61 protein-coding genes and 2 tRNA genes (1 of these 63 cut by a window edge) are annotated in these 53218 nt (G+C 66.1%); 32 read left to right on the top strand and 31 right to left on the bottom strand.

Annotated elements, in window-relative coordinates; all coding sequences use genetic code 11:
- A protein-coding gene (locus AC3WJD_RS12020) for an isocitrate lyase/PEP mutase family protein (RefSeq protein WP_492746877.1) crosses the window boundary here: on the top strand, nucleotides 1–280 show its end. 482 nt of this gene lie to the left of the window's left edge; 280 of the gene's 762 nt are visible here — the last part of the coding sequence; its start codon lies off the left edge, out of view; it ends in the stop codon at nucleotides 278–280.
- Nucleotides 281–285: 5 nt separating this feature from the next.
- Here AC3WJD_RS12020 and AC3WJD_RS12015 read toward each other — a convergent pair whose 3' ends face one another.
- The 6 genes from AC3WJD_RS12015 to AC3WJD_RS11990 form a co-directional block, all read right to left on the bottom strand.
- Nucleotides 286–732, bottom strand: coding sequence for a nuclear transport factor 2 family protein (locus tag AC3WJD_RS12015; RefSeq protein ID WP_492746876.1), 447 nt, complete (start codon nucleotides 730–732; stop codon nucleotides 286–288).
- Between the two features lie 20 nt (nucleotides 733–752).
- Nucleotides 753–1235, bottom strand: coding sequence for a peptide-methionine (R)-S-oxide reductase MsrB (gene msrB, locus AC3WJD_RS12010; protein WP_492746875.1), 483 nt, complete (start codon nucleotides 1233–1235; stop codon nucleotides 753–755).
- A gap of 51 nt (nucleotides 1236–1286) precedes the next feature.
- Entirely contained in the window at nucleotides 1287–2525 is a 1239-nt protein-coding gene (locus AC3WJD_RS12005) for a cytochrome P450 (protein WP_492746874.1), read from the bottom strand.
- Between the two features lie 201 nt (nucleotides 2526–2726).
- On the bottom strand, nucleotides 2727–3284 hold the full coding sequence (locus AC3WJD_RS12000; protein WP_492746872.1) for an outer membrane protein: 558 nt from the start codon (nucleotides 3282–3284) through the stop codon (nucleotides 2727–2729).
- 88 nt (nucleotides 3285–3372) lie between these two features.
- Nucleotides 3373–4626 (bottom strand): ABC transporter permease, encoded by a 1254-nt coding sequence (locus AC3WJD_RS11995; RefSeq protein WP_492746871.1) that lies wholly within the window; start codon nucleotides 4624–4626, stop codon nucleotides 3373–3375.
- Entirely contained in the window at nucleotides 4623–5564 is a 942-nt protein-coding gene (locus AC3WJD_RS11990) for an ABC transporter ATP-binding protein (RefSeq protein ID WP_492746884.1), read from the bottom strand. Before AC3WJD_RS11990 ends, AC3WJD_RS11995 begins: the two co-directional genes overlap by 4 nt.
- Before the next feature lie 133 nt (nucleotides 5565–5697).
- Here AC3WJD_RS11990 and queG point away from each other — a divergent pair, with 133 nt between their 5' ends.
- On the top strand, nucleotides 5698–6780 hold the full coding sequence (queG, locus tag AC3WJD_RS11985; protein ID WP_492746870.1) for a tRNA epoxyqueuosine(34) reductase QueG: 1083 nt from the start codon (nucleotides 5698–5700) through the stop codon (nucleotides 6778–6780).
- Here queG and AC3WJD_RS11980 read toward each other — a convergent pair.
- On the bottom strand, nucleotides 6767–7786 hold the full coding sequence (locus AC3WJD_RS11980) for an EI24 domain-containing protein (RefSeq protein ID WP_492746869.1): 1020 nt from the start codon (nucleotides 7784–7786) through the stop codon (nucleotides 6767–6769). The two genes, queG and AC3WJD_RS11980, sit on opposite strands and share 14 nt — an antisense overlap.
- A 113-nt stretch (nucleotides 7787–7899) precedes the next feature.
- Between AC3WJD_RS11980 and AC3WJD_RS11975 the strand changes: the two genes are divergently transcribed.
- Nucleotides 7900–8901: an adenosine kinase gene (locus AC3WJD_RS11975; protein ID WP_492746868.1), complete on the top strand. Its 1002-nt coding sequence runs from the start codon at nucleotides 7900–7902 to the stop codon at nucleotides 8899–8901.
- Nucleotides 8902–8973: 72 nt separating this feature from the next.
- Here the strand turns inward: AC3WJD_RS11975 and AC3WJD_RS11970 are convergent, their stop codons facing one another.
- The 8 genes from AC3WJD_RS11970 to hisB form a co-directional block, all read right to left on the bottom strand.
- Nucleotides 8974–10503, bottom strand: coding sequence for an amino acid permease (locus tag AC3WJD_RS11970; RefSeq protein ID WP_492746867.1), 1530 nt, complete (start codon nucleotides 10501–10503; stop codon nucleotides 8974–8976).
- 114 nt (nucleotides 10504–10617) lie between these two features.
- Nucleotides 10618–10995, bottom strand: coding sequence for a histidine triad nucleotide-binding protein (locus tag AC3WJD_RS11965; RefSeq protein ID WP_492746866.1), 378 nt, complete (start codon nucleotides 10993–10995; stop codon nucleotides 10618–10620).
- Nucleotides 10996–11006: 11 nt separating this feature from the next.
- Nucleotides 11007–11327 (bottom strand): phosphoribosyl-ATP diphosphatase, encoded by a 321-nt coding sequence (locus AC3WJD_RS11960; RefSeq protein WP_492746865.1) that lies wholly within the window; start codon nucleotides 11325–11327, stop codon nucleotides 11007–11009.
- A gap of 31 nt (nucleotides 11328–11358) precedes the next feature.
- The gene (locus tag AC3WJD_RS11955) at nucleotides 11359–11637 is read right to left on the bottom strand and encodes a PEP-CTERM sorting domain-containing protein (RefSeq protein ID WP_492746864.1); all 279 of its coding nucleotides are present in this window, start codon (nucleotides 11635–11637) and stop codon (nucleotides 11359–11361) included.
- 174 nt (nucleotides 11638–11811) lie between these two features.
- The gene (gene hisF / locus AC3WJD_RS11950; protein WP_492746863.1) at nucleotides 11812–12576 is read right to left on the bottom strand and encodes an imidazole glycerol phosphate synthase subunit HisF; all 765 of its coding nucleotides are present in this window, start codon (nucleotides 12574–12576) and stop codon (nucleotides 11812–11814) included.
- Complete coding sequence (gene hisA, locus AC3WJD_RS11945) at nucleotides 12573–13304, bottom strand: 1-(5-phosphoribosyl)-5-[(5-phosphoribosylamino)methylideneamino]imidazole-4-carboxamide isomerase (RefSeq protein WP_492746862.1); 732 nt, start codon at nucleotides 13302–13304, stop codon at nucleotides 12573–12575. The genes hisF and hisA overlap by 4 nt, the downstream gene beginning before the upstream one ends.
- A complete protein-coding gene (gene hisH, locus AC3WJD_RS11940) occupies nucleotides 13301–13921 on the bottom strand; it encodes an imidazole glycerol phosphate synthase subunit HisH (RefSeq protein WP_492746861.1) in 621 nt (206 codons plus the stop codon). Before hisH ends, hisA begins: the two co-directional genes overlap by 4 nt.
- On the bottom strand, nucleotides 13914–14510 hold the full coding sequence (gene hisB / locus AC3WJD_RS11935) for an imidazoleglycerol-phosphate dehydratase HisB (RefSeq protein WP_492746860.1): 597 nt from the start codon (nucleotides 14508–14510) through the stop codon (nucleotides 13914–13916). Before hisB ends, hisH begins: the two co-directional genes overlap by 8 nt.
- A gap of 75 nt (nucleotides 14511–14585) precedes the next feature.
- Between hisB and AC3WJD_RS11930 the strand changes: the two genes are divergently transcribed.
- The 4 genes from AC3WJD_RS11930 (at nucleotide 14586) to AC3WJD_RS11915 (ending at nucleotide 17406) form a co-directional block, all read left to right on the top strand.
- Complete coding sequence (locus AC3WJD_RS11930) at nucleotides 14586–15068, top strand: SspB family protein (RefSeq protein ID WP_492746859.1); 483 nt, start codon at nucleotides 14586–14588, stop codon at nucleotides 15066–15068.
- Nucleotides 15069–15154: 86 nt separating this feature from the next.
- Nucleotides 15155–16546, top strand: a complete 1392-nt coding sequence (gene fumC / locus AC3WJD_RS11925; RefSeq protein WP_492746858.1) for a class II fumarate hydratase — start codon at nucleotides 15155–15157, stop codon at nucleotides 16544–16546.
- Nucleotides 16547–16570: 24 nt separating this feature from the next.
- Nucleotides 16571–16759 (top strand): hypothetical protein, encoded by a 189-nt coding sequence (locus AC3WJD_RS11920; protein ID WP_492746857.1) that lies wholly within the window; start codon nucleotides 16571–16573, stop codon nucleotides 16757–16759.
- Nucleotides 16760–16848: 89 nt separating this feature from the next.
- A complete protein-coding gene (locus AC3WJD_RS11915; protein ID WP_492746856.1) occupies nucleotides 16849–17406 on the top strand; it encodes an Ivy family c-type lysozyme inhibitor in 558 nt (185 codons plus the stop codon).
- Between the two features lie 6 nt (nucleotides 17407–17412).
- Here the strand turns inward: AC3WJD_RS11915 and AC3WJD_RS11910 are convergent, their stop codons facing one another.
- On the bottom strand, nucleotides 17413–18369 hold the full coding sequence (locus tag AC3WJD_RS11910; protein ID WP_492746855.1) for a cation diffusion facilitator family transporter: 957 nt from the start codon (nucleotides 18367–18369) through the stop codon (nucleotides 17413–17415).
- 50 nt (nucleotides 18370–18419) lie between these two features.
- Nucleotides 18420–19454: a S66 peptidase family protein gene (locus AC3WJD_RS11905; RefSeq protein ID WP_492746854.1), complete on the bottom strand. Its 1035-nt coding sequence runs from the start codon at nucleotides 19452–19454 to the stop codon at nucleotides 18420–18422.
- Nucleotides 19455–19522: 68 nt separating this feature from the next.
- Here AC3WJD_RS11905 and AC3WJD_RS11900 point away from each other — a divergent pair, with 68 nt between their 5' ends.
- On the top strand, nucleotides 19523–19750 hold the full coding sequence (locus AC3WJD_RS11900) for a hypothetical protein (protein ID WP_492746853.1): 228 nt from the start codon (nucleotides 19523–19525) through the stop codon (nucleotides 19748–19750).
- A 10-nt stretch (nucleotides 19751–19760) separates the two neighbouring features.
- Here AC3WJD_RS11900 and AC3WJD_RS11895 read toward each other — a convergent pair whose 3' ends face one another.
- Both AC3WJD_RS11895 and AC3WJD_RS11890 read right to left on the bottom strand, forming a co-directional pair.
- Nucleotides 19761–20336 carry a DUF2585 domain-containing protein gene (locus AC3WJD_RS11895; protein WP_492746852.1) on the bottom strand — a complete coding sequence of 192 codons (576 nt, stop codon included), beginning with the start codon at nucleotides 20334–20336 and terminating at the stop codon, nucleotides 19761–19763.
- A complete protein-coding gene (locus tag AC3WJD_RS11890) occupies nucleotides 20333–20878 on the bottom strand; it encodes a DUF1697 domain-containing protein (protein ID WP_492746851.1) in 546 nt (181 codons plus the stop codon). The genes AC3WJD_RS11895 and AC3WJD_RS11890 overlap by 4 nt, the downstream gene beginning before the upstream one ends.
- Before the next feature lie 50 nt (nucleotides 20879–20928).
- Between AC3WJD_RS11890 and gmk the strand changes: the two genes are divergently transcribed.
- The 3 genes from gmk to AC3WJD_RS11875 all read left to right on the top strand — a co-directional run bounded on the left by gmk (nucleotide 20929) and on the right by AC3WJD_RS11875 (nucleotide 22447).
- Entirely contained in the window at nucleotides 20929–21579 is a 651-nt protein-coding gene (gene gmk, locus AC3WJD_RS11885; RefSeq protein WP_492746850.1) for a guanylate kinase, read from the top strand.
- A gap of 86 nt (nucleotides 21580–21665) precedes the next feature.
- Nucleotides 21666–22220: a hypothetical protein gene (locus AC3WJD_RS11880; RefSeq protein WP_492746849.1), complete on the top strand. Its 555-nt coding sequence runs from the start codon at nucleotides 21666–21668 to the stop codon at nucleotides 22218–22220.
- A gap of 5 nt (nucleotides 22221–22225) precedes the next feature.
- Nucleotides 22226–22447, top strand: coding sequence for a hypothetical protein (locus AC3WJD_RS11875; protein WP_492746848.1), 222 nt, complete (start codon nucleotides 22226–22228; stop codon nucleotides 22445–22447).
- 7 nt (nucleotides 22448–22454) lie between these two features.
- Here the strand turns inward: AC3WJD_RS11875 and AC3WJD_RS11870 are convergent, their stop codons facing one another.
- Complete coding sequence (locus AC3WJD_RS11870; RefSeq protein ID WP_492746847.1) at nucleotides 22455–23198, bottom strand: extensin-like domain-containing protein; 744 nt, start codon at nucleotides 23196–23198, stop codon at nucleotides 22455–22457.
- Nucleotides 23198–23974: an NUDIX hydrolase gene (locus AC3WJD_RS11865; protein WP_492746846.1), complete on the bottom strand. Its 777-nt coding sequence runs from the start codon at nucleotides 23972–23974 to the stop codon at nucleotides 23198–23200. Before AC3WJD_RS11865 ends, AC3WJD_RS11870 begins: the two co-directional genes overlap by 1 nt.
- A gap of 58 nt (nucleotides 23975–24032) precedes the next feature.
- Between AC3WJD_RS11865 and AC3WJD_RS11860 the strand changes: the two genes are divergently transcribed.
- Nucleotides 24033–24629: a DUF4126 domain-containing protein gene (locus AC3WJD_RS11860; protein ID WP_492746883.1), complete on the top strand. Its 597-nt coding sequence runs from the start codon at nucleotides 24033–24035 to the stop codon at nucleotides 24627–24629.
- A gap of 31 nt (nucleotides 24630–24660) precedes the next feature.
- Here the strand turns inward: AC3WJD_RS11860 and AC3WJD_RS11855 are convergent.
- Nucleotides 24661–24736: transfer RNA gene (locus AC3WJD_RS11855), tRNA-Ala, on the bottom strand.
- A 170-nt stretch (nucleotides 24737–24906) separates the two neighbouring features.
- Between AC3WJD_RS11855 and AC3WJD_RS11850 the strand changes: the two genes are divergently transcribed.
- A complete protein-coding gene (locus tag AC3WJD_RS11850; RefSeq protein WP_492746845.1) occupies nucleotides 24907–25908 on the top strand; it encodes an NADP-dependent oxidoreductase in 1002 nt (333 codons plus the stop codon).
- A 207-nt stretch (nucleotides 25909–26115) separates the two neighbouring features.
- On the opposite strand, the gene ypfJ is transcribed toward AC3WJD_RS11850, so the two are convergent.
- A complete protein-coding gene (gene ypfJ / locus AC3WJD_RS11845) occupies nucleotides 26116–26982 on the bottom strand; it encodes a KPN_02809 family neutral zinc metallopeptidase (RefSeq protein ID WP_492746844.1) in 867 nt (288 codons plus the stop codon).
- A gap of 103 nt (nucleotides 26983–27085) precedes the next feature.
- On the opposite strand from ypfJ, the gene AC3WJD_RS11840 reads away from it, so the two are divergent.
- From AC3WJD_RS11840 to AC3WJD_RS11825, 4 genes are all read left to right on the top strand, one after another.
- Nucleotides 27086–28228 (top strand): patatin-like phospholipase family protein, encoded by a 1143-nt coding sequence (locus tag AC3WJD_RS11840; RefSeq protein WP_492746843.1) that lies wholly within the window; start codon nucleotides 27086–27088, stop codon nucleotides 28226–28228.
- A 15-nt stretch (nucleotides 28229–28243) separates the two neighbouring features.
- Nucleotides 28244–29029, top strand: a complete 786-nt coding sequence (locus AC3WJD_RS11835) for a 3-hydroxybutyrate dehydrogenase (protein WP_492746842.1) — start codon at nucleotides 28244–28246, stop codon at nucleotides 29027–29029.
- A gap of 84 nt (nucleotides 29030–29113) precedes the next feature.
- A complete protein-coding gene (locus AC3WJD_RS11830) occupies nucleotides 29114–29734 on the top strand; it encodes a DUF4893 domain-containing protein (RefSeq protein ID WP_492746841.1) in 621 nt (206 codons plus the stop codon).
- A gap of 257 nt (nucleotides 29735–29991) precedes the next feature.
- On the top strand, nucleotides 29992–31302 hold the full coding sequence (locus AC3WJD_RS11825) for an amidohydrolase (RefSeq protein WP_492746840.1): 1311 nt from the start codon (nucleotides 29992–29994) through the stop codon (nucleotides 31300–31302).
- Between the two features lie 261 nt (nucleotides 31303–31563).
- On the opposite strand, the gene AC3WJD_RS11820 is transcribed toward AC3WJD_RS11825, so the two are convergent.
- Both AC3WJD_RS11820 and AC3WJD_RS11815 read right to left on the bottom strand, forming a co-directional pair.
- The gene (locus AC3WJD_RS11820; protein WP_492746839.1) at nucleotides 31564–33342 is read right to left on the bottom strand and encodes a tetratricopeptide repeat protein; all 1779 of its coding nucleotides are present in this window, start codon (nucleotides 33340–33342) and stop codon (nucleotides 31564–31566) included.
- A gap of 226 nt (nucleotides 33343–33568) precedes the next feature.
- Entirely contained in the window at nucleotides 33569–35170 is a 1602-nt protein-coding gene (locus AC3WJD_RS11815; RefSeq protein WP_492746838.1) for an isocitrate lyase, read from the bottom strand.
- Nucleotides 35171–35335: 165 nt separating this feature from the next.
- Between AC3WJD_RS11815 and AC3WJD_RS11810 the strand changes: the two genes are divergently transcribed.
- Nucleotides 35336–36721 carry a helix-turn-helix domain-containing protein gene (locus AC3WJD_RS11810; protein ID WP_492746837.1) on the top strand — a complete coding sequence of 462 codons (1386 nt, stop codon included), beginning with the start codon at nucleotides 35336–35338 and terminating at the stop codon, nucleotides 36719–36721.
- On the opposite strand, the gene AC3WJD_RS11805 is transcribed toward AC3WJD_RS11810, so the two are convergent.
- Together AC3WJD_RS11805 and AC3WJD_RS11800 are read right to left on the bottom strand one after the other, a co-directional pair.
- Nucleotides 36722–37675, bottom strand: coding sequence for an aldo/keto reductase (locus AC3WJD_RS11805; protein ID WP_492746836.1), 954 nt, complete (start codon nucleotides 37673–37675; stop codon nucleotides 36722–36724).
- The gene (locus AC3WJD_RS11800; protein ID WP_492746835.1) at nucleotides 37672–38736 is read right to left on the bottom strand and encodes a mannose-1-phosphate guanylyltransferase/mannose-6-phosphate isomerase; all 1065 of its coding nucleotides are present in this window, start codon (nucleotides 38734–38736) and stop codon (nucleotides 37672–37674) included. Before AC3WJD_RS11800 ends, AC3WJD_RS11805 begins: the two co-directional genes overlap by 4 nt.
- Nucleotides 38737–38893: 157 nt before the next feature.
- Here AC3WJD_RS11800 and AC3WJD_RS11795 point away from each other — a divergent pair, with 157 nt between their 5' ends.
- The 9 genes from AC3WJD_RS11795 (at nucleotide 38894) to AC3WJD_RS11755 (ending at nucleotide 46844) form a co-directional block, all read left to right on the top strand.
- Entirely contained in the window at nucleotides 38894–40282 is a 1389-nt protein-coding gene (locus AC3WJD_RS11795; protein WP_492746834.1) for a TIGR03013 family XrtA/PEP-CTERM system glycosyltransferase, read from the top strand.
- A 13-nt stretch (nucleotides 40283–40295) separates the two neighbouring features.
- Nucleotides 40296–42383, top strand: a complete 2088-nt coding sequence (prsK, locus tag AC3WJD_RS11790; protein WP_492746833.1) for an XrtA/PEP-CTERM system histidine kinase PrsK — start codon at nucleotides 40296–40298, stop codon at nucleotides 42381–42383.
- Nucleotides 42380–43750: a PEP-CTERM-box response regulator transcription factor gene (gene prsR / locus AC3WJD_RS11785; protein ID WP_492746832.1), complete on the top strand. Its 1371-nt coding sequence runs from the start codon at nucleotides 42380–42382 to the stop codon at nucleotides 43748–43750. The genes prsK and prsR overlap by 4 nt, the downstream gene beginning before the upstream one ends.
- A 31-nt stretch (nucleotides 43751–43781) precedes the next feature.
- Nucleotides 43782–44603, top strand: coding sequence for an ATP-binding protein (locus AC3WJD_RS11780; protein ID WP_492746831.1), 822 nt, complete (start codon nucleotides 43782–43784; stop codon nucleotides 44601–44603).
- 83 nt (nucleotides 44604–44686) lie between these two features.
- The gene (gene infA, locus AC3WJD_RS11775) at nucleotides 44687–44905 is read left to right on the top strand and encodes a translation initiation factor IF-1 (protein ID WP_003049127.1); all 219 of its coding nucleotides are present in this window, start codon (nucleotides 44687–44689) and stop codon (nucleotides 44903–44905) included.
- A gap of 71 nt (nucleotides 44906–44976) precedes the next feature.
- Nucleotides 44977–45549, top strand: coding sequence for a Maf family protein (locus AC3WJD_RS11770; protein WP_492746830.1), 573 nt, complete (start codon nucleotides 44977–44979; stop codon nucleotides 45547–45549).
- Nucleotides 45542–46543 (top strand): ribonuclease, encoded by a 1002-nt coding sequence (locus tag AC3WJD_RS11765; protein WP_492746829.1) that lies wholly within the window; start codon nucleotides 45542–45544, stop codon nucleotides 46541–46543. The genes AC3WJD_RS11770 and AC3WJD_RS11765 overlap by 8 nt, the downstream gene beginning before the upstream one ends.
- A complete protein-coding gene (locus tag AC3WJD_RS11760) occupies nucleotides 46494–46730 on the top strand; it encodes a DNA gyrase inhibitor YacG (protein ID WP_492746882.1) in 237 nt (78 codons plus the stop codon). Before AC3WJD_RS11765 ends, AC3WJD_RS11760 begins: the two co-directional genes overlap by 50 nt.
- Before the next feature lie 38 nt (nucleotides 46731–46768).
- Nucleotides 46769–46844: transfer RNA gene (locus tag AC3WJD_RS11755), tRNA-Phe, on the top strand.
- Between the two features lie 177 nt (nucleotides 46845–47021).
- Here AC3WJD_RS11755 and AC3WJD_RS11750 read toward each other — a convergent pair.
- Together AC3WJD_RS11750 and AC3WJD_RS11745 are read right to left on the bottom strand one after the other, a co-directional pair.
- Nucleotides 47022–47588: a YkgB family protein gene (locus tag AC3WJD_RS11750; protein ID WP_492746828.1), complete on the bottom strand. Its 567-nt coding sequence runs from the start codon at nucleotides 47586–47588 to the stop codon at nucleotides 47022–47024.
- A gap of 127 nt (nucleotides 47589–47715) precedes the next feature.
- Nucleotides 47716–48252: a carboxymuconolactone decarboxylase family protein gene (locus AC3WJD_RS11745; protein ID WP_492746827.1), complete on the bottom strand. Its 537-nt coding sequence runs from the start codon at nucleotides 48250–48252 to the stop codon at nucleotides 47716–47718.
- Nucleotides 48253–48380: 128 nt separating this feature from the next.
- On the opposite strand from AC3WJD_RS11745, the gene AC3WJD_RS11740 reads away from it, so the two are divergent.
- Nucleotides 48381–49349: a cupin domain-containing protein gene (locus AC3WJD_RS11740; protein ID WP_492746826.1), complete on the top strand. Its 969-nt coding sequence runs from the start codon at nucleotides 48381–48383 to the stop codon at nucleotides 49347–49349.
- Between the two features lie 31 nt (nucleotides 49350–49380).
- Here the strand turns inward: AC3WJD_RS11740 and AC3WJD_RS11735 are convergent, their stop codons facing one another.
- Nucleotides 49381–49677 (bottom strand): LysR substrate-binding domain-containing protein, encoded by a 297-nt coding sequence (locus AC3WJD_RS11735; protein WP_492746825.1) that lies wholly within the window; start codon nucleotides 49675–49677, stop codon nucleotides 49381–49383.
- Here AC3WJD_RS11735 and AC3WJD_RS11730 point away from each other — a divergent pair.
- The 4 genes from AC3WJD_RS11730 (at nucleotide 49677) to AC3WJD_RS11715 (ending at nucleotide 52167) form a co-directional block, all read left to right on the top strand.
- Nucleotides 49677–50063, top strand: coding sequence for a carboxymuconolactone decarboxylase family protein (locus tag AC3WJD_RS11730; protein ID WP_492746824.1), 387 nt, complete (start codon nucleotides 49677–49679; stop codon nucleotides 50061–50063). The two genes, AC3WJD_RS11735 and AC3WJD_RS11730, sit on opposite strands and share 1 nt — an antisense overlap.
- Before the next feature lie 52 nt (nucleotides 50064–50115).
- Nucleotides 50116–50952 carry an alpha/beta fold hydrolase gene (locus AC3WJD_RS11725; RefSeq protein WP_492746823.1) on the top strand — a complete coding sequence of 279 codons (837 nt, stop codon included), beginning with the start codon at nucleotides 50116–50118 and terminating at the stop codon, nucleotides 50950–50952.
- Between the two features lie 65 nt (nucleotides 50953–51017).
- The gene (locus AC3WJD_RS11720; RefSeq protein ID WP_492746822.1) at nucleotides 51018–51542 is read left to right on the top strand and encodes a zinc-binding dehydrogenase; all 525 of its coding nucleotides are present in this window, start codon (nucleotides 51018–51020) and stop codon (nucleotides 51540–51542) included.
- 127 nt (nucleotides 51543–51669) lie between these two features.
- Nucleotides 51670–52167 carry a DoxX family protein gene (locus tag AC3WJD_RS11715; protein WP_492746821.1) on the top strand — a complete coding sequence of 166 codons (498 nt, stop codon included), beginning with the start codon at nucleotides 51670–51672 and terminating at the stop codon, nucleotides 52165–52167.
- A gap of 135 nt (nucleotides 52168–52302) precedes the next feature.
- Here AC3WJD_RS11715 and AC3WJD_RS11710 read toward each other — a convergent pair.
- A partial coding sequence (locus AC3WJD_RS11710) for an NAD(P)/FAD-dependent oxidoreductase (protein WP_492746820.1) occupies nucleotides 52303–53218 on the bottom strand: 916 nt, incomplete at its 5' end.

Here is a 53218-nt window from a genome sequence, read left to right as displayed (position 1 = left end):
TACGCATGACGCCGCGATGGTCGACGGCGCGATCGAACGCGCAAAAGCCTATGCCGCAGCGGGCGCGAGCGGTTTCTTCGCGCCCGGGCTGATGGACGAGTCGCTGATCGCGCGGCTGTGCGAGGCGGTCACGCTGCCCGTCAATATCATGGCCTTTCCGGGCGTCCCGGCGGCGAAGCGGCTAGGCGAGCTCGGTGTCGCGCGCGTCAGCCACGGCCCCGGACCTTATCAGACGGCGATGAAGGCACTTGGCGATGCCGCCAGGGCGGTCTTCGCCTGAGCTGCTCAGGGAAGCTTCGTTACCTGGATATGCACCGCGCGCCATTCGTTTTTCTCGCGGCGGAAGGTGTCGGTGAAACGGATGCGGCTGGCAAAGGGCTTGCCGCCCGCGGTCCCGCGGATGGTAACCGCGGCCCCTGCGATCCCGGCATCGGCGCCCAGCGGCATGATCACGCGATCCTCCAGCGTGACCGGCTCGTAGCGCGTGTCGGAGTCGCTCCATCCTGCGATGAAGGCCGCCTTACCCTGCCGTTCGCCGGTGCCGGTGATGAAGACGAGTTCGTCCGAAACCATGCGTTCCAAAGCCGCGCGGTCCTGCGCGATCTGCGCCTGGTCGAAGCGATCGGCAAAGGCGCGCAGGTCATCAATCTGCGCACCGGGCGCATTGGCGCGCACCGTCGCCAACGTCATGAGACAAAGCGCCGCCAGCCCAATCAGCGTCACGCGTTGCATCACAGTCTTCCCCCTCGCGATCATGCGGGCACGAACTTCATCGCGACCCCGTTCATGCAATAGCGTTTGCCTGTCGGCCTTGGACCGTCATCGAACACATGCCCCAGATGCCCGCCGCAACGCCGGCAATGGACCTCGGTGCGCGGCACGCCGATCTTCCAGTCGGTGCTCGTTGCGACCGCATTGGGCAGGGGGCGCCAGAAACTGGGCCACCCGGTTCCGCTGTCGAACTTGGTCCTTGAAGAATAGAGCGGCAGTGCGCAGCCCGCGCAGATGAAGGTGCCAGCGCGTTTTTCCTTGTCGAGCGGGCTGGAAAAGGGGCGCTCGGTCGCGGCCTGGCGCAGCACCGCGAATTGCAGCGGCGTCAGCCGCTTTTTCCACTCGGCGTCGCTGTAGCTGACCGCGTAGCGCTGCGGCGCGGCCGCGCACATGCGGTAGCCCAGCAGGCCCGCTGCGCCGGCAACGAGCCCCGAGCCGATCAGGACGCGGCGATCAATCATCATCGGTACTCACTTCTTCGACCCCCGGCGCGGGGGTGCCGCGATGCCCGCGGATCAGTAACGGGTGATCTGGACGGGCAGCGCCTTATAGCCGTTGACGAAGCACGCCGCGACCCGCTCGGGCGCTGACAGCGGCTCGACGCGCATCCGCCGTTTGGCCATCTCCTCGAGCAGGATCGTGATCTGCAGTTCGGCAAGTCGCGCGCCGACACACCGGTGGATGCCATAGCCAAAGGCGAGGTGCCGCCGGGCATTCTCGCGGTCGAGGATCAGCTTGTCGGCATCGGGGAAGACGCTCTCGTCGCGATTGCCCGAAATGTACCAGAGCACGAGCTTGTCGCCCTTGGCGATCTTGTGCCCCTCAAGCTCGGTGTCCTCGGTCGCGGTGCGGCGCATGTGCGACAGCGGCGTCTGCCAGCGGATGATCTCCGACACTGCATTGGGGATCAGCGCGGGATTGGCCTCGAGCCTGGCGCGCTCCTCGGGGAATTGCGAGAGCCCCCAGACCAGGCCCGACATCGTGTTGCGCGTCGTGTCGTTGCCGCCGACGATGAGCAGGATGAGATTCCCCATGAACTCGTGCTGGTCCATGTGGCTCATCGCCTCCGAATGGATCATCATCGAGATCAGGTCGGGGCCGGGCTCGGCCTTGGTGCGCTCTTCCCACAGGCGCGAGAAATAGGCGGCCATCTCGAACAGCACGTCCAGCCGCTGCTTTCGCGTCTCCTCATTGTGGACGAGCTCGATATTGCCTGCCCAGTCGGACCACCAGGTCAGCTTGCGCCGATCCTCCCAGGGGAAGCCGAACAGGATCGCGAGCATCTGCGTGGTGAGTTCGATCGAAACGGTATCGACCCAGTCGAATTCGGCGTTCCAGGGGAGCGAATCGAGGACTTCGGCGGTACGCTGGCGAATCGACTCGGTCAGCCGCACCATTTCGCTCGGGGTGAAGGCGGGGGCGACCGTCCGGCGCTGCGCGGTGTGCTGCGGCCGGTCCATCGCGATGAACATCGGCATGACGAAATCGACGGTCTCGGGCCGGTCGGCGATGGTGATCCCGCCATGTTCCCATGACGAGGAATAGAGCTCGGGCAGCGATTCGACATGGACGATCGGCTTGTAGGTCGAGACCGACCAGTAAGCGCCGAAGGCGCTGTTCTCGCAGCGATAGACGGGAGCCTCGGCGCGCAGTCGGCGGAAGGGTTCATGCCACTGATGGTCGCGGTAGATTTCGGCGCGGCTGACGTCGAGCGGATCGGCGGGCGCTGCCGCCTCGCGGGCAAGGGTGGCCATGACTGCGTCTCTCCTGATTGCGCCTGTCCCGACGCTTTTTCAGTTGCAGAATGCCACTATTTACAGAGGTGTCAACGACACTCCGTCGAATCGGTGGGGCGGTGCACCGCATCTGCAAAAAAGGGAACCGGAACGCCTGTTCCGGCTCCCTTCTTCCGCGTGCCGCCGGGGGGAGGAGCGGCGCGCAGATATTTGAGCGGGTCAGAAGGCGTAGGAGATGCCGAGCAGGCCCTGCGTGTTGCTCACGCCCTTTTCGTAATTGTAGTAATTATATTCGGCGCGCAGTTTCGCGTGCGGCGCAACCTGAGTCTCGAGGCCGCCACCAACACGGATGCCGTCGCCCCAGGACTTGTCGGAGACGTCGTTCTCGATGGTCTTGATCTGGTTGCGCGCATAACCCGCACGGACATAGGCTGCGGTGCTGTCGGAAATGTCATAGCCGGCGCGCGCGCCGACGCCCCAGCCCCAGCGCGACTTGAGCCGGAAGGAATTGGTGCCGTCGTCGAGCCGCGCTTCGGCGGTGTTGAGGTCGATGTTGGCCTCGGGTGCCACGAAGAAGCCATTGCCCAGCGCAACATTGTAGCCGGCATAGGCCGAACCGCCGACACCCGTCGAACCAATGCTGTCGAGACCGTCGACATCGGCGTTGGGCGCATCCACCGTCACCGCGACGCCGACATAGGGGCCGGTTTCGGTGCCTGCATGGGCGGCTGTGGCGAAGGCGAGCGCGGACGCCGCAAGAATCATCTTACGCAACATCGTATTTCCTTGTTTTGTCTAACGTTTCCCCGAACCGGGTAGGCACGATCTAGGGGCCGTACCGATCGGTTACAATCATACGTGAGGATTAAATTTCGGCCTTTACGATTGCAGCTTTTGCACCTGTTGCCCTGGCGCGGCTGAACAGCGGGTCCGATCCCGATTTGAGCACCCCGCGGCGGAACATGCGCGCCGCGACCGTGATCACCAGCGCAACCCACAAGGCTTGCCAGCCAAGCGCGAGCAGGTGCGGCCAAAGCCGCGGGTCGGTCGCGCCATGCGCTGCCATTGCATAGGGCGAGGAGAAGGGGAAAATCTCCGCGGCAAGAGCGAGCGGGATGCCGGGGTTCGATGCGGCCGCCGACGACAGGCCGAACATCGCCACTTGGAAGATCGTCACGGGTAGTGACAGCATCTGGATCTCGCGCACCGTTCCGGCCTGCGCCCCGATGCCAAGGAAAACCGCGCCGAGCAGGAGATAGGCCATGGTGAAATAGGCCGCGGTGAGCAGCAGGAAAGCGGGCATGCCGATCGCCGGCTTGATTCCCGCCAGCGCGAGCCCGTCCGCTGGAAGCTGGCTGATGCCCAGCAGCGTCAGCGTGCCCCAGAAGGCGACGAAGAGCAGGGCCACGCCGAACAGGCCGATCAGCTTGCCGAGGAACACGGCCTCCAGCGGTACCGCGGCGGCAAGGATCTCGATCACCTTGTTGCCCTTTTCCTCGGCCATCATGCCGACCGCCTGGCCTGCCAGCAGCAGCGTCAGCAGAAAGATCGAGAAGATCGCCGCGAAGCCGATGCTCTGCCGCGCGGCGCCCGGCGGCGGGGGTGCCTTGACCTGCGCCATGTTGGGGTGGCTCAGCATCTGGCCCGATCTGATCCCGCCGCGCGCCTCGCGCAACACGCGCTCCGCAAGCTCGGCCAGATAGGCAGCGGTGCGCTCGCCCCCCGGCCCGCTCAGGATCATCGGGCGATCAAGCGGCCCGTGGAGGACCGCAGAGGTCAGCAAACCGCTGCGCGCGAACAATGCGCGCGCCTGCGCGTCCGGGTTCCCCGACGGGGCGCTGATGCGCAACGGCGGCGGGGCCTCCCCGGGACGATAGATGACGCGAAGCGCACGGTCCGCCGCGATGAGGCGTGCGCCATCCTCCGCCGATGCGATCGCCACGATCTCGCGCTGGATTTCGGGGGGGCGCGAGACCTGGACGGCGCCAAGCCCGCCTATCAGGCCAAGGGCCAGCATGAGGAAGGGGGCCAGCAGGAACAGCAGGAAGGTGGGCGTCGCGACCGTCGCGATGAAATCGCGCCGCGCGATCACCGCGGTCTGGCGAATGAGACGTCTCATGGCTGCGCCTCCTGCATGGCGTCGCCGACGATCTTGACGAAGGCGTCGTGCAGGCCGGGCCGCTCGATCGACAGCCCCGCAATGCCATGACCGCGCGCCATCAGCGTTTCGAGCAGCGGCTCGATTCCTTCACTGGGCAGCGTGAAGCGCCAGGTCTCGCCCAGTTTCTCGGCATCGGCGGGGAGCAGCGCGGCGAGGCCCGCGCCATTGCTGCGCGGCGTATAGAGCGCCCGCATCGGCAATTGCCCGCGTGCTTCGTCAACGGTGCCTTCGAAGCGCCGCTTGCCGCCCGCGATGATCGCCAGCCGATCGCACAGCCGCTCGGCATGTCCCATCACGTGCGTCGAGAAAAGCACCGTGGCGCCGCGCGCGCGTTCGGTGCGGATCAGCGCCTCAAGCCGTTCCTGATTGACCGGATCGAGCCCCGAAAAGGGCTCGTCGAGCACGATCAGGTCGGGGCAATGGACGATCGAGCCCAGCAGCTGGACGAGCTGTGCCATGCCCTTGGACAGCTTGCGGATCTTGCTGTCGACCGCATGACCGAGACCCGCTGCTTCGAGCATCCCGGCGGCGCGGACACGCCCTTCCTTCCAGTCGAGACCGCGCAGCGCGCCCATGAAGGCGATCGCCTCGCGCGCCTTCATCTGTGGATAGAGCCCGCGCTCCTCGGGCAGGTAGCCGATGCGGTCGCCCTCGGCGCGCGGATTGGGGTTTCCGAAGATCGCGCGGCTGCCGCGGTCGGGCTCGAGGATGCCGAGCAGCATGCGCAAGGTCGTCGTCTTTCCCGCACCATTGGGGCCGAGCACGCCGTAGATCATGCCGGTCGGCACCGCGAGGTCGACGCCGTCGACCGCGGTCCGGTTACCGAAATCCTTGCCGAGGCCGGTCGCGCGAACGGCTATGTCGTCGGCCCCCAGCCGTACCGAGTCCTGTTGCATAAGCCTGTCGAGGTTGAGCATATTCGCGGTCGGGTCAACGGGGATCCGTGCCATCGTAGCGGGTCGGGTGCGATGGGGCTATGATGCGCGGGCGATCCATGTATCAGACACTATGCCGCGCGCAGGTTACCCAATGATGAGCAGCGATATCGACGCCGCGCTGAAGGCTGAGGCCGCGCGCCTCGGCTTTGCGGCGTGCGGGATCGCGCGCGCCGACGTTGCGCCACGCACCTCCGAGCGGCTCAACGCGTGGCTTGCCGAAGGCTGCCATGGCGACATGCTGTGGATGGAAAGCCGCGCCGAACAACGCGGCAGCCCGGCGGGGCTCTGGCCAGAGGTGCGCTCGGTGATCATGCTCGGGATGAGCTATGCGCCCGCGGCCGATCCGCTCCGGCTCGAGGGGGAGGGGAGCGTCGGCCGCATCTCCGCCTATGCGCAGGGGCAGGACTATCACGATATCGTCAAGAAGCTGCTCAAGCAGCTCGCGCGCTGGCTTGTCGATCGTGCGGGCGGCGAACTCAAGGTGTTCGTCGACACTGCGCCGGTGATGGAAAAGCCGCTGGCCGAGGCGGCGGGGATCGGCTGGCAGGGCAAGCACAGCAATCTGGTCAGCCGCGTCGATGGCAGCTGGCTCTTCCTCGGCGCGATCTACACGACGCTCGAGCTCGCCCCCGATGCGGCGGGACGCGATCGCTGCGGGTCGTGCGACGCGTGCCAGCGCGCCTGCCCCACCGATGCATTTCCCGCGCCCTATCGCGTCGATGCGCGGCGCTGCATTTCCTACCTTACCATAGAGCACAAGGGGCCGATCCCGCTCGAGTTCCGGGCCGCGCTGGGCAACCGCATCTATGGCTGCGACGATTGCCTAGCGGTCTGCCCGTGGAACAAGTTCGCGCGCACGGCTTCCGCGAATCTGGCTTTTTTACCGCGCGCCGAACTGGTCGCGCCAGCGCTCGCCGACCTGCTCGCGCTCGACGACGCGGCCTTCCGGCAGGTGTTTGCGGGATCGCCGATCAAGCGGATCGGGCGTGACCGCATGGTGCGCAACGCCGCGCTCGCCGCGGGCAACAGCGACGATCCAGCATTGCTCGACAGCCTTGTGGCGCTGCTCGACGATCCCGATCTCGCGGTGCGCGACGCCGCGCTCTGGGCGGCAGCACGGCTCGCGCCCGAGCGCTTCAACTATGAAGCTGGCGCTGCGGCTATTTGCGACTGAGCGCCGCGACGCAGCTCGTCTCGTCGAAATCCGCGCCGTCGGGACGGCGAGCATCGAGATGCGTCACCACTGGTTCCTGGCCCTTCTTCTTCGCGTAGAGATAGGTGTCGAGCACGCAGGAACCGCCCGCGAACTGCAGCCTGCGCGCGTTGAATTCGCGCACGTCCTGCACCGGCTGGCCGAACAGCATCGTGAGCGTGCGCGCATTCTGGCCGATCACCTGCTGCGGCCCCTGCGTCCCCGCAAAGGGCCTTGGCGCGGGCGCTGCGGGCTTGGGTGGGGGCGCCGCGACGCACCCGCCGAGCGCCAATGCGCCCGCGATGATCCATGCCCCAACCCTCATGCCCTTCTCCCGTGAAACAGATGCGTCGCCATCGCCGCGCCGAGGATCGGCGCGAACAGGTTGGCGACAGGAACCACGAACAGCCCTGTCACGACAAGCCCGAGCACGAAGCGCGACGCGCGCGTCATCCCGAGCCATTCCCGGATCGCCGCAACGGGGAGGTGCCGCAATCTCTCCCAGATCACGGCCCAGCAGCAGCGCATTGACCAGCGCGAACACCGAAACCGTGCCCACGCCCGTCACGAGCAGCACCAGATAGACGGGCAGCGCGATCAGGTTGAACAGCAGCGCCCGGCCTGCCGAGGCCAGACCCATCCGCGCCGTGCGGACGAGCCCCGGTGCCTTCGCGCTCGCCAGCGCCCCGGGATAGTGCCGGCGCTCGACCGCCTCGACCACCGCGTCGGCGAAGATTCCGATCACCGCGATCGCGACGACGCGGAACAGCAGCCAGCCCGCGATCAGCGCGACCATCACCGCCGCCGCCTCGGCCCAACCCGACCATTCGCCCCAGCCATAATGCACGGCAAGCGCGCCCGCCGCCCACCACAATGCCACGCCCAGCAGGGCGAACAGGGCGATCGTGATCGCGATGACCTTGGCGAACACCTTCAGGATCGCGGGGTCGAAAAGCTGGCCGAGCGAAAGCGTGAAGGCGCGGATCATGCGCGCGACCATGGCGGAGCGTGGCCGGACACGTCAATCGCGGTTGCGTCGGCCCTCGCCTCAGATTAGGGCGGCGCGCAATCTTCCCGACAGTTTCCAGCCAGGAGTGTTTCTTGAGCGATCCGCAGTACGACATCGTCGCGATCGGCAATGCCATCGTCGACGTCCTCGCCCAGGCCGATGACGCCTTCATCGCCGAAGAGGGCATGGCCAAGGGCACGATGCAGCTGCTCTTCTCGACCGAGGATGCCGAGGCACTCTACGCCAAGATGGGTGTCGGGCGCGAGATCAGCGGCGGCTCCGCGGCGAACACCGTCGCGGGCATCGCGGCGCTGGGCGGCAAGGCGGGTTTCATCGGCCAGGTCGCGGACGACCAGCTCGGCGCGGTCTTCGCGCACGATATCCGCGCGCAGGGCGTTGCCTTCACCACCGCGCCGCGTGAGCAGACCGAGCCCTCGACCGCGCGCTGCCTGATCCTCGTCACCCCCGACGGCCAGCGCACGATGAACACCTATCTCGGCGCCTCGCAGTTCCTGCCCGAATCGGCGCTCGATCGCGCGATGATCGAAAGCGGCGCGATCCTCTATCTCGAAGGCTATCTCTGGGATCCCGCGGAACCGCGCGCCGCGATGCGCGCCGCGATCGAGATCGCGCATGCGAGGGGGCGCAAGGTCGCCTTCACGCTGTCGGACACCTTCTGCATCTCGCGCCACCGCGACAGCTTCCGTGATCTGATCGCGCGCGGCGATGTCGACATTCTCTTTGCCAACGAGGCGGAGATCACGTCGCTGACCGAACTCGACGATTTCGAGGCGGCGGTCGCCGCGGTCGCGCCGCAGGTGCGCGTGCTGGTCGTGACGCGCAGCGAAAAGGGCGCGATAGCGGTCTGCGAGGGCCAGCGCTTCGAAGTGTCCGCCGAGCCGATCGAGCGGGTGGTCGACACCACCGGCGCGGGCGACCTGTTCGCGGCGGGGTTCCTGACGGGGCAGGCGCAGGGCCGCTCGGTCGAGGACAGCCTGCGCATGGGCGCGATCTGCGCGGCCGAGATCATCTCACACTATGGCGCACGTCCCGAAGTCGATCTCAAGGCACTGGTCGCGACCCGCCTCGGCTGACCGGCCGACAACGGCGCAAAAGAAAAGGGGAGGCGGTTGCCTCCCCTTTTTTTGTCCGGATGTCCGGCCCCTTTAGATTTCGGGGACGGGCGGCACCGGCTGCGGCGGCACGTCGCTGTCGGTCTCGTGTACTTCCACGACCCCGCGGCCGACATGGCTGCGCGAGCGGCTGTAAAGGAAATAGACGACCAAGCCGACCGCGGCCCAGCCGATGAACATCAGCTTGGTGTCGACCGAAAGGCTCCAGAACAGATAGACGCAGCCCGCGATCGAGATCGGCGCGATGATATTGACTGCAGGCGTGCGGAAGGGGCGCGCACGGTTCGCGTCGGTCCGCCTGAGCACCATCACCGCGATCGAGACCATGGCGAAGGCGAACAGCGTTCCCGAATTGGAGATATCCGCCAGCTTGCCCACCGGGAAGAAGGCGGCGAAGAGCGCGACGAACACACCCGTAATGATCGTGATCACGTGCGGCGTGTGGTAGCGCGTGTGCACCCTAGAGAAGAGCGCGGGGAGCAGGCCGTCGCGGCTCATCACGAAGAAGATGCGCGTCTGGCCGAACATCATCATCAGGATGACCGAAGGCAGTGCGATCGCAGCGGCGAGGCCGACAAGGTTGCCGATCTGCGTCCAGCCGATGTTGCGGAGCGTCCAGGCCAGCGCTTCCTTGGAGCAGACCACGGCATTGTCACCGAGCGCGGCACAGGCCTTGCTGAGCTCGAGGCTGCCCGCGGCATAGGCATTGCCCGCCGCGTCAGAGACGGGCTGCGCGCCGACGCTGCCGACTACGCCGGCGGCGACGAGGATGTAGAAGATGGTGCAGATGGCGAGCGAGCCGATCAGGCCGATCGGCATGTTGCGCTGCGGATTCTTGGTTTCTTCCGCCGCAGTCGAGACCGCGTCGAAGCCGACATAGGCGAAGAAGATCGAAGCCGCGGCGGCGGAGATGCCGGCCATGCCGAGCGGCGCGAAGGGCTCGAAATTCTCCATCTTCATGACGGGCAGAGCGAGCAGAACGAAGAGCGTCAGCGCGGTGATCTTGATCAGCACGAGGACTGCGTTGACCGTCGCGCTTTCCTTGGTGCCGATGACGAGCAGCCAGGTGACCAGACCTGCGATGAACATCGCGGGCAGGTTGATGATGCCGCCATCATAGGGCCCGAGCACGAGCGCATTGGGCACGTCTATGTGAAATGCATTCTCGATGATCCCGATCATATATCCGGACCATCCGACCGAAACCGCGCCCGCGGCAACCGCGTATTCGAGGATCAGAGCCCAGCCGACCATCCAGGCGAGCAGTTCGCCCATCACCGCATAGCTGTAGGTATAGGCCGATCCCGAAACCGGGACCATCGACGCCATTTCGGCGTAGCAGAGCGCTGCAACCGCGCAGACCACACCCGCGATGATGAAGCTGATCATCATGCCGGGGCCCGCCTTTTGCGCGGCCTCGGCAGTCAGGACGAAGATGCCTGTGCCGATGACGGCGCCGACGCCCAGCATGGTGAGTTGGAAGGCGCCGAGCGATCGATGGAGTGATTTTTTCTCGGCGGTGGCAAGAATGGCGTCTAGCGGCTTAACGCGCCCGAATATCATGCAGACAAGTCCCCTCGAAACCGGGCCGCCCCTGTTCAGCCCGCGGATTTTGAAGGCCGAGAGCGTAAAGGCAATTTTCGTGCGCGCAATAGCCGATGTTGGCTGCGGGACAGTTTATCTTGCCAGCATGGGGCCAAGCGGGCGGCCTGCAAAGATATGGACGTGGAGGTGCGGTACCTCCTGATGCGAGTTGAATCCGGTATTTGCCAGCAGGCGATATCCCGGCGCGACAAGTCCGTTCTCGCGCGCGATATGCCCCACCGCGCGGACGAATCCCGCGATTTCCGCGTCGGATCCGCGTGCCGAAAAATCGTCCCACGACACAAAGGCGCCCTTGGGAATCACCAATATGTGCGTCGGGGCCTGCGGATTGATGTCGTGAAAGGCATAGGCGTGGTCGTCCTCGTACACCGCCTTGCTCGGAATCTCGCCGCGGAGGATCTTCGCGAAGATATTCTGGTCGTCATAGGGCTGAGTGGCGTCAATCGGCATGGGGGATCCTCTCAATCCTTGGGACGGGCGGCCTTCTCGGCGATTCCCGAAACGCCCTCGCGCCGCTCGAGTTCGGCGAACACGTCGTCGAAGGACAGGTCGAGATCGGCGAGCAATATGCCGAGATGGAAGATGAGGTCGGCCGCCTCCGACGTCGTTGCCGCGCGATCGCCTGAAAGCGCGGCGATCACGGTTTCCACGGCCTCCTCGCCGAGCTTCTGCGCGATCTTGGGGCGGCCCTTCGCGGTGAGCTTCGCGACATAGGAAAGCGCCGGATCCCCCATCCGGCGCTCCCTGATCACCGCTTCGAGTTTTTGCAGCGTTTCGGCCATGGCCGCACATGGCGCGGCCCGGCCACAGGCGTCAAGCCGCTTCGTCGGGCTTCTTGCGGCGCCTGCGGCTACCATGGCGGCCGATCAGCAGGCCGGCGACGCCCATTGCGAACAGCGCGAAATCGGCGGGTTCGGGCACCTGCGTGCCGCCCGACGACGCGCTCGGCCCGTCCGATGAGCCCCCACTGGAGCTTCCCGAGGAGCCGCCGCCGCGCGAGCTCGAGCCATGGCCACCCCAGCCGGCATTGGCCGGTGCGGCGGCCGCAAGCGCGATCGCTGACGCTACGATTACAAGACGCATGATCGACATTGAACTACTCCCCCGAGCTCTCGCTTCGTGCTTGTCGGGGCAGCAAATCGCCTGCCAGTTCGCGGTGCGGCGCATGGGTGGCGGGGCCTGATGGTTAACGAACATCTGCCTGCGATGGTTAATGTAAAGCCGGTCGACATTAACCAATCGGCAAAATGCCGATATCGCTGCGGGTTAGCGACCGCGCACCGGGATGCCCGCAGCAGCCAGCGCGGCGTGCGCGTCGGCGATACTCGCCTCGCCGAAGTGGAAGATCGAGGCGGCGAGCACGGCGCTCGCATGCCCTTGTGTGATACCTTCGACCAGGTGCTGCAGCCTGCCCACGCCGCCGCTGGCGACCACGGGGATGCTCACCGCATCGGCAATGGTGCGTGTCAGCTCGAGATCATAGCCGTCACGCGTGCCGTCGCGGTCCATCGAGGTGACGAGCAGTTCGCCCGCACCGAGCTGGGCCAGCCGAATCGCGTGCTCGACCGCGTCGATTCCCGTTTCGCGCCGGCCGCCATGCGTGAAAATTTTCCAACGGCCTTCGCTCACGCGCCGGGCATCGACCGATCCGACGATGCACTGGCTGCCAAAGCGCTCGGCGATCTCGGCCACGACCTCGGGCCACGCCACCGCCGCGCTGTTGACCGCGACCTTGTCGGCGCCCGCCAGCAGCAGCGCGCGCGCGTCCTCGGGGCTGCGCACGCCACCGCCCACGGTCAGCGGCATGAAGCAGACCTCGGCGGTGCGGCGCACCATGTCGATCAGCGTGCCGCGACCTTCATGGCTCGCCGAGATATCCAGGAAGCAGAGTTCGTCGGCGCCGGCGGCGCCATAGGCACGCGCGGCTTCCACGGGATCCCCCGCATCGCGCAGGTCGACGAAGTTGACACCCTTGACGACACGCCCGTCCTTGACGTCGAGACAGGGAATGACCCGCGCGCGGACGGTCACAGCGCCGCCACCGCCAGCGCCGCGGCGAGATCGAGCCGGCCGTCATAGAGCGCGCGGCCGGTAATCACGCCCTCGATCCCGTCTCGGGCATGGATGGCGAGCATCCGGATATCGCCGATTCCGGCGACACCGCCGCTCGCGATGACCGGAATGCCGGTCGCGCGCGCGAGATCGACGGTAGCCTCGACATTGCAGCCCTTGAGCAGCCCGTCGCGGCCGACATCGGTGAAGAGCAGCGCGGCGACGCCCGCATCCTCGAAGCGCCGTGCCATGTCGGTGATCGAGACGTCGGAGACATCGGCCCAGCCCTGTGTCGCGACCATGCCATCACGCGCGTCGACCGCGACGACGATCCCGCCCGGGAAATCGCGCGCGGCCTCGCGCACGAGTTCCGGGTTCTGAAGCGCTGCGGTGCCGATCACCACCCGCGCGACGCCGAGATCGAACCAGCGCTCGATCGCCTCGCGGCTACGTATGCCGCCGCCGAGCTGGACATAGCCCGGGAAGGCCTCGACGATTGCCTTGACCGCCTCACCATTGACCGATCCGCCCGCAAAGGCACCGTCGAGATCGACGACGTGCAGATGCCCCGCGCCGGCCTCGGCGAAGCGCAGCGCCTGTGCCGCGGGATCATCGCCATAGACCGTCGCGCGCTCCATATCGCCCTCCGCGAGCCGGACGACCTGCCCGCCCTTGAGGTCGATGGCGGGGAAAACGATGAGGCTCATGGCCGCCACTCCAGGAAACGGGCAAGGAAATCGAGCCCGTAACGCTGGCTCTTTTCGGGATGGAACTGGACGCCGATCATCGCGTCACGCGCTACCGCGGCGGTGACGGGGCCGCCATGATCGCTGACCGCGGCGACATGCACGACGTCCGCAGCGTCGAAAACGAAGCTGTGCAGATAATAGGCCTCGCCTTCGGCGATGAGCGGGTGCGGCGTCGCGGGGGTCACGTCGTTCCAGCCCATATGCGGCACCTTGAGCGCGGCGCTGACGGGGCGCAGCAGCCGGACGGTGCCCGGGACCCAGCCCAAGCCTTCCTCACCGCCGAATTCCTCGCCGCGATCCGCCATCAGCTGCATGCCGACACAGATGCCTAGGAAAGGCTTGCCTCTCTTCAGCACTGCCTCATCGAGCGCGGCGCGCATGCCGGGAATGGCGTTGAGCGCCGAGGCGCAGGCGGCAAAGGCGCCGACACCGGGCAGTACGACGCGATCGGCCGCGAGCACCGCATCGGGATCGGCAGTAACCGAAACATCGGGCGCGCCCGCCGCCCGGAGCGCGTTATGGACCGAATGGAGATTGCCCGCGCCGTAATCGATCAGCGCGACCCGATCAGCCACCGCCCAGCGTCCCCTTCGTCGAAGGGATCGAATCGGCTTTGCGCGGGTCGATCTCGACCGCCTGGCGCAGCGCCCGCGCGAGCGCCTTGAAGCTGCTCTCGACGATATGGTGGTTATTACGCCCGTAAAGGCACTCGAGGTGGAGCGTGATCCCCGCCGATCCGGCGAAGCTGTGGAACCAGTGCTCGAACAGCTCGGTGTCCATCTCGCCAAGGCGCGGCTGGCTGAATTCGGCTTTCCAGACGAGGAAGGGACGCCCCGAAATGTCGATCGCGCAGCGCGTCAGCGTCTCGTCCATCGGGGCATAGGCGGTGCCGTAGCGCGTGATCCCGCGTCGGTCGCCCAGCGCTTGCGAAAGCGCCTCGCCGATGGCAATTCCGGCATCCTCGGTGGTGTGGTGCTGGTCGATGTGGAGGTCACCCGCCGCCTTGACGCGCAGGTCGATCAGCGAGTGGCGCGAAAGCTGCTCGAGCATGTGATCGAGAAAGCCGATTCCCGTCGAAATCTCGTAGAACCCGGTTCCGTCCAGGTTCAGAGCGACCTCGATCGAGGTCTCCTTGGTTTCGCGGCGAATGGTGGCGGTGCGCATGAACCGCCCCATAAGCGTGCTTTTCCGATGGCGCAATCTCTTGACCGGGCGCGCGCCAGCGTTCACCAAGGCGCCATGAGCGACGAGACGCCCGACAGCCTGATTCCCTATGACGAAATCGTCCAGGAGGCGCTGCGCGCCGTCGTGGGCCGTGTTCTGGGGGAGGTTGCGCATTCGGGCGGGCTGCCCGGCGACCATCATTTCTACATCACCTTCAAGACCGCGGCGCCCGGAGTCGAGATTCCCAAGCACCTGACTGAGCGTTTTCCCGACGAGATGACGATCGTCCTCCAGAACAAGTTCTGGGACCTGAAGGTGGGCGAGGAAGGGTTCGAGGTGGGCCTGAGCTTCAACCAGGTGCCCGCGAAACTCGCGATCCCCTTCGCGGCGGTGACGGGTTTCGTCGATCCCGCGGTCAATTTCGCGCTCCAGTTCCAGGCGCAGGGCGACGACAGTGAACCCGAGCCGCATGACGAGCCCGGAAACGACCGCCCGACCGCCGAGCCCATCGAGGACGGGTCGAACGTCGTCGCGGTCGATTTCAGCCGGAAGAAATAATCTCTTCACGTCATTCCAGCGAAAGCTGGAATCTCCCTGTCATCGGGCATAGATGCCAGCATTCGCTGGCATGACGGAGCAGAGCTATGGCCGAGACGCGCACCGAAACCGACAGCATCGGGCCGATAGAGGTTCCGGCCACCGCCTATTGGGGCGCGCAGACGCAGCGATCGATCGAGAATTTCCCGTTCGGCCCCGACGAGCGGATGCCGATCGGCATCGTCCATGCGCTCGCGCTGGTGAAGCAGGCCGCTGCACGCGTGAACCGCGGCCACGGGCTCGACGCCCGGATTGCCGACGCGATCGAGACCGCCGCCGCCGAGGTGGTCGCGGGCAAGCTCGACGATCAGTTCCCGCTCGTCATCTGGCAAACGGGTTCGGGCACCCAGTCCAACATGAACGTCAACGAGGTGATCGCGGGCCGCGCCAACGAGATCCTCACCGGCACGCGCGGCGGCAAGTCGCCGGTCCATCCCAATGACCACGTCAATATGGGCCAGTCGTCCAATGACAGCTTCCCGACCGCGCTCCACATCGCCGCCGCCCGCGCGGCCACCGACCGGCTGCTGCCCGCGCTCGAACGCCTTCGCGGCGCGCTCGAGGTCAAGGCTGCCGAATGGATCGACATCGTCAAGATCGGCCGGACGCATCTCCAGGACGCGACGCCGCTGACGCTGGGCCAGGAATTCTCGGGCTATGCCAATCAGCTCTATCGCTGCCGCAACCGCATCGAGCCCGCGGTCACCCACGGCATGTGCCAGCTCGCCCAGGGCGGTACCGCGGTGGGCACCGGGCTCAACGCGCCGAAAGGCTTCGACGTCGCGATCGCGGCCGAACTCGCGGCGCTGACGGGGTTGCCCTTCTTCACCGCGGAGAACAAGTTCGAGGCGCTGGCGTCGAACGATCCCATCGTCCACCTGTCGGGGACGCTCAACGTGCTCGCGGTGGCGCTCACCAAGATCGCGAATGACATCCGCCTGCTCGGCTCGGGGCCGCGTTCCGGCATCGGAGAGCTGGTGCTCCCCGCCAACGAGCCGGGCAGCTCGATCATGCCCGGCAAGGTCAACCCCACCCAGTGCGAGATGCTGACGATGGTCGCGGGCCAGGTGATCGGCAATCATCAGGCGATCACCGTGGGCGGGCTCCAGGGACACCTCGAACTCAACGTCTTCAAGCCGATGATCGGCGCCAATGTGCTGCGCTCGATCCACCTGCTCGCGGTGGGGATGGAGAGTTTCGCCGAGCGCACCGTCGACGGGCTCGAACCCGATCGCCGGCGGATCGCCGAGCTGGTCGATCGCTCGCTGATGCTCGTCACCGCGCTGGCGCCCGAGATTGGCTATGACAATGCCGCGAAGATCGCCAAGCACGCACACGAGCACGGGCTGACGCTCAAGGAAGCGGGGCTGGCGCTGGGGCTGGTCGATGCCGAAACTTTTGATCGCGTCGTGCGCCCGGAAACGATGCTCGGGCGTTGAGCGTCTGGAAACAGGAGAAAAAAGATGATCGGCAAGCTGATCGGCGCGCTGGTGGGCGGTGAGATCGAGCGGCGCGAAGGCGGGCGCGGGCTGAAGGGTGCCTTGCTCGGCGCTGCGGCCGCAGGTGGGATGCGGCGGCTCGGGCCGCTGGGACTCGCGCTCGGCGGCGCCTATGTCGCGAAGAAGATGCTGGACCGCCACCGCGCGCGCTGAACGCGAGGTGCGGGTTTTCCCCGATTGACGGCGCTCGCCCGACGACACCTGTTTCGTTTCGCTGTGATCGACCAGCCGGAGGACGCGTGATGAAGCATATCCCTGTAGTCGCCCTGACCCTCGTGCTGGGCCTTGGCGCGTGCAGCAAGCAGCCTGCCCCGGATGCCAACGTCGCCGCGGCGAACGAAGTCGCTGCGACCAATGCGGCGGAAGCTGGCGCGGCCAATGCGGTTAACGCAGCCAACGCCGCCAATGCCGCAACCCCCGTTGACGTTAGCAGCTGGGCCGCGCTCGATGCGGCGGTGGGCAAATATCCCGGTGACCTGAAGCTGTGGGATAACAGCGTGCTCGTCGCGCCGATGAAGGCGCTCCTGAAGGACGATTACGACGATTTCGTCGAGCGCGTACAGGTGTCAGGCCCGCTGAGCAAGGAAGGCGGTGTGTTCTTCGTGACGGGCAACAAGCCGCATGAGGGCGGATCGGATGCCGCCTATATGCTCGCCGATCCTGCAACGCAGCGGCTCGAGGTCGGCATCTGGGACGACGGCAAGCTCAAGGCCTTCAACAGCCCCGGCGCGCTGCTGACGCGCCCCAAGGATGTGCGCACGATGATCGACAACATGCGGAGCGCGTCCAAAACGAGCTGACCGGCGTCAGCCGCATCCGGCCCCTTCCATCCGGCAAGGGCTCTCCGCCCCCGTCTCGATCTGCAGCGTGACGTGGTGGATGCGGAACTTCTGCTCGAGCCGCGCGCGCACATCCTCGAGGAAAGCGTCGCCCGGATGGCCTGCGGGCATGATCAGATGTGCGGTCAGCGCGATCTCGGTGGTGCTCATCGGCCAGATGTGCAGATCGTGCACCTTCCTGACACCCGGCGAGATCAGCAGTTCCACCTCGACCTTGTCGCGATCGATATTGCTCGGCACGCCCGCCAGCGACATCGCGACCGAATCGTCGAGCAGCCCCCATGTGCTCCAGAAGATCACCGCCGCGATGAGCAGGCTGACCAGCGGGTCGATCCACGGCGCCCCCGTCCAGAGGATCAGCAGCCCCGCGATCACCACGCCCGCCGATACGCCCGCATCCGCCGCCATGTGCACATAGGCGCCGCGGATGTTGAGGTCATGGTCGCGCCCGCGCATGAAGAGCATCGCGGTACCGGCGTTGATCGCGATGCCGATCAGCGCGACGATGATCACGGTGCCGCCGTGGACGGACTGGGGATTGGCGAAGCGCTGCACCGCCTCGAGCGCGATCGCGCCGATCGCGACGAGCAGGAACAGCGCGTTGACCATCGCGGCAAGGATGGTCGAGCCCCTCAGGCCATAGGTGAAGCGCCGGCTCGGCGGCCTCTTGGCGAGCGTCGCGCCGCCCCAGGCGATCACGAGCCCGAGCACGTCCGACAGATTGTGCCCGGCATCCGCCAGCAGCGCCATCGAGCCCGTCACGAATCCCGCACCCGCCTCGACGAACACGAACAGCAGGTTGAGCGTGATTCCGATCGCGAAGGCCCGACCGAAATCTGCGGGAGCGTGGCCGTGCCCATGGCCATGATCATGCGCGTGATCATGGTGCTGGTCGTGCAGATGATGCGCCTGGTTATGTGCCATGATTGCCAGAGCTTAGCGTCATCGGACCGGGATATGCTAGCACATGGTCATCAGGCGACTACGGGCTCGAGGATGCGGATCGTGCCCGCGTCCGCATCCATCTCGGCGAGCGCTCCCACGGGAATGCTGAACTGGTTGGGGATGTGCCCGATCAGCGCGCCTTCGAATGCGGGCACGCCCAGCGGTTCGAGATGCTGCTTCAGCACCTCGGAGAGCGTGAAGCCGCTCAGCGAGGGCCCCGAGGCGCGACAACTGGTGCACTGGCCGAACACGACGCCCGCGACGCGGCCCAACACCCCCGCCAGCGTGAGCTGGGTCAGCATGCGATCGATGCGGTACTGCGCCTCGTCGACATCCTCGAGGAAGAGGATCGCACCGTCGAAATCGGGCAGATAGGGCGTCCCCATCAGCGCGCTCAGCACCGTCAGATTGCCGCCGATCAGGCGACCGGTCGCCTTGCCGGGGCGGAAGGTGCGCGTTTGCCCGATGCGCTGGGCGAGGCGGTCCTCGGTTCCGACGGGCGTCGTATAGACCGGCGTCTCGCCCGCGAAGACCAGGCTGTGAAACGCGTCCCAGGAAATCTTGCCCCAGGAACTTGCGGCATTGGGACCGTGGATCGTCGTGAAGCCCGCGCGCGCGGCAAAGGCAAGGTGCAGCGCGGTGATGTCGCTGAAGCCGATCAGCAGTTTGGGACTGGCGCGGATCAGGTCGAAGTCGAGATGGGGTAGGAGGCGCGCGCATCCCCAGCCGCCGCGCACCGCAAACACCGCGCGGACGCCCTTGTCAGCGTACATCGCGTTGATGTCCGCGGCGCGCGCCTTGTCCTCGCCCGCGAGATAGCCGTAGCGCTCCGCCAAGTGCTTGCCGGGCTTTGGCACCAGCCCCATCGCCCTGATGGTTTCGATGACGAGCGCGAGGTCGAATTCGTCGTCGGTGAAGCCCGCGGGCTCGACCAGCCCGACCGTGTCTCCGGGGCGCAGCCGCGGTGGTTTGCGCAGGGGCTGCGCGGGGACGGCGGCGGATGGCAGTGCGAGCGCGGCCGCGGCGGCACCCAGACCCTGAATGGCGGTTCGTCTGTCAAGCATTCGCAAGGACATAAACGACTGCAATCGCCCGTTGCAATTGTGGCCGTTCGGCGCGACATCGCAGGCCGATGACCGGCAGCGATATCCAGGATCTTCTCGTCACCACATTGACCCGCGAGGGCGGCAACCGCCGCCGCTGGCGCAGCGTGGTGGGAAGTGTGCGCGTCTACAGCCTTGCGACGCACCCGCATTGCAACTGGTCGGTCACGCCCACGGGCAACCCGGCCGAGATCGCGCGCGTTGAACAGGTGCTCGATACGCTGAGAGCAAGTGACCCGATCGTCAGTGCGGGATAGGGCGCATCGTTCAGCCGCCCTGCCAGGCCTTGATCGCGTCGATCGGCCAGACCAGCATCACGACATTGAGCGTGAGGTTGTCGCGCACGGCCCAGAGCGCGAGCAGCTCGAAGCCGATCGCGACGGCGACCGTCACCCACACCGGCGCGCGCCTTGCAAAGGCAAAGCCGAGCGCCATCCATGCGACATCGGCGACCGAGTTCATCACGCTGTCGCCGGTATAGCCCAATGCGATCGTCGCCTCGCGATAGCGGTCGATGATGATCGGCGAATTTTCGAGCACTTCCCACGCCGCCTCGATCGCGACCGCGACGATCAGCCTTTCGCCCGGCGGCCTCGACCGCAGCACCAGCCAGCCCAGCGCGTAGAAGAGGAAGCCGTGGATGATGTGGCTGGGCGTATACCAGTCGGCGATGTGCTGGCTGTTCCCGGAATCGAGTGCACCGTGCCACAATTCGACATAGCCGCAGGTGCAGATGGGCGAACGTCCCGCCCAGAGCAGCGCGCTCGCCATGACGCCAAGGATCAGCGCCACGACCAGCCAGTCGCGCGGCCGGATATCGGCGATCGAGGGGCGGCGGCTCATGCGCGCGCCTCGACCATTTTCTGGAGTTTGAGCACGGTGTTCCAGTTGCGGCCCGTGACGGGCGACCCTGCGGCCCTGTCGATAATGCCCGGGGTGAGCTTCGATCGCGCAACGCCGCTGTCGCCATAGTCGATCCACAACGCGCCGGCCGCCTCGACAACGCGTTCGCCCGCCACCGCGCGTTCGCGCAGCGCTTCGGCTGCCCCGGGCCTGAGCGGATCGCGCGACAGCCCGAGATGGACCATCTTGGGCAATGCCTTCGGATCGTCGGCAAATGGATTGGCGTTGCAATAGGACGCCCAGTCGCTGGCCGCGCGCACGATCAGGTCGACGGGAAAGCCGAAGCGCTCGGCGATCGCCTTTTCCAGCGTGGCGGCGACCTTGGCGGCGCCGCCCTTTGCATCGATCAGAAGATTGCCGCTCGCGATATAGGTTTCGGGGCGCTCATAGCCCAGCTCGACGCAGAGCTTGCGCAGCTCGGCCATGGGCAGCTGTCGCTTCCCGACATTGATCGCCCGCAGCAGCACGACGAACTCGGTCATGCCCATCTCCCCCCGATTGACGCGGCCCGCTTCGCACGGCACTAGCGGGCATGGCCGATCCTATCCATTCCGATCCGCACGGTTTCAAGCGCCGCGGTGTACTTTTTGTCCTTTCCTCGCCTTCGGGCGCCGGCAAGTCGACCATCGCGCGCAAGCTGCTCGCCTCCGACGACACGCTCGCCATGTCGGTCTCCGCCACCACGCGCCCGATGCGCCCCGGCGAACAGGACGGCGTCGACTATCATTTCGTCGATCTGCCCGAATTCAAGCGCATGGTCGCCGATCACGAGTTCCTCGAATGGGCGCATGTGTTCGACCATCGCTACGGTACGCCCAAGGGGCAGGTCGACGCAATCCTGGCCTCGGGCCGCGACGTGCTGTTCGACATCGACTGGCAGGGCGCGCAGCAGCTCTACCAACTCGCGGGCGGAGATGTCGTGCGCGTCTTCATCCTGCCGCCCTCGATGGAAGAGCTCGAGAAGCGGCTGCGCGGGCGCCAGACCGATTCGAACGAGGTGATCGAACGTCGCATGGCACGCGCAGCGAGCGAGATCGCCCACTGGGACGGCTATGACTATGTGCTCGTCAATGACGACGCCGAGAGCTGCTTCGGGAAGGTCAAGACGATCCTCGAGGCCGAGCGGCTCAAGCGCAGCCGCCAGACCGGGCTGATCGGTTTCATCCGCAAACTGCAGAACTGAGGCGCCTGCGGGCGACGCGCCCCGCTTTTGCTTGCAAGATGATGGCTTTGGACTAGGCTCGCCCTGCCAGAACAGGGAGGGATGCCATGCCCCGAATGCTGATCGGCGCGCTTGCCGCCGCGGTCGCCATGTTCATCACCGGCTTCATCTTCTTCGCGTCGCCGCTGAGTCTGGTCGCCTTTCGCACCGTCGACGATGCACGCAGCGCCGCGGTGCAGGCGTCGCTCGCACAGAATCTGCCCGACACGGGCACCTATGTGATCCCCAATCCCGGAACGCGCGACGGCACCGTGCTCTATGGCAAGGGGCCGGTGGCGACCGTCCATTACAATGCGCAGGGTTTTCCCGTCGCGAGCATGGCCGCGATTGTGTGGGGCTTCCTTCATGAACTGATCGCCGCGCTCATCATGGGGTTCGCGCTGCTCGGCATATCGGGGCGCGTCACCGACTTCGCCTCGCGCGCGCGGCTGGTCGTTCTCTTCGCGGTTGCTGGCGCTGCGCTGATCCATCTCGGAACCCCCATCTGGATGCACGTCGACTGGACCTGGGCGATCTACAGTTTCATCGGAGACGGCGCGATGCTGATCGTCGGCGGGCTCGTCATCGCGCGCTGGTTCCTTCCCAAAATCCAACAGGTCTGAACTCCATGCTCAACATCATTTCGTTGCTGATCGGCGCGGTCGCGCTCGTGCTCGCGATACTCGCCTTCATCCCGCTGCTTGGCTGGGCCAACTGGTTCATCATCCCGCTCGCGGTGATCGGGCTCGCGATCGGCGTGCTGTCCAGGCGCACCGCGGGGCGCAACCTCAACATCGTGGTGATCGTGATCGCGGTCATCCGCCTGATGCTCGGCGGCGGGATCTTCTGACGCCGCCTCAGCGGCAGGCGCGCCAGCCCCAGGCACCGCGATCGGCCTGATCGAGATGCAGATGGTCGGCGTGCGCGGCGTTGTAGTCGGGTGACAACACCGTCGCGAATACCTTGCACGCGCCATTGCGCGCGGCGCGGAGGAAGCGTGCCTTTGGCCCCTCGCCCTGCCAGTCGCGCCGCACCTCGATCCGCGTTCCGTCGGCAAGGCTGAAGGCGGCGATGTCGAGCGCGTTGGCGCTGGAATGCTCGCTCCACGGCCCGTCCTCGCGCCCGTACATCCGCCGACAATTATAGCTTCCGAGATGCTCGATCGCTTCGATGCGCTGGCCGAAGATACGCCGCGCCTCTGGCTGGAGCACATGCCATTCCCAGAGCGCCAGCCCCGCCGCCACGGGGCAGGAAATCGCGGGGCTGCGCGGCAGGAAGAGGATGGTGCGCGCGCCGCCGCCGGGGCGCAGCGCATCGTCCACACGGCATTGGCCGCCCGGATCAATCACGGGCATGTCGCCATATTCGATCCCCGCATGACGCAGCAGCACACGGCATTGGCGCGGCTCGTCACCCAGCGCGGCGATCTTGCGGCCGGTGAAGCTGCCGACCGGCGCGGACAGGTCGAGCGCGGTCCAGGGCAGATCCTCGGGGCGGGGCCGTGACAATGCCCAGAGAAGTCCCGCCAGCGCGAGGCAGGACAGCAGCACGGCCGGCCATCGCCACGATCGCGATGCGCGCCGTCGTCGCTTCCGCGCCATCAGCTGCGGCGCACCTCGGTCATGGGTTGAAAGGTCACCGGATAGCCCAGGCCTTCGGGAATGCAGAGCATCCTGGTCCCGTCGCGCTCCTCGATCCAGGGCTGGATCAGCCGGACGGGGGTCGTCGCGGCATGCGCGCGCGCGGCCTCGAAGTCCCCGAACTGCGCGAGCCTTTCAAGATTGCGCCGCGTCGGGAAGATGATCCGCGCCTCGCCGCGATCGGCCATGTCGAGCACCGTCTGCGCTCCTGCCCAGAACAGCCGGACATTCTCGGTCGCATCGACGCGCGCCTCGGGCGCGGCTTCGGGGAGGCGGGCGACATAGAAGCGCGTGTCGAAATTGCGCGTTTCGTGGAAATTGGGGCACCACCGCGCAAAGGGCACCAGCATGTCGAGATCGATCCGCCAGCCGCCCTCGCGCAGCGCCTGCGCGAAGTCGCCGCCGGCATGGATGGTCGCGCGGAGCGCGTCGGTGGCGGCGGCATCGGGCATGGGATCGAGCCCGACCGCAAGGCCGCTTTCCTCGATCGTTTCGCGGATGGCCGCGACGCGTGCCGCGGCATCGTCGGGCTCGATTGCCGCGGTACTGGCGACCAGCGCACCATCGGCCGCGATCTCATGATCGCCGGGATCGATCCTGCCCCCCGGAAACACCAGCGCGCCTCCCGCGAAAGTCATTTGTTCGGCGCGCTCCACGATCAGCAGCTCGGGTGCTGCCTCCCCGGTTTCGCGGAACAGTACGAGCGTAGCGGCGGGAATGGGGGAAGCGGCGGTCATTCCCCAGAGCTAGTGACATGATTGCGCATTGGGAAGGGGCGTGGCAGTTTCGCGGACAATGGGCGTGGTCGAGCTTCTGGGCGTCGCCGCCAGCGTGAGCCTGCTTTCGGGCTGGCGCCTCTATCTCTGTGTTTTCGCGACGGGGCTCGCGATGCGCACGGGCTGGGTCGATCTGCCCCAGCACCTTTCGGGCTTCGCGGTGCTCGCCAATTCCTGGGTGCTCGGCATTGCGGGTGTGGGGCTGGTCGCCGAATTCTTCGCGGACAAGGTGATGTGGCTCGATTCGATCTGGGACAGCGTCCACACGCTGATCCGGCCCGTGGGGGGCGCGCTGCTTGCCATGGCGATCGTCGATGCGCAGGACCCCGCCTGGCAGATCGTCAGCTTCCTGCTCGGCGGCGGCGCGGCGCTGCTGACCCACGGCGCCAAGGCGGGGACGCGCGCGGTGGTCAATGCGAGCCCGGAGCCCGTCAGCAATATCGCGGTGTCGTCGGGTGAAGACGTCGCGACGACGGGGCTGCTCTATCTTGCGCTGACCAACCCGGTCGCGGCGGTGATCATCGCGGTGATCCTCGCGGCGGGCGCGGTGGTCGCGCTGATCATGCTCCGGCGACTGCTGAAGCGCGTCTTCGGCGATTCTGGCGCGCGCGTCTGACCCGTTCGTGATCCGAAGAGGAAAAAGGGGCTGGTGGAGCTGAGGGGAATCGAACCCCTGACCTCTGCAGTGCGATTGCAGCGCTCTCCCATCTGAGCTACAGCCCCGCCCCGGCCCGCGCGATACCGCGCGGAGGCTCCCCATAGCGATACTGCCACCGCGATGCAACGGTTTCGCGCGACTCTTTTGCCTGGCTTGGCCGCGCGATCAGTTTCTGGTTAAAACCGATTCCGATGGAGTCGCGATCGGGCGACCCGACACAGCAATGGAGAGAGACATGGCCCGCGCCTGGCACCTGAAATCGCGCCCCACCGGAATGCCGACGCTCGACAATTTCGAGCTGAAGGACCTGCCCGCGGCGCCGCTCGGCGATGGGCAGATCCGTGTGCGCAACCTGTGGCTTTCGGTCGACCCCTATATGCGCGGCCGGATGAATGACGTGAAAAGCTATGTCCCGCCGTTCCAGCTCGACCAGCCGATGCAGGGCGGCGCGGTCGGCGAGGTGGTCGAGAGCAACAATCCGGGCTTTGCGATCGGCGACAAGGTGATGCACATGGCGGGCTGGCGCGACGAGGCGGTGATCGGCGCCGAAGCTATGCCGCAGAAGTTGCCCGATCTCGGCGTGCCGCTGCAGACCTGGCTCGGCAATCTCGGGCTTACTGGCGCCACCGCCTATTTCGGGTTGCTCAAGGTCGCCGAGGCCAAGGAAGGCGATGTGGTGTTCGTCTCGGCAGCGGCGGGCGCGGTGGGCTCGGCGGTGGTCCAGATCGCGAAGAACAAGGGCATGACCGTGATCGGCTCGGCGGGCGGTGCGGATAAATGCGCCTGGGTCAAGGAACTCGGGGCCGATGCCTGTATCGACTACAAGGCGGGGCCCGTGCTGCCCCAACTCGTCAAGGCCGCGCAGGAGGTGGGCAATGGCGGGATCGATGTCTATTTCGACAATGTCGGCGGTGAGCATCTCGATGCCGCCTTCGCGCTGGCACGCGAATGGGCGCGCTTCGCGATCTGCGGTATGATCGACGTCTACAATGACGGCAAGCCGCAGGAGATGAAGTTCATTATCCGCACCATCCCCGCGCGCATCCGCATGCAGGGCTTCATCTTCACCGACTATATACAGCATATGGGCGAGTTCCATCAGGAGATGGGCGGCTGGGTCGCCGCGGGCAAGATGCAGGCGCGCGAGACGGTGCACGAGGGGCTGGACGCGATGCCCGAGGCCTTCTTCGGCCTCTTCTCGGGCGCGAACACCGGCAAGATGCTGGTGAAGGTTTAACGCCAGCTTTGGGACGGCGTGCCAGCGCAAGCTGGAATCTCGGTCCCTGGCCATGAAACAGGCGTCATCCCGGACTTGATCCGGGATCCATGAACACGGGCTTTCGAAGTTTTCCTGCGGAGTCCGCGTTCAGGGATGCTGAAGCAAGTGCAGCACGACGTGGCGGCGGTTGCACGATCCTGTCCGCGTTGGCGGCAGCGGTGGAACTCACCCCCCGAAGGTATCGCACTGTGCGGGATCGCCGGTGTCGAGCCCGCGCCTGAGCCATGTCATGCGCTGCGCGGCACTGCCATGGGTGAAGCTTTCGGGCACGGGACGCTGGCCCGCAGCCTTTTGCAGCGTATCGTCGCCGATCGCCTGCGCTGCGTTCAGCCCTTCCTCGATATCGCCGGGTTCGAGCAGGTTGACGTCGTTTGCGGCCCAGACGCCCGCATAGCAATCGGCCTGCAATTCCATCGCCACCTGAAGCTGGTTACCCTCGGCGCGGCTCGCACGAGACTGCGCCTGGCGGACCTGATCGGCGGTACCGTCGATAGTCTGGATATGGTGCCCCACCTCATGCGCGATCACATAGGCCAGCGGGAAGTCGCCCGGCGCGTTGAACTTCCGTTCGAGCTCCTGGAAGAAGGTGGTGTCGATATAGATTTTCCTGTCGGCAGGGCAGTAGAAGGGCCCCATCGCCGATTGCGCCGCGCCGCATCCCGACATGCCGCTCTGGTCGTAGAAGACCATGGTTGGCGCGGGATAGCGCTGGCCGTGCTTCGCGAAAATTTCGGTCCAGCGCTTCTCGGTGGAGCCTAACACCTTTGCGGAGACACTCTGTATCGGCGTGAGCCTGTCGGTCGTGCCGGGCACGCTCGGCGCGGTCTGCTCGGTGGGGGCAAGCCCACCCGTCCCTTCGATCAACTGCGTCGGATCTATCTTGAAGACGAACATCGCGATCAAAAGGATGACGATGGTGCCGCAGCCGATCTTGCCGCCGCCGAGCCTCAGCCCGCCGCCGGGCATCCCGAAGCCGCCGGAGCGACCCTGGATTTCGATATTTTTGCTTTCTTCTTCGTCGTCGAGCCGCATCGCGTCGCTCCGGCCTGTTCGCCCAAGTGATGGCGCAAATCCGACCAAGCGGCAACGGAACGATTTAACTGGGGTGCGCATTCTGATACTGCACTGCACAATCATGGCCCGATCCGATCCACATCCCCGCAAGGCGAAGAACGCCCCGCTGCCGCTACCCGACCAGGTGGCGCTCGTGCTGCAAGGCGGCGGCGCGCTCGGCAGCTATCAGGCCGGCGTCTACGAGTCGCTCGCCGAAACGGGCATCGAGATCGACTGGGTGGCAGGCATTTCGATCGGCGCGGTCAACGCGGCGCTGATCGCGGGCAATCCCGCCGAGCGTCGCGTCGAACGGCTGCGCGCCTTCTGGAGCACCGTCACCTCGACGCTGCCGAGCTTTCCCGTCTGGCACAATGATCAGGTCCGCGAGTTCCTCCACGAATGGTCGGCCGGCTTCGTCGCGACCTTCGGCGTTCCGGGTTTCTTCGCCCCGCGCCCGGTCCCGCCGATGTTCGCTATTCCCGGCACGTGCGAGGCGACGAGCTTCTACGACAGCGCGATGCTCAGGGGTACGCTCGACGAGCTGGTCGACTGGGATCTGCTCAACGACGGGCCGGTGCGCTTCTCGGTCGGTGCGGTCGAGGTCGAAAGTGGCAATTTCCACTATTTCGACAATCGCTCCGAACGTATCGACGCGCGCCATGTCATGGCGTCGGGCGCGCTGCCGCCGGGGCTGCCCCCGGTCGAGATCGACGGCAAATGGTGGTGGGACGGCGGGCTCGTCTCCAACACGCCGCTCGCGCACGTGCTCAGTCATCAGGATGCCGACATGCTCGTCTTCCAGGTGGACCTCTTCTCCTCGGTCGACGAGCGCCCGCGCACGCTCATGGACGTGATGGCGCGCGAGAAGGAAATCCGCTTCTCCAGCCGCACGCGGCAGGTATCGGACCAGCTGATGAAGATCCGCAGGGAGCGCGAGGTGATCCGAGCGGTGCTCGAAAAGCTGTCGGGCGACCTGCTCGACGATCCCGATGTGCAGAAGCTCGCCGCGCTGTCGCGCGAGCATGCGGTCAATCTCGTCCACCTGATCTATCGCGCCAATGCCTGGGAGGGCGGGGCGCGCGACTATGAATTCTCGGCGCGCACGATGGAGGAGCACTGGTGCGCCGGCCGCGAGGCAGTGTGCGGCTCGATCTCCAAGTGCGGACTGCTCGCCACCAACATCATCGACGGCAAGACCGCGGCATTCGACCTCACTCCCCGCTGAAGAAAGGCGTACCTCATGTTCCTCAAGGGCAAGACCGCGATCGTCACCGGCTCAACTTCGGGCATCGGCCTCGCCTATGCCAAGGCGCTCGCCACCGAGGGCGCCAGCGTGATGATCAACGGCTTCGGCGATGCCGCCGAGATCGAGAAGGAACGCGCGGGACTCGAAGCGAAGAGCGGCGCAAAGGCGCTCTATTCGACGGCGGACATGACCGATGGCGCAGCAATCGGCGCGATGGTCCAGCAGTGCCAGGACGAGCTCGGCGGGCCCGACATCATCATCAACAATGCGGGGATCCAGCACGTTGCGGCGGTCGAGGATTTCCCGGTCGACAAGTGGAACGCGATCATCGCGATCAACCTGTCCTCGGCCTTCCACATGATGCACCACGCCGTGCCCTTCATGAAGGAAAAGGGCTGGGGCCGGATCATCTCCACCGCCTCCGCGCACTCGCTCGTCGCGAGCCCCAACAAATCGGCCTATGTTGCGGCCAAGCACGGCATCGCCGGGCTTACCAAGACCGTGGCGCTCGAGGTCGCGACGCACGGCATCACCGTCAACGCGATCAGCCCGGGCTATGTCTGGACGCCGCTCGTCGAGAAGCAGATTCCCGACACCATGAAGACGCGCGGGCTGACGCGTGAGCAGGTGATCAACGACGTGCTGCTCTCGGCACAGCCGACCAAGGAGTTCGTCACCGCCGAGCAGGTCGCGGCGCTGGCGCTCTTCCTGTGCCGCGACGAGGCCGCGGGAATCACCGGCGCCAATCTCTCGGCCGACGGGGGCTGGACCGCGCAATAGCGCTTTCAAAGCCAAAAGCTCCTGCTATCCTCGCCGACCACACGAACAGAATGGTCGCACATGGGTCGGGGTTTGAGGGTTTTGTTGCTGGCATTGCCGCTCGTCGGCTGTGCGGGGGGAAGCGAGACATCGCCGGCCTCCATCGCACTGTCGGCACCCGCTGCAGCCAACTGGCGCACCGTCGCCACGCCCGACGATCGCAGGCGCATCAACCAGTGGCGGACCGCCTTTGTCGAGGCGCTCGGGCAGGCCCGCACCGGGGGCCACGCCGCCGAAATCACGGCCGAAGGCCCGCTGCTCGAGCCCGATGCCGCGCTTGCGGGCACGCGCATTCCCGCGGGCAATTATCGCTGCCGTGTCATCAAGCTGGGGGCCGCGTCCGCCGGGATGGGGACGTTCACGACCTATCCCGCCTTCGCCTGCCGCGTCGAGAATGAGGGCGAGGTCGCAAGCTTTGCCAAGATGAGCGGGTCGCAGCGCCCCGTCGGGCTGATCTTCGACAATGACTCGCAGCGCCAGATCTTCCTCGGCACGATGATGCTCGGCGATGAACGGCGCGCGATCGATTATGGCCGCGATGCCGATCGCGACATGGCGGGCGCAATCGAACGGATCGGCCCCGCGCGTTGGCGGATGATCCTGCCCTATCCGCGCTTCGAATCGGTGATGGACGTGATCGAGCTCGTCCCCGTTTCCGCCGCCTGAATGATCCGGACGAGCTGTCCTACACGCGCACGATCGGTCATATGATTGCCGATGGCTCGCTCTCCCGATCCCGGCGCAATGCTCACAAGTGATCGATTCACTCGATCAATGGGCGCGCGACGAGACGGTTTTCCGCGCGCACTAACGGTATGAACTTTGTCGCCATGATCGCTTGAATCGATTATTGAGGCAGCGTCGCTGCACCGCGCCGTGACTGTTGCACCCCTCACGCCTCTCGCCCGAAAGGAAAGCCACTGATGCGCCGTCTGTTGTTTGCCATGCCGCTGCTCCTTGCTACGCCCGCCGCCGCCGCCGCCGAGCCGGTGCGCGACGCGGTGACCGCCGACATGGCGTCGCTGATGACGATCTATCGCGATCTTCACGCCAATCCCGAGCTGAGCTTCGAGGAGGTCAAGACCGCCGCCAAGCTCGCCGCCGAATTCCGGAAGCTCGGCTTCCAGGTGACCGAGAAGGTCGGCAGGACGGGTGTCGTCGCGGTGATGAAGAACGGCACGGGGCCCGTGCTCGCGCTGCGCGCGGACATGGACGGCCTGCCCGTGCCCGAGCAGACCGGGCTGCCCTTTGCGAGCAAGGCCACGGGCAAGACGCGCGAGGGGCTGGCGACGCCGATCATGCACGCGTGCGGGCACGACACGCACATGACCGCGCTGATCGGCACCGCGCGCCGGATGGCGGCGATGAAGGACCAGTGGTCGGGCACGCTCGTGCTTTATGCCCAGCCCGCCGAGGAGATCGGATCGGGCGCCGCCGCGATGCTCGCCGACGGGCTCTATACGCGCTTTCCCAAACCCCAGACGGTGATCGGCTTCCACGATGCGGCGAGCATTCCCGCGGGCGTGATCGGAATTCGCTCGGGCTATGCGCTCGCCAATGTCGATTCGGTCGATGTCGTCGTGAAGGGGGTGGGCGGGCACGGCGCCTATCCGCAGACGACCAAGGATCCGATCGTGCTCGCGTCGCGCATCGTTACCGCGCTGCAGACGCTCGTCGCGCGTGAGCTCGATCCGCAGGATTCGGCGGTGGTCACCGTGGGCAGCTTCCAGGCGGGTGCCAAGCACAACATCATCCCCGACGAGGCGCGGCTGCTCTTGACCGTGCGCAGCTATTCGCCCGAGACGCGCAAGCTGCTGCTCGACGGAATCGCGCGCATCGCCAAGGGCGAGGCGATCGCGGCAGGCATGCCCGAGGACCGCATGCCGCAAGTGACCGTGAAGGACGAGTTCACCCCCGCCACCTTCAACACCGAACCGCTCACCGGCACGATCAAGACGCTCTTCGCGGAGCGCTTCGGCGCCGGGCGCGTGATCGACACCCCCGCGGTGATGGGGGGCGAGGATTTCAGCCGCTATTATCTGGCGGACAAGTCGATTCAGAGCCTGATCTTCTGGGTCGGCGGCGTCCCCAAGGCACAATGGGACAAGGCGGGCGGCGATACGGCGAAACTGCCGTCGCTCCATTCGCCGTTCTGGGCGCCCGACGCCGACGCGGTGATCTCGACCGCGACCGAGGCAATGACCGCCGCGGCGCTGAAGACGCTCAGCAAATAGCGCGCGACGTTTCGGCGGGGTTGGACTGGCAGTGCCGCGAATCCGAGGACGCGCCATCGTCCGGCTCGGTCGCCACGACCGGCTGGCGGGCAAGCAGCAGCATGGCTGCGACGGCGGACAAACGACCCAAACCCAAAAGTAGCCCCGGGGCTGGTTGCGACCTCTTGCGGGCGTTTGTTACGCTCCCCGCATCCGCATCCAACATCGTTACGGAAGCGAAAGCCAGCGGCATTCGACCAAGCGGGGCAAAACTGAGTCGGGCTACAGCCGGTCGATCGACAGCCAGCCGTCATGCCCGCGCCACAGGCGCAGCTGTGCGGCGCGGGTGGCGGCCGCCTCGGTCGTCTGGCCGAGCGCCTGCTGCGCGGTGGCGAGGCCATAGAGCGCCCAGGCATTGTCGGGAGACCGCGCCAGCGCGTCGAGAAAGGCCTGGCGTGCACCCTCGCGGTCGCCCGCGCGCAGCAGCGCCGCGCCCAGCGACTGATGCACCGGATAATACCAGAAGGGCGGCTCCATATAGGCGATCGCCTGCTCGACCGCGATCGCTTGCACGTACTGCTTCGCCGCCTCGGCATAGCGGCCATGTGCATAGGCGAGCCGCCCGCGCGCGACGCTTTCGGCGATCTTCAGCAGGTCGGGCGCGGGCATGCCCTGATCGGTCATCCATTTGAAGTCGGTCTGTTCGCGGAGGCGCACGATCGCGCCGATCTCGCCTCCGGCCCGGGCATCGTCGCGCTGCTGCGCATAGGCGACCGCGCGCGCATAGTGCCGCATCGCGGCGGCATAGGCGAGGCGCGGATCGGGCGCGGGAAGCGCCAGTATTTCCTCGGGCGTGCCGACCTGTGCATGGGCCAGATAGGGCGCCGCATCGATCGCCTGGATCCACGCGATCGACGCCGAGACATCGGTGTCGAGCAGCGTGCGCAGCCGCTGCGCCTCGGCGATCGCGGTCTTCATGTCGCCCGTCATCTGCGCCGAGGTGACGATGAAATGCACATTGTGGGGATAATAGCCGTAGCGATAAAGCCCGGTGTCGCCCGACGCCTTCAGATAGGCTTCGTCGGCGCGCGCGGCGTCGATATTGACGCGGATCGAATCTGCATGGCGGCCAAGCACGTAATAGATATGCGCGGGCATATGGACGAGGTGCCCCGCCGCGGGAACCAGCGGCCGCGCGAGCCGGTCCGCCGCCGCCGCCGCACGCTTGGGATCGCTCGCCTCGAGCAGGTGGATATAGAGATGTGCTGCCTGTGCGTGGTCGGGGCTGCGCGCCAGCACGCGCTCGACCAGCGTCACCGCCTCGCCGATCTTGCCCCTGGGTGTCTTGCGGTCGGCCTCCCAATAGTTCCAGGGGCTGGTGTCCATCACCGCCTCCGCGGCAAGGATCGCGGCGTCGTCATGCTCGGGAAATTGCGCCGCGACCTTCAGCATCGCATCGGCATAGGCGGTGTCGAGCGCGGCGCGGTCGGCGCCGGCCGCGGCGGAGTAACGCCTGCCCAGTGCATCGATCAGCGCGCGTTGGACCGGCGCAGCCTGGGCTTTGAGCGTCTCCGCGCGGCCTAGCGCAGCGAGGGTGGGGGCAAGGCTCGCCGGGTCCATCGGTGCGTTGATATTGGGACCGTGCGCCAGCGCCTCGCCCCAGAAGCACATCGCGCATTGCGGATCGCGCTGCTGCGCTTCCCGAAAGGCGCGGATCGCGCCCTGATGGTTGAAGCCATAGGTGAGCATCAGTCCCTGGTCGAAATAGCGTTGCGCCACCGGGTCGCGCGTCGTGATCCTGAAGCTCGGGCTGCCAAGGCCGGGCAGCAGCGGCACCGCGCCGCTGGGCCCCACCTGCTGCGCCTGATAGGCCGCGGCGAACTGCAGTCGCTGGCGCAGGACCTTCCCGGCATCGCGGCTGGTGCCGCACAGGCTGCGCATCGTCCGCGTCGGATCGAGCAGTTCGAGCAGATGCGGCGACGGAGACGGCGGCGCGGGCGCGATCCCCATCAGCGCGGTTGCGGCGGCGGCGAGCAATGCCGGTTTCGCGAGCGTGATCATAACCATCTCCACCCTCTGCGCGAGGGGGCGACCATAGCATGAAGCTGCGTCCGCGGTTTATCGGGAGAATTACGGGCCCACGCACAACGCCCGCCGGCGGTCTCCCACCGACGGGCGCGCTTTCCTCCCCAGGAAATCAAACTCGAAAAAATTGGCGCATCACCGGCAAGGGGGGCGGGATGGGTCGGATCCCGTAGGGAACCGGTGATGCGCCGTCTCAGGCCTTTCAGGCTGCCTGACTGAACTGGTTCATGGTGTTGTCCTTGCCGCCCGCCTTCAGAGCGGCTTCGCCCGCGAAATACTCCTTGTGCTCGTCGCCGATGTCGGAGCCCGACATGTTCTGGTGCTTCACGCAGGCGATGCCCTGGCGGATCTCCTTGCGCTGGACCCCCGCGACATAGCCGAGCATGCCCTGCTCGCCGAAATACTCCTTCGCGAGATTGTCGGTGCTGAGCGCCGCGGTGTGATAGGTCGGCAGCGTGATCAGGTGGTGGAAGATGCCCGCGCGCTTCGCCGCGTCGCGCTGGAACGTCCGGATCCGCTCGTCGGCCTCTGCGGACAGCTCGCTCTCGTCATAGGCCGCCGCCATCAGCTGGCTGCGGTCATAGGCCGAAAGGTCGCGGCCTTCCTTCTCCCAGGCGTCATAGACCTGCTGGCGGAAGTTCAGCGTCCAGTTGAACGAGGGCGAGTTGTTGTAGACGAGCTTGGCGTCGGGAATGACCGCGCGGATGCGGTCCATCATGCCCGCGATCTGCTCGATATGCGGCTTCTCGGTCTCGATCCACAGCAGGTCGGCGCCGTTCTGCAAGCTCGTGATGCTGTCGAGCACGCAGCGGTCCTCGCCCGTGCCGGGACGGAACTGGAAGAGGTTGCTGGGCAGCCGCTTGGGCCGCATCAGCTTGCCACCCCGATTGATGATGACATCGCCGTTGCGTGCGGTCGCGGGGTCGATCTCCTCGCAATCGAGGAAGCTGTTATACTGGTCGCCGAGATCGCCCGGTTCCTTGCTGACCGCGATCTGCTTGGTGAGGCCCGCGCCCAGCGAGTCGGTGCGCGTGACGATGATCCCGTCCTCGACGCCCAGTTCGAGGAACGCATAGCGGCACGCGCGGACCTTCTGAAGGAAATCCTCGTGGGGCACGGTGACCTTGCCGTCCTGGTGGCCGCACTGCTTCTCGTCCGAAACCTGGTTCTCGATCTGCAGCGCGCAGGCGCCCGCCTCGATCATCTTCCTGGCGAGCAGATAGGTCGCCTCGGCATTGCCGAAGCCCGCGTCGATATCGGCGATGATCGGGACGACATGCGTCTGGAAATTCTCGATCCGGTCGAGGACCTCGGTCTCTTTCGTCGCATCCCCTTTTTCGCGCGCGGCGTCGAGCTCGCGGAACAGCAGATTGAGTTCACGCGAATCCGCTTGGCGCAGGAAGGTGTAGAGCTCGTCGATCAGCGCGGGGACGCTCGTCTTTTCGTGCATCGACTGGTCGGGCAGCGGCCCGAACTCGCTGCGCAGCGCCGCGACCATCCAGCCCGAAAGATAGAGATATTTGCGCTTAGTCGTCCCGAAATGCTTCTTGATCGAGATCATCTTCTGCTGCGCGATGAAGCCGTGCCAGCAGCCGAGCGACTGGGTGTACTGGCTAGGGTCCGCGTCATAGGCGGCCATGTCCTCGCGCATGATCCTGGCGGTATAGCGCGCGATGTCGAGCCCGGTGCGGAAGCGGTTCTGCAGCCGCATCCGTGCGGCGGCCTCGGCGCCGATCCCGTCCCAGGTCCCGTTCCTGGATTCGATCAGCTGTTGCATCCGGGTGATTTCGTCCTGGTACGCCATATTCCGCTTTCTCATCGTCTGTGGGGCAGCATCCCGCTGCGTCTGACCAAGAATTGACAAGATGACGGTATCCAAGCGAGGGAAATTTGCCGATTTTCGTGTGTTGGCGTGGACGAAATGCTGCTCTGGCTTGTCAATTTGTATGAAAATTGACAAGATTGGAGGATGGCGGAACACAAGCTCTTTGCGGGTCATGCTGTGCGGCGGCTGCGGCGCGGAGGGGGGCTCACCCAGGCCGCGATGGCCGAACTGCTCGACATCTCGCCCAGTTACCTCAACCTCATCGAGCGCAACCAACGGCCGCTGTCCGCAACCTTACTGCTCAGGCTCGCCGAGCAGTTCGACTTCGACCCGCGCTCGCTCTCGGCCGACGAGCCGGGGGGCGGCGCTGCGGCGCTCCGCCGGCGGCTCGCCGATCCGATCTTCGCCGATCTCGAGCTCGATCGCGCCGAGATCGACGAATGGCTCGCCGCCGCGCCCGCCACCGCGGAGGCCTTTGCGCGCGTCTTTGACCGTTTGCGCGCCGGCGGCGGGGCGGTCGCGGACGAGGTCGACAGCATCGGCATGGTCCAGCGCGAGATCGCGCGCTGGCGCAACCATTTCGCCGACCTCGACGCGCAGGCCGAGGCGATCGCCGACGAGCTGCGCCTCGGCGCGGGCGATCTCTATGGCGCGATCGCCGAGCGGCTGCGCACCCGGCACCAGCTCTCGATCCGCATCCTGCCCGTCGACGTCATGCCCGATCGGCTGCGCCGACTCGATCTTCACGCGCGCCAGCTCCAGCTCTCCGAGATGCTCGACCCCGCCTCGCGCACCTTCGCCGCGGCCTTCCAGCTCGCGCAGAACGAAGCGCGCGCCGAGGTCGATGCACTGGTGAAGGGCGCGGGCTTCACCGATCGCGTCGCCGAGCGCCTCTATCGCCGGCATTTGCTCAGCTATTTCGCAGCCGCGCTGATGATGCCCTATGCGCGCTTCCTCAGAGCGTGCGAGGCGACGGGCTATGACGCCGAGCTGCTCCAGCGCCGCTTTGGCGCGGGTTTCGAGCAGGTCGCGCACCGGCTGACCACGCTCCAGCGTGTGGGCGCGCGCGGGCTCCCCTTCTTCATGCTGCGCATCGACCGCGCCGGTCAGGTCTCCAAGCGCTATGCGGGTGCGAGCGCCGCCCCGCTCGCCGAGGCCGACGGCCGCTGCCCGCTCTGGAAGTTGCACCAGGCGTTCGACCGGCCCGGCCGGCTGATCCGCCAGCTCGTCGCGCTCGAGGACGGCAGCCGCTGGTTCACGCTCGCGCGCACCGTCCAGCCGCAGGGGCGCAGCTTTGGCCGGATCGGCGCAGAATTCGCGATCGGGCTCGGCGTTTCGGCGTCGCTTGCGGGCACGCTCGCGGCCGCAAGCGGCGTCGATATGGGCGGCGAGGCGGTGCCCATCGGGCTTGGCTGCCGCAGCTGCACGCGCCACGACTGTCCGCAGCGCTCGACCCCGCCCGCGGGCCGCGCGCTGCTGGTCAACGAGCGCGAGCGCGGGCTCTCGCCGTTCAGCTTCGCGGGGGATTGATCAGGAGCGCGACGCGGCATCCAGCCGCGCAAGCTGGTCCGTGCTCAGCTCCAACGTCATCGCGCCGAGCAGCTCTTCGAGCTGTTCGAGGCTCGTCGCGCTGACGATCGGTGCGGTCACGCCGGGCTGCGCGGCGGTCCAGGCGAGCGCGATCTGCGCGAGCGTCGCACCGTTCTCGACCGCGATCGCATCCATCGCGCCCAGCACCGCGCGGCCGCGGTCGGTCAGATAGGCCGCCATCCGCATCCCGCGCGGGCTCTTCGCGAAATCGGCCTCGCTGCGATACTTGCCCGTGAGGAAGCCGGAGGCGAGCCCGTAATAGGGGAGCACGCCGATATCGTGGTCGCGGCACAGCGCCTGCAGTGGCCCCTCGAACTTGTTGCGCGTCATCAGATTATATTCGGGCTGCAGCACCGCATAGGCCGCGAGGTCATTGGCTGCGCTGATGTCGAGCGCGCTTGCCATCCGTTCGGCCGAAAAGTTGGATGCACCCAGCACGCGCGCCTTGCCCGCGCGGACGAGTGCGTCAAAAGCTTCGAGTACCGCCTGCTGCGGCACCTCGGCGTCGTCCTGATGCGCATAGTAAAGGTCGATATAGTCGGTACCGAGCCGCTTGAGCGAAGCCTCGACCGCGGCGGCGATCCGCGCGGGCGCAAGCCCCGTACCGCTTTCTCCGGGCAGCATGCCCACCTTGGTCGCGATCAGTACATCGTCGCGGCGGCCGCGCTGCTTGAGCCAGCGCCCGATCACGGTTTCGGATTCGCCCCCTCGATGCCCCGTTACCCAGGCCGAATAAACATCGGCGGTGTCGATCATCGTCCCGCCCGCCTCGGCGAACCGGTCGAGCAGCTTGCAGCTGATCCGCTCGCCCGCGGTCCAGCCGAAGACGTTGCCGCCAAGCACAAGCGTAGGCGTCTTCAGTCCGCTGTTGCCGAGCGTCCGGATCTCGCTCATTGCGCGCGCTCCTCGATCTCGCGGGTCACCTTGCGCACATCCTGCGATCGTCCGCGCGGCAGGATCAATATGTCATTGCCGCTCGCGACCACGATCAGGTCGTCGACGCCGACAATCGCGACGCGCGGTCCGTCACTGCGGATCAAGCAGTTGTGACTGTCGATCACGATGGCGTTGCCCTCACAGGCATTGCCGTCGATGTCGCAGACGCTGATCGCGTGCAGCGCGTCCCATGATCCCAGATCGGACCATCCCATCGCGACGGGCACCACCGCGACGCGCTCGGCCTTTTCCATCACCGCATAGTCGATCGAATCGCTCGGCGACTGCGCAAAGCTCTCGGCATCGGGATGGACATGGCCGTTGTCGCGTGCCGCCGCTGCCATCGCGCGCTCGGCTGCCGCGAGCATGACGGGTGCATGCATTGCCAGCGCGCCAAGATACGTGTCGGCACGAAACAGGAAGATGCCGCCGTTCCACGCGTGATTGCCCTCGGCGATCATCTCGGCGGCACTGCGGCGGCTCGGCTTTTCGACGAAGCGCGCGACGCGATGGACGCGTGGTGCGATCTCTTCGCCGATCCGGATATACCCATAGCCCGTCTCGGGCTTGTCGGGCGCGATGCCGAAGGTGACGAGCCAGCCCTGCTCGACCAGCGGCAGCGCCGCCTCGACCGCGTCGAGGAACGCGTCGACATCGGCGATCACATGGTCGCTCGGCATCACGAGCAGCGGCGCGTCGCGATCGGGCGCGGCAAGCGCGGCAAGCGCGATCGCGGGCGCGGTATTGCGCGCGACGGGCTCGAGAATCAGTGCCTGCGCCTTGATGCCAACCTTGCCAAGCTGGGCCTCGACGACATCGGCATGCACTTCGTTGGCGACGATGATCGGCGGCTCGAAACGCGGATCGCCGTGCGTGCGCTGCGCGGTCAGCTGCAGCATCGTCTCCTCGGCGGTCAGCGCGAGCAACTGCTTGGGGCTTTCGGGCCGGGACATCGGCCAGAGCCGCGAGCCCGAGCCGCCCGACAGGATGACGGGAATGATGCGGCGCTTTTCGCGCATGTGCGAAATCCTCCGATAGCGTTCCTAACGCAGAAAATTCTCTCGGGATCAAAAACTTTTGCGGTTTCGACGACCTTCAGCCTTTTTTTGTAAATTTCAGCGACATTGCCCTGTCGGAAATTCTTACGTCGTGTGACTTGGAGAATCGGGCCGGGCGGTGATCAGGCTGTTCAAACATTATGTGCCGCACGCCGTGCTGCTTCTCGGCCTGCTCGATGTCACGCTGCTGATCGCGGCGGCGGAACTGGGCTGGGTGATCCGTGCCCGGCAGATCGGCATGGGCATAGACCCGGTTTCCACGCGCATCCCGCAATTGCTCGCCTTTGCCGCCGCGCTCGAAACCGCGATGATTGGGGTCGGCGTCTATGGCAGTGAATCGCTCCAGTCGGTGCGATTCGCCGCCGCACGGCTGCTCGTCGCGATCTCGCTCGGCATCCTCTTCCTGTCCGCGCTGTTCTTCTTCTTGCCCGCGGTCAGCCTCTGGCGCTCGAACCTGCTCTACGCGATGGCGTGCGCGGCCGCGTTGCTCCTCGCGCTGCGCATCCTGCTCGGCAGGGCGCTGGGCGGGCACGCCTTTCGGCGTCGCCTCGTCGTGCTCGGCGCGGGCGCGCGCGCCGAACGCATCAAAGCGCTCTCGCGGCGTCCGGGCTCGGGTTTCGTCGTGGTTGGCTATGTCGGAATGAACGACGGGCCGCAGACGATCGCGGAGGCGATCAACCGCGATGCGATCTTCAACCTGGCCGACCATGTGGTGCTGTTGAACGCAAGCGAGGTCGTGCTCGCGCTCGAGGAACGGCGTAACGCGCTCCCGCTCGCCGACCTGCTCCGGATCAAAACCACAGGGGTCCATGTCAACGAGATCTCGACCTTCCTCGAGCGCGAAACCGGCCGCGTCGATCTCGACAGCGTCAATCCCAGCTGGCTGATCTTTTCCGACGGCTTTTCCTCAGGACGGATGGTGTCGAGCATCACCAAGCGGCTGTTCGATATTACGGCAAGCGCGCTGCTGCTGCTGCTCGCCGCTCCGCTGATCGTGATCGGTGCACTGCTGGTGAAGCTCGAAAGCCGCGGGCCCGCCTTTTTCCGCCAGACGCGCGTCGGGCTGTTCGGGCAGGACTTCAGCATCATCAAGCTGCGCTCGATGCGCGTCGATGCCGAAGGCGACGGCAAGGCGGTGTGGGCCCAAAAGGATGATCCGCGTGTGACCCGCGTCGGCCGGCTGCTGCGCGTCACGCGGATCGACGAGCTGCCCCAGGCGTGGAGCGTCCTGAAGGGCGAGATGAGCTTCGTCGGCCCGCGCCCGGAGCGGCCCGAATTCGTCTCGGGTCTCGAACAGAAGCTGCCCTATTATGCCGAACGGCACATGGTGAAGCCCGGCATCACCGGCTGGGCGCAGATCAACTATCCCTATGGCGCGAGCCTGGAGGATGCCCGGCACAAGCTCGAATACGACCTCTATTACGCAAAGAACTACACACCCTTTCTCGATCTGCTCATCCTGCTTCAGACGCTTCGGGTCATCCTCTGGCCCGAAGGCGCGCGCTAAGGTGGGGCTGGCGATGATCGAGCTCATCGGCACATGGGCGCACGCCGCCGCCGCGATCTTGTTCGGCGCGCTGTGCGTGTGGCAGCTCAGGCGGGGCGTCGCTACCGGGGCGCATCGCGCGCTCGCCACCGCGCTCGCGCTGACCGGGATCTGGGCATTCACCGTCGCGGCCGCGGGCCCGATGGCGATGACGGCCGAACTGACCGAGAATCTGCGCAACCTCGCATGGCTCGGCTTCATGTTCGTGCTGCTCCGACAGGGGCGGCGCGATCATCGCCGGCTGACTGTGACGATGCTTTATGCGGTGCTTGCGCTGATCGGGCTCGGCATGATCGCGATCGATTTCGTGCCGCTCGTCTTCATGCCTGCCGCGGACGCGCTCGCGTCGATCCGCTTTTCGCTGCTCGTGCTCCACATGATGGTCGCGATCGGGGCGCTCGTGCTGGTTCACAATCTCTACACCGCCGCCGCGCCCGATGCGCGGCTGGGCATCCGGCTGCCGATGATCGCGCTGGCGGTGATGTGGACCTATGATCTCAATCTCTACACCTTCGCCTGGCTCGCGGGCGACTGGCCGGTGGAACTGCTCGCCATGCGTGGTGCGGTGACCGCGATGCTCGCCTCCGTCCTCGCGCTGGCCGTGCGCCGCAATGACCATTGGCAGATGCGCCTCTCACGCACCGTCGCCTTCCAGTCCTTCTCGCTCGCCGCGATCGGCGGCTATCTGGTGGCGGTGGTGCTCGTCACCAACGCGCTGACCTGGCTGGGCGGCGATCATGTGCGCCTGATCCAGATCGTCTTCGTCGTCGGTACTTCGGTCGCGGCGCTCGTCCTGCTCCCTTCGACGCGCTTCCGCGCCTGGTTCAACGTCAAGATCGCCAAGCATTTCTTTGCGCACCGCTACGATTATCGCGAGGAATGGCTGCGTTTCACCGACACGCTCGGCCGGCCGGCCGGGCAGGCGGCGCCGCTTGACGAGCGCATCGTCAAGGCGGTCGCCGACATCACCGATTCGCCGGGCGGCCTGTTGCTGGTCCCAGCCGATGACGGCGGGCTGGTGCCGCAGGCGCGGATGAACTGGCCGATGATGGAAGCGCCGCTGCGCGCCGCGGGAGCCGACCTTGTGCGCTTCCTCGAAAACACCGGCCGGATCGTCGAGCTCGACGCGCTGCGCTTGAGCGGCGACATAGATGATGACGAGGCGGCGCTGATCCCCGAATGGGTGCTCGCCGAGAACAGCGCCTGGGCGCTGGTCCCGCTCGTCCATTTCAATCGGTTGCAGGGCGCGGTGCTGCTTGAGCGGCCGCGCATCGCGCGCAAGCTCGATTGGGAGGATTTCGACCTCTTGCGTCTCGCTGGCAGACAGGTCGCGAGCTATCTGGCCGAGGCGCGCGGCGAGGAGGCGCTCAACGATGTGCGCCGCTTCGACGAGTTCAATCGCCGCTTCGCCTTTATCATGCACGACATCAAGAATCTGGTCAGCCAGCTCAGCCTCGTCGCGCGCAATGCCGAGCGCCATGCCGACAATCCCGAATTCCGCGCGGACATGGTGGCGACGCTGCAATCCTCCGTTGGCAAGATGAACGACCTGCTCGCGCGCCTGTCGCAGCACAACAAGGCGCGTCCCGAAGAGCCGCGCCCCTTCTCCGCGGCGCGCATGGTCGAAACGCTGGCGGCATCGCGCCGGATGCAGCATCCGGTCGTGGCGATGGTGTCGGGCGACCCGATGCTGCTTGCCGATCCCATCCGGCTCGAACAGGCGCTTGCGCATCTCCTTCAGAATGCAATCGATGCCAGCCCGCCCAGCGAGCCGGTCACGCTGAATGTCGTCGATCACGGCCATGAGGTCGCGATCGAGGTGCGCGACACGGGGATCGGCATGTCCGCCGAATTCATACGCGCGAACCTCTTCAAGCCCTTCACTTCGACCAAGCAGGGCGGCTTTGGTGTCGGTGCCTATGAAGCGCGCGCGCTCGTCACCGCGATGGGCGGTCGTCTCGATGTCGAGAGCCAGCAAGGCCATGGCAGCGTCTTCACCATCACGCTGCCCGCCGCTGCCCACCCCGCAATCCCGTCCACTGAACTGCTGGAGACCCCATGACCGCGCCCAAGCCCAAATTGCTGATCGTCGAGGATGACGAAGGGCTGCTGCGCCAGCTGCGCTGGGCCTATGACGATTATGAGGTGATCGCCGCGGGCGACCGCGCGAACGCGATCGCGCTGCTGCGCGCCGAGGAACCCGCGGTCGTCACGCTCGACCTTGGTCTTCCGCCCGATCCCGACGGGACGAGCGAGGGTTTCGCTGCGCTCGCCGAGATGCTCGCGATCAAGCCTGATCTCAAGGTCATCGTCGCCTCGGGGCACGGCGCGCGCGAAAGCGCGCTGCGCGCGATCGCGGAAGGGGCCTATGATTTCTACCAGAAGCCCGTCGATATCGACGAACTCGGGCTGATCGTCGGCCGGGCCTTCCACGTCCAGCGGCTGGAGGCCGAGAACCGGCGCCTTGCAGAAGCCGGCGGCGAAGACGCGATCGTGCTCGGCGGCATGATCACCGCCGCACCCGAGATGCTCAAGGTCGCCCGTACCATCGAGCGCGTCGCCAATGCCGATGTCTCGGTGATGTTGCTGGGGGCAAGCGGCACCGGCAAGGAACTGCTCGCGCGGGGCGTCCATCACGCGAGCCGCCGCGCGCGCGGCGCGTTCGTCGCGATCAACTGCGCCGCGATCCCCGAGAACCTGCTCGAAGCCGAGCTGTTCGGCTATGAAAAGGGCGCCTTTACCGGCGCGATCAAGACCACCGAGGGCAAGATCGAACTGGCTGAGGGCGGCACGCTCTTCCTCGACGAGGTGGGGGACATTCCGCTGCCGCTCCAGGTCAAGCTGCTGCGTTTCCTGCAGGAGCGCGTCATCGAGCGCATCGGTGGGCGCAAGCCGATCGCGGTCGATACGCGCATCGTCTGCGCGACGCACCAGAATCTTGAGGCGATGATCGCCGAAGGGCGTTTCCGCGAGGATCTCTACTATCGCCTCGCCGAGATCGTGGTGCGCATTCCGGCGCTCGCCGAGCGGCCCGGCGACGCGACGTTGCTCGCGCGACATTTCCTGCTGCGCTTCGCGCGCGAGATGAACCCGCAGGTCAAGGGGCTGGCACCGGATGCGCTCGCCGCGATCGACGCCTGGGGCTGGCCGGGCAATGTCCGCGAGCTCGAGAACCGGATGAAGCGCGCGGTGATCATGGCCGACGGCAAGCTCGTCGCCGCTGCCGATCTCGACCTGCCCATGCGCGAGGGCGGGGACCAGGGCGGCGACGTCATCAACCTCAAGGCGGCGCGCGAGGGTGCCGACCGCAAGGCGATCCGGCGCGCGCTCGCACGCTGCGAGGGCAATATCTCGAACACCGCGCGATTGTTGGGCATCAGCCGGCCGACACTCTACGACCTGCTCAAGCAATATGACATGCACGCTTGAGCAGCGACGCGGCTGACCCTATCCCAACCCCATGACGGGCAACGCAGACGACATCGCGCGCATTGCGGCAGCGCTCGAGCGCCTCTCGCCGCCGCTACCGCAGGCCGCGGATGCAGCGGTGCATCCTGCCTATGTCTGGCGTCAGGCCACGCTCGCCGCGACGCGCGCCTTCGAGCCGCTGCCGCTCGACATATTGAGCGGGATCGACGGGCAAAAGGCGGCAGTGCTCGAGAATGGACGCCGTCTCGCTGCCGGCCATTCCGCGCACGACGTGCTGCTCTGGGGCGCGCGCGGCATGGGCAAGTCGGCGCTGGTGAAGAGTATGATCGGTGCGCTGCAGGGAGAAGGTGCCGATATTGCGCTGGTCGAGGTTCCGGGCGACCGGCTTGCCGAGTTGCCCGCGCTCTTCGCGCAGATCGCGGATGCGGGGCGCGCCTTCGTGCTGTTCATCGACGATCTGGGCTTTGACGACAATGGCGGCGAGGCGCGTCACCTGCGCTCGCTGCTCGAGGGCGGCGCCGAGGCCCGGCCCGCCAATGCGCGACTGCATGTCACTTCCAACCGCCGTCATATCGTGCCGCGCGCGATGGAGGAGCAGCAGAGCGCGATCAATCCGCGTGATGTCGTCGATGATCGCATGGCGCTGTCCGACCGCTTCGGGCTCAGCCTCGGCTTCCACAATTGCGATCAGGAAACCTATCTGGACATCGTCGAAACCTATGCGCGGCTGCATGGCCTCGCCTTCGATCCGGCCGATGCGCTGCTGTGGGCAACGACGCGCGGAAGTCGCTCGGGGCGCGTGGCCTGGCACTACGCGGTCGAGCTTGCAGGGCGTGCCGGTAAGCATATCTGAGTGCAAACCGCTTCCGCTTCCAATTTGGCGCCATTGGCGCTAAGGCGGCGCGATTTTTTTCCGCATCCAGCACAAGAGACTACATGGCGAAAGAAGAACTTCTGGAAATGCGCGGGCAGGTGGTGGAGCTTCTCCCCAATGCCATGTTCCGCGTCCGGCTCGAGAATGACCACGAAATTCTCGGTCACACCGCCGGCAAGATGCGCAAGAACCGCATCCGCGTCCTCGTGGGCGACGAAGTGCTTGTCGAACTCACGCCCTATGATCTGACCAAGGGTCGGATTACCTATCGCTTCAAGTAAGCGGTTCAGGAAAAGTGGGAACCGGTTTTCCGCCCGGAACCGCAATCAACAAGACACCGGGGACGGGGCCCATGCGCCTGATCCTCGCATCCGCCAGCCCGCGCCGCGCAGACCTGCTCGCGCGGATCGGAGTCGTGCCCGACGCGATCGATCCTGCCGATGTCGATGAGGCACCGCTCAAGGGCGAACTGCCCGCACCGCATGCCGGGCGGCTCGCCGCAGAGAAGGCCGCCGCGGTCGCGGCACGTCATGCCGGCGCGTTGATCCTGGCTGCGGACACCGTCGTTGCCGCGGGGCGCCGTATTCTGCCCAAGGTCGAGGATGAGGCGACCGCGCGCACATGCCTCGAGCTGCTTTCGGGGCGCCGTCACCGTGTCCATTCGGCGGTGACGCTGATCGATGCCGAGGGCAAGGCACGGCATCGGCTTTCGACCAGCATCGTCACCTTCAAGCGGCTCGAGGACAGCGAGATCACAGCCTATCTCGCGAGCGGCGAGTGGCACGGCAAGGCGGGGGGTTATGCGATCCAGGGGCGTGCCGAGGCCTTTGTCCGCTTCCTCGGCGGCAGCCATTCAGGGGTCGTCGGGCTGCCGCTGTTCGAGACACGCGCGCTGCTGGCCGCGGCGGGCTACCCCCTTGGCTGAATGGCTCCTGGAAAGGGGCATCGGCGAGACGCGCGCCGCGCTTGTCGAAAATGGCACGATCCTCGAAGCGAACATCGAACGCGACGGTGATGAGGCGCGCGCGGGCGCGGTTGCGCGCGGGCGGCTGACTCGTCAGCTCATTCCCGGGCGGCGTGGCCTCGTCACGCTGGCATCGGGCGAGGAGGTGCTGCTCGAGCCGATTCCCGCGCGCGTCACCGAAGGCGCGATGCTGACCGTCGAGATTCTGCGCGGCCGAATCCCCGAGCCCGGCCGCGCCAAGCTCGCCAAGGCGCGCGGCGTCGCTGATGACACGCCCGAGCGCGCCGGCCCGACGCTCGAGGAACGGATCGCCGCTTCGGGCGATCCCGTGCGCGTGCTGTCGTCGATGGGCCCCGATCTGCTCGAAGCCGCGGGGTGGAGCGAGCTGCTTGAAGAGGCCGAGCGCGGAGAGATGAGCTTTGCCGGAGGGAATCTGCGTCTTTCGCTCACCCCCGCGATGGCGCTGATCGATGTCGACGGCGCGCTTGCGCCGGAGGCGCTCGCGGTTGCGGGCGCAGCCGCCGCGGGCCGAATGATCCGCCGCATGGGGCTTGCGGGCTCGATCGGGATCGACCTGCCGACAATCGAGGGCAAGGCCGCGCGAATCGCCGCAGCAGAGGCGCTGGACGCGCAATTGCCACAACCCTTCGAGCGCACCGCGGTCAACGGTTTCGGCTTCCTCCAGATCGTCCGACGCCGCACCCATGCCTCGCTCGCCGAGCTGCAGCAGGGGGACCGGGCGCTCGCCGCGGGGCTCGCGCTGCTGCGCCGCGCCGAACGTGCATTGGGGCACGGCGAGCGTACGCTGACCGGGGCACCCGCCATGATCGCGTGCATCGAATCGCGCCCCCACTGGATCGCAACGCTCGAACGCCGCCTCGGAGCTGCTGTCATCTTGCGTGCCGATGCCGCTATCGCCATATCGGGGGGACATGTCAGCAGCGAACACCCCTAGGAGCCGGCGCGGGCAATGCCCTGTGTGCAGCAAGCCCGCGCAACCCGAACACGCGCCATTCTGCAGCCGCGGATGCCGTGATCGCGACCTGTTGCAATGGCTCGGCGACGGCTATCGCATCCCGGGTCCCCCCGCCGATCAGACAATTCACGAAAACGACCAAAACGGGCTGGACAGGGAGCGCTGAGCGCCTCTATAGGCGCTGCTTCCGCAGCCACGGAACAGGCCCGGGTAGCTCAGTTGGTAGAGCATGCGACTGAAAATCGCAGTGTCGGCGGTTCGACTCCGTCCCCGGGCACCATCACCCCTACAGAGACGTCCGTATCCAGAAATCGGTAGTGAAGACTGGCCTCAAGCGATGCCGATCATTGTGTCGCCGACCAGGCTGATCAACGAAAGGAAGGCGACCGCGGTCTCGAGCAGCGGCAGCACCATGTGAGTGGCGGCGCAGGGGCCGCCACGACCAGATCCGGTTTTCCTATTTCCTTTCGGGGTTGTCTATCACCAGCCCTGCGGGACCGGAGCCATAGCCATGGTTGCTGCCGGGGACGTTTACGCGCCGCTCCGCGGCGTGCGCCCGCTGCACGTCTTCCTTGAGCAGGTAGACCGAGACGGCGAGGAGCACGACGTCCTTCATCAGGAAGGGGATGTTTCCAACCATTGCCGGAAAGCCGCCGGCCGACTCTGCCCAGCCGTCTGGCATGAACGGGATGATGGTCACCGTCCCCACGAAGGTCGCGGTCGACAGGAGCGCGCCGAGCACACCTGCCTTCTTGTTCCAGAAGCCGGCGAGGATCAGGGCGAAGGTGGTCGATTCGACGACGCCGAGAAACGTGCTGGCGCCGCGGATGCCGAAGACCGGGTACATCCAGGATATCAGCGGACCGTTGTTGATGAAGGGGATTAGCACCTCGGCCTCATATTCGAACCACTTCTGGTAGGCGAAGAAGAAGAACATGATGACCATGGAAGCGCGGACGAGGTGATAGTCGAGGTCCTGCTTCAGAAGGCCGGACCGGGCGAGCTTGTCGATGATGAAGTTCATGATTTCCTCCTGCTGAACGCGATCGTGAGGGTTCCGCGAGCGAACCTCGCGGTGTGACCGTCGATTGAAATGAGTGATCGGTGTCCGGGCGCCGCCGGGGCGACGCCCGTCACCAGTGATGGTTCGATCAGTGCACCGCCGGGAAGTCGATCGCGGTGTCGTTGATCCGGTTGAAGACGTTGGTGAACACCGTCAGCGCGATCGCCAGGCTGATCTCGACCAATTGCTGGTTGGTGTAACCAACTGCCTTGATCGCCGCGAACTCATACTCGTCGATCGTGCCGCTGCTGCCCGCGAGCAGATTGACGAAGCGGATCAGGGCGTCGCGCTTGGCGTCGCCTGTCGGTTGGCCGACACGGATTTGCTTGAGCGCATCCTGCGGAAGACCTGTCATCTTGCCGAGCAGGCTGTGCGCCGCGACACAATAATCACAACCCGCAACCGCGCTCACGAGCAGCTTGATCGTCTCCTGATCCTGCTTGCTGAGCGAACCGGCGGCCAGAACACCCTCCGCGGCCAGCCATGCCTTGAGCGCAGCCGGTCCATGCGCACCGATGGTCGCGAAGGCGTTGGGCACGCTGCCAGCAGCCTTCTTGATCTGGGCATAGACCTCGGCCGTTTCGCCAGTGGCGGTCGCGAGGGCGGGGGTAGGGATACGAGACATTGGGGACACTCCTTGCTTTGAGCGACGTCCTTCCTGGACGGTAAGTGTCATTTATATCTGCATGATGAGCTTGATAATTCCAGATGAGCTCATAAATATGCTCCATCGTATCATTGGTGAGGTTATGTATGACGGAGCCCATGGATTGGCTGAGCCGCTTGCTGGAGATGATCCCCGTCAGCGGCCGCGTGGATTATCGCTGCTTCTTCGGAGCGCCGTGGCGGGTCGACTTTGACCCCGCGCTAGCCGGGGAAATGCCCTATCACATTGTGCTCGGCGGATCGGTCGTGCTCGATGATCCGGCAGGCGGGTCGTCGCGGCGACTGAGCGCCGGCGACATTGTGCTGTTGCCTCACGGCACCGCCCATTTTCTGCATGACGGCAGTGGCGTGCCGCCCGCCACGAACCGCGAGCGCCTCGGATCGGCGGTGACGATCAGCGAGAATGACGGTGCCGGCGAACGACTGGACATGCTCTGCGGGCATTTTGTGCTGTCGCCGGCGCACGAAAGGCTGATGCGCTCCTATCTGCCGCCGCAGCTGGTGGTGAGTGCGGCCGAGCGGAGCGCTGAAACGGCGCGGCCGGGAACGGGTGCTCAACTCGCCGGGCTGGTCGGGCTCATGCGGATGGAATCAGCCGACGAGCATTTGGGAGGGCGCGCAATGCTGAACGCGCTGTCGACGGCCATGTTCGCGCTTGTCCTGCGCCTCGCGGGCGAAGCCGCTCAGGGTGCGGACGGATTGCTCGCGCTTGCGGGGAACCCACGGTTGGCGCCGGCGCTTTCGGCGCTGTTCAACGCCCCCGCACGGGCCTGGACGCTTCCCGAACTGGCGGGTCTCTGCAACATGTCACGCGCGACGTTCATTCGCCAGTTTCAGCAGAGCCTGGGCCGGTCCGCCGTCGATTTGCTCACCGATATCCGAATGACCCTGGCGGCCAACGAATTACGGAAATCCTCTTCATCGACCGGTGCGGTCGCGGACACCGTGGGCTATCAGTCGGAGGCCGCATTTCAGCGCGCCTTCAAGAACCATATGGGCGTGACGCCGGCACAATATCGGCGACAGGCGACCACAGCGGCCGACGATGCCCGGTAGGGTGACCTGGGGGGCAGACGGCTCCTCGCGATCACGCATCGCCAAGCCTGTCAGCTTGCTCAAAACCTGCGGCAATAACCCGCAGCCTTTCCTGCAGTCTCGGCGCCACAAAGTCGAGAAACGCGCGGAGCTTCAGGGGCTGGTGCTGGTGCGGGGCGTGAACAAGCTGGACGGGGATCGGCGGCGGTGCCCAGTTGCTCAGGACCGGCGCCAGAGTGCCATCGCGCACGGCATCCGCCGCCTGATAGGACATGACACGGGCAATACCGAGACCTGCGGCCGCGCCGTCGGGCCGATGAGGGCCCGTCCCAAAGAGGAGTGCCCCCAATGTCCCGTATCCCCACCCCGATCATCGAAGATGCGCCCGCGGAAGCACAGCCCCATCTCGCCGCCATCAAACGGCAGGTTGGCACCGTGCCAAACCTGTTCCGCATCGTCGCCAAGCTCGACGATGCCGAGATCACCGCAAATCGCAGTGGCGCCTCGAACGATTTGCGCGCCGATGCCGCCGTCCGCTTCGCCGCCAAACTCGCCCGTGAGCGCGGCCAGGTCAGCGAGACCGATATCGCCGCAATCAAGGTCGCCGGCTACTCGGACGCCGAAATCGTCGAGGTAATCGCCCATGTCGCCCTCAACGTCTTCACCAACTACGTCAACGAAGCCCTGAAGACTGAGATCGACTTTCCACATGTCGGTGCCCGCGAGGCCGCCTGAGTCCTCAACCCCGCCCGCAAAGGCGCGGGCGGCCTCAATATGGAGATTTGCCATGACCGTACGTTTCAGCACTGCCGACGTCGACGGCATCAGCGTATTCTACCGCGAGGCCGGGCAAGCCGGCGCGCCCAAGCTGCTGCTGCTCCACGGCTTCCCGAGCTCCAGCCACATGTTCCGCGATCTGATCCCGCTGCTGGCGGACCACTTCCACATCGTCGCGCCTGATCTGCCGGGCTTCGGCCAGTCAGGTGCTCCCAAAACCAACAGCTTCGATTCGATTGCCGACACGATCGAGCGCTTCACCGAGATCGTGGGTTTCGATCGCTTCGCGGTTTATGTGTTCGATTACGGGGCGCCGACCGGCTTCCGGCTGGCCATCCACCATCCCGAGCGCATCACGGGCATCGTCTCCCAGAACGGCAATGCCTATGTCGAAGGGCTCAGCGACGGCTGGAACCCGATCCGCGCCTATTGGGAGGATGCGTCGGCGGCCAACCGCGAGGCGTTGCGCGCGTTGCTCACGCCCGAGACGACCTACTGGCAATATTCGCACGGTGTGGCCGACACATCGGTCCTTTCGCCAGACGGTTATACGCTCGACGATCATTATCTCGCGCGACCCGGTGCAGATGACGTCCAGCTCGACCTGTTCGGCGACTACAAGAGCAACGTCGCGCTCTACCCGGACTTCCAGGCCTATTTCCGCACCCACAAGCCGCGCTTCTTGGCGGTTTGGGGACGCAACGATCCCTTCTTCCTCCCGCCCGGCGCCGAGGCGTTCCAGCGCGACATGCCCGAGGCGCGCGTGAAATTCTTCGACACCGGCCATTTCGCGCTGGAAACCCACGCCGCCGCAATCGCAGCTGAAATCCGGGATTTCTTCGCCTGACCTCCCCCAAGGGCGCGGGCCACCCTCGCCCCGCGCCCGCCCTCAGCGACCCAAGGAGACAAACCATGCGCGCTATCGTTCTTGACGGATTCGGCGGCCTCGACGTGCTGACCTATCGCGACATTCCCGAACCCGAACCGCTCGCCGGCCATGTGGTGATCGAGATCAAGGCGTTCGGAATCAACCATGCCGAGATGCACATGCGTCGCGGCGAATGGGCCGAGGCGGCACCGGTTTCGGGCATCGAATGCGTCGGCATCGTCAAGTCATGTCCGGGCGGCGAATTCCCCACCGGCGCGAAGGTGGCGGCGCTGATGGGCGGCCTCGATCCGATCCCCGATTTCAACCCGCTGCTCCAGATGGCGAGCGGCGTTTACCTGACCTTCTTCGGCAGCTTCGTGTTCGGCACGCCGGGCTTTCCGCCGTCGGACGTACCGCTGGCGCAGATCGCGCAGGATGCGGCGGCCGGTCGGCTCGACGTGAAGCCAGCGCGCGTGTTCGGCTTCGACGAGGTGCGCGAGGCGCATCGGCTGATGGAGGCGAACGAGGCGGGCGGCAAGATGGTCGTGGTACTCGATCCCGAGCCGTGACGTGCTCGCTGTGCGACGACGGCGGGCATTCAGGTGGGTCGCGGGCCAATTTGATGCGGAGCCCGGAATGCAATTTCGCTGACCGTCCGGCCGAATTCTCTCGAAAACACAACAAGGACGATACGGCATGCTTGTACGAGACCAGTTTTGTGAAATGTCGGGAGGCTTCGCCGCCCGATGGGCACCGATGCCGCTTCGGCTGATCGTCGGTTACGGGTTCATGGCGCACGGCCTCGCCAAGCTGGGGCGCGGTGTTGGATCATTCGCCGACATCCTTCACGCAATCGGCACGCCCTTTCCCGAGGTGATGGCTTGGCTGACCGTCCTCGTCGAATTGTTTGGAGGACTGACGATCCTGCTCGGCGCGGCCGTTGCCCTGACAAGCATTCCGATGGCGATCGTGCTGCTGGGTGCCATTTTCACGGTCCACCTCCCCAATGGATTCAGCTCGATCAAACTCCTGTCGGTGACTGCGACGGGCGCGCATTTTGGGCAGCCGGGCTACGAAACGAACCTTCTTTACCTGGCCGGACTCGCGGCTCTCGTGCTGGGCGGCTCCGGCCCCCTATCGGTAGATCAGTGGCTGGCCCGTCGGTTCCGCGCCGGCGGTAAGCCGGTCGCATAGACTCCTTCGGTTCGGGACATCTCCTTATGGTCGGTTGATCGGCGCGAGCCGTGCCGGCGCCGGATCTCACCGAAACGGTCGATAAAGCCGGGCATGACCCTGGCCGGCTGTGGCCGGCCAGGGCGATGGATGCCTTTATGCCGCCACGATGACGTGATCGGGGTTGGCGATGGCGAAGGCCGCGTCGCGATCGGCGGCGGGCGGGTAGATCCACTGCGTGTTGATCTCCCGCTTCACGGCCTTGCCGGTCTCGCGCGTCAGCTTGACCTGGCGGTCCCACCCTTCGGTGAAGAGCGCGCCCCACGGACCGATGTCGAGGCAGGTGACGTAGCGGGGCTGGCTGTACGGGTGCAGCGGCAATCCAACCAGTTCGGCGGCCGCATTGTGGCCGGCGACGCGCCCCAGGCTTTGGGCATGCTGACACGACATGGCCGCGACATTGCCGAGGTCATCGGTTGCCGCGCGCACGACGTCGCCGGTGACAAAGACGTCCTCAGCTTCCGGCGCACGGAGGAAGGCGTCACCGGTCACCCGGCCGAAACGGTCTTTCTCACCCGGGATCTGGGCCGCGAGCGGGTTGGCGCGCGCCCCCGCGGTCCAGACGACGGTGTTGGTCTCGATGCGTTCGCCGGACGAGAGCGTGACGCTGTCGGCGCCGATCGCGGTGACCGCCGCGCCGGTGATGATCTCGACGCCGCACTCGGCCAGCGCCTCCTCGATCACCGGCCGGGGATTGGGACCCAGGTCAGGGCCGATATGCGGCGCCTGCTCGACAACAACGACGCGGATGGCCGCGTCGGCGCCCAGAATCGCGCGCAGACGCTCGGGCATCTCGGCAACCGTCTCTATGCCGGTGAAGCCGCCGCCGGCCACCACCACGGTGTTGCGCGCGACGGTTTCAGGACGGCCTGCGAGCGACGTCAGATGTGCCTCGAGCGTGCGCGCGTCCTCGAACTGATCGACGTTGAAGGCATGATCCGCGAGACCGGGCACCGGCGGCTGGAAGAGATGACTGCCCGTTGCCAGCACGAACTTGTCGTAGGGCATGTTC

This window comes from Sphingobium sp. FW306-1B-F04DB (genome assembly GCF_058781925.1).
Note: the sequence above shows the minus strand (reverse complement) of the source record. Positions and strands in the feature narration are given on the sequence as shown.

Excerpts from the sequence above, each read along its gene's own strand:
- AC3WJD_RS12015 (WP_492746876.1), bottom strand. The coding sequence starts at position 732 with ATGCAACGCGTGACGCTGATTGGGCTGGCGGCGCTTTGTCTCATGACG.
- msrB (WP_492746875.1), bottom strand. The coding sequence starts at position 1,235 with ATGATGATTGATCGCCGCGTCCTGATCGGCTCGGGGCTCGTTGCCGGC.
- AC3WJD_RS12005 (WP_492746874.1), bottom strand. The coding sequence starts at position 2,525 with ATGGCCACCCTTGCCCGCGAGGCGGCAGCGCCCGCCGATCCGCTCGAC.
- AC3WJD_RS12000 (WP_492746872.1), bottom strand. The coding sequence starts at position 3,284 with ATGTTGCGTAAGATGATTCTTGCGGCGTCCGCGCTCGCCTTCGCCACA.
- AC3WJD_RS11995 (WP_492746871.1), bottom strand. The coding sequence starts at position 4,626 with ATGAGACGTCTCATTCGCCAGACCGCGGTGATCGCGCGGCGCGATTTC.
- AC3WJD_RS11990 (WP_492746884.1), bottom strand. The coding sequence starts at position 5,564 with ATGCAACAGGACTCGGTACGGCTGGGGGCCGACGACATAGCCGTTCGC.
- queG (WP_492746870.1), top strand. The coding sequence starts at position 5,698 with ATGATGAGCAGCGATATCGACGCCGCGCTGAAGGCTGAGGCCGCGCGC.
- AC3WJD_RS11980 (WP_492746869.1), bottom strand. The coding sequence starts at position 7,786 with ATGATCCGCGCCTTCACGCTTTCGCTCGGCCAGCTTTTCGACCCCGCG.
- AC3WJD_RS11970 (WP_492746867.1), bottom strand. The coding sequence starts at position 10,503 with ATGATATTCGGGCGCGTTAAGCCGCTAGACGCCATTCTTGCCACCGCC.
- AC3WJD_RS11965 (WP_492746866.1), bottom strand. The coding sequence starts at position 10,995 with ATGCCGATTGACGCCACTCAGCCCTATGACGACCAGAATATCTTCGCG.
- AC3WJD_RS11960 (WP_492746865.1), bottom strand. The coding sequence starts at position 11,327 with ATGGCCGAAACGCTGCAAAAACTCGAAGCGGTGATCAGGGAGCGCCGG.
- AC3WJD_RS11955 (WP_492746864.1), bottom strand. The coding sequence starts at position 11,637 with ATGTCGATCATGCGTCTTGTAATCGTAGCGTCAGCGATCGCGCTTGCG.
- hisA (WP_492746862.1), bottom strand. The coding sequence starts at position 13,304 with ATGAGCCTCATCGTTTTCCCCGCCATCGACCTCAAGGGCGGGCAGGTC.
- hisB (WP_492746860.1), bottom strand. The coding sequence starts at position 14,510 with ATGCGCACCGCCACCATTCGCCGCGAAACCAAGGAGACCTCGATCGAG.
- AC3WJD_RS11930 (WP_492746859.1), top strand. The coding sequence starts at position 14,586 with ATGAGCGACGAGACGCCCGACAGCCTGATTCCCTATGACGAAATCGTC.
- fumC (WP_492746858.1), top strand. The coding sequence starts at position 15,155 with ATGGCCGAGACGCGCACCGAAACCGACAGCATCGGGCCGATAGAGGTT.
- AC3WJD_RS11920 (WP_492746857.1), top strand. The coding sequence starts at position 16,571 with ATGATCGGCAAGCTGATCGGCGCGCTGGTGGGCGGTGAGATCGAGCGG.
- AC3WJD_RS11915 (WP_492746856.1), top strand. The coding sequence starts at position 16,849 with ATGAAGCATATCCCTGTAGTCGCCCTGACCCTCGTGCTGGGCCTTGGC.
- AC3WJD_RS11910 (WP_492746855.1), bottom strand. The coding sequence starts at position 18,369 with ATGGCACATAACCAGGCGCATCATCTGCACGACCAGCACCATGATCAC.
- AC3WJD_RS11905 (WP_492746854.1), bottom strand. The coding sequence starts at position 19,454 with ATGCTTGACAGACGAACCGCCATTCAGGGTCTGGGTGCCGCCGCGGCC.
- AC3WJD_RS11900 (WP_492746853.1), top strand. The coding sequence starts at position 19,523 with ATGACCGGCAGCGATATCCAGGATCTTCTCGTCACCACATTGACCCGC.
- AC3WJD_RS11895 (WP_492746852.1), bottom strand. The coding sequence starts at position 20,336 with ATGAGCCGCCGCCCCTCGATCGCCGATATCCGGCCGCGCGACTGGCTG.
- AC3WJD_RS11890 (WP_492746851.1), bottom strand. The coding sequence starts at position 20,878 with ATGACCGAGTTCGTCGTGCTGCTGCGGGCGATCAATGTCGGGAAGCGA.
- gmk (WP_492746850.1), top strand. The coding sequence starts at position 20,929 with ATGGCCGATCCTATCCATTCCGATCCGCACGGTTTCAAGCGCCGCGGT.
- AC3WJD_RS11880 (WP_492746849.1), top strand. The coding sequence starts at position 21,666 with ATGCCCCGAATGCTGATCGGCGCGCTTGCCGCCGCGGTCGCCATGTTC.
- AC3WJD_RS11875 (WP_492746848.1), top strand. The coding sequence starts at position 22,226 with ATGCTCAACATCATTTCGTTGCTGATCGGCGCGGTCGCGCTCGTGCTC.
- AC3WJD_RS11870 (WP_492746847.1), bottom strand. The coding sequence starts at position 23,198 with ATGGCGCGGAAGCGACGACGGCGCGCATCGCGATCGTGGCGATGGCCG.
- AC3WJD_RS11865 (WP_492746846.1), bottom strand. The coding sequence starts at position 23,974 with ATGACCGCCGCTTCCCCCATTCCCGCCGCTACGCTCGTACTGTTCCGC.
- AC3WJD_RS11860 (WP_492746883.1), top strand. The coding sequence starts at position 24,033 with ATGGGCGTGGTCGAGCTTCTGGGCGTCGCCGCCAGCGTGAGCCTGCTT.
- AC3WJD_RS11850 (WP_492746845.1), top strand. The coding sequence starts at position 24,907 with ATGGCCCGCGCCTGGCACCTGAAATCGCGCCCCACCGGAATGCCGACG.
- ypfJ (WP_492746844.1), bottom strand. The coding sequence starts at position 26,982 with ATGCGGCTCGACGACGAAGAAGAAAGCAAAAATATCGAAATCCAGGGT.
- AC3WJD_RS11840 (WP_492746843.1), top strand. The coding sequence starts at position 27,086 with ATGGCCCGATCCGATCCACATCCCCGCAAGGCGAAGAACGCCCCGCTG.
- AC3WJD_RS11835 (WP_492746842.1), top strand. The coding sequence starts at position 28,244 with ATGTTCCTCAAGGGCAAGACCGCGATCGTCACCGGCTCAACTTCGGGC.
- AC3WJD_RS11825 (WP_492746840.1), top strand. The coding sequence starts at position 29,992 with ATGCGCCGTCTGTTGTTTGCCATGCCGCTGCTCCTTGCTACGCCCGCC.
- AC3WJD_RS11820 (WP_492746839.1), bottom strand. The coding sequence starts at position 33,342 with ATGATCACGCTCGCGAAACCGGCATTGCTCGCCGCCGCCGCAACCGCG.
- AC3WJD_RS11815 (WP_492746838.1), bottom strand. The coding sequence starts at position 35,170 with ATGGCGTACCAGGACGAAATCACCCGGATGCAACAGCTGATCGAATCC.
- AC3WJD_RS11810 (WP_492746837.1), top strand. The coding sequence starts at position 35,336 with ATGGCGGAACACAAGCTCTTTGCGGGTCATGCTGTGCGGCGGCTGCGG.
- AC3WJD_RS11805 (WP_492746836.1), bottom strand. The coding sequence starts at position 37,675 with ATGAGCGAGATCCGGACGCTCGGCAACAGCGGACTGAAGACGCCTACG.
- AC3WJD_RS11800 (WP_492746835.1), bottom strand. The coding sequence starts at position 38,736 with ATGCGCGAAAAGCGCCGCATCATTCCCGTCATCCTGTCGGGCGGCTCG.
- prsK (WP_492746833.1), top strand. The coding sequence starts at position 40,296 with ATGATCGAGCTCATCGGCACATGGGCGCACGCCGCCGCCGCGATCTTG.
- prsR (WP_492746832.1), top strand. The coding sequence starts at position 42,380 with ATGACCGCGCCCAAGCCCAAATTGCTGATCGTCGAGGATGACGAAGGG.
- AC3WJD_RS11780 (WP_492746831.1), top strand. The coding sequence starts at position 43,782 with ATGACGGGCAACGCAGACGACATCGCGCGCATTGCGGCAGCGCTCGAG.
- infA (WP_003049127.1), top strand. The coding sequence starts at position 44,687 with ATGGCGAAAGAAGAACTTCTGGAAATGCGCGGGCAGGTGGTGGAGCTT.
- AC3WJD_RS11770 (WP_492746830.1), top strand. The coding sequence starts at position 44,977 with ATGCGCCTGATCCTCGCATCCGCCAGCCCGCGCCGCGCAGACCTGCTC.
- AC3WJD_RS11760 (WP_492746882.1), top strand. The coding sequence starts at position 46,494 with ATGCCGCTATCGCCATATCGGGGGGACATGTCAGCAGCGAACACCCCT.
- AC3WJD_RS11750 (WP_492746828.1), bottom strand. The coding sequence starts at position 47,588 with ATGAACTTCATCATCGACAAGCTCGCCCGGTCCGGCCTTCTGAAGCAG.
- AC3WJD_RS11745 (WP_492746827.1), bottom strand. The coding sequence starts at position 48,252 with ATGTCTCGTATCCCTACCCCCGCCCTCGCGACCGCCACTGGCGAAACG.
- AC3WJD_RS11740 (WP_492746826.1), top strand. The coding sequence starts at position 48,381 with ATGACGGAGCCCATGGATTGGCTGAGCCGCTTGCTGGAGATGATCCCC.
- AC3WJD_RS11730 (WP_492746824.1), top strand. The coding sequence starts at position 49,677 with ATGTCCCGTATCCCCACCCCGATCATCGAAGATGCGCCCGCGGAAGCA.
- AC3WJD_RS11725 (WP_492746823.1), top strand. The coding sequence starts at position 50,116 with ATGACCGTACGTTTCAGCACTGCCGACGTCGACGGCATCAGCGTATTC.
- AC3WJD_RS11720 (WP_492746822.1), top strand. The coding sequence starts at position 51,018 with ATGCGCGCTATCGTTCTTGACGGATTCGGCGGCCTCGACGTGCTGACC.
- AC3WJD_RS11715 (WP_492746821.1), top strand. The coding sequence starts at position 51,670 with ATGCTTGTACGAGACCAGTTTTGTGAAATGTCGGGAGGCTTCGCCGCC.